The following is a 55,222-nucleotide window of genomic DNA, read 5'->3' as shown; positions in this document are numbered from 1 at the left end:
CGTCAGTCAAAGGCGAAGGAAGAGGCGGAGCGTGCCCGCATCGAAGCGGAGCGGATCCAATCGCAGCAGCAGAATGAGACGGAGCCCGCGCCGGCAGCTCAGCCCGCATCCCCCTTCGTGATGCCGCCGCTGACGCCTCCGCTGGAGATCAGGCCCCCGCCGCAGATTCAGGGGCGGCCGGGAGGCTAGCGCATCGTGCGGAAAAGTGGACCCGGTTTTCCGTAAAGAACAATGCGCAGCTTTAAGAATGAGCATCGGACCCAAAAATGGACACCGGTTCTGCGTGTGAAAATGCGTCTTTTCAAAAAGATAGAGCCTGTTTCATGAACCGGGATTCATGAAACAGGCTCTACAACCTTCACGCAGGCTGGTCAGCACGAAGACGCGGATGGCGGAGGAGAGGTTTTGTCCGCCACGCTCGGCGTCGATGCGGCCGACCAGGGCCTGAACAGACAGGGAGTGTCGCTCCGCGATCTCCCGCAATGCCTCCCAGAACGGCTCTTCGAGGGAAATGCTCGTCCGGTGTCCGGCGATGGCGACGGAGCGCTTGACGATGCCGGTTCCCATGTCAGGACTTCTCGTCGTCGCGCTTATGCGCGTCGAGGCGGCGCTCGCTCAAAACGCGCTCGGCCTTCGTCTGCTCCCGCTCGACTTTAGGGCGACCGAATAGGGTGCGGTTCTCGGCGGCGCGGACCTCTTTCTCGGTCCGCGCCTTCCGTTTGCGCGCTTGGCGCAGGTTGATGATCTCGGCCATGGGGCCTCGATACCTCGGTCCTTATTGCGGCGCCAGCATGGTTTCGGGCCGCACGACGGCTTCGAAATCCGCCGCCGACACGCCGGCCTTCAGGGCTTCTTCCTTCAGGGTCGTGCCGTTCTTGTGGGCCGATTTCGCGATGGCCGCCGCCTTGTCATAGCCGATCATGGGGGCGAGCGCGGTCACGAGCATGAGCGAGCGTCCCATCAGTTCATTGATGCGCTCGTGATTGGGCTCGATGCCGACGACGCAGTTATCCGTAAAGCTGATGGCGCCGTCCGCCAGAAGGCGGATCGATTGCAGCACCGCGTTCACGATCACCGGCTTGAAGACGTTGAGCTCGAAATGGCCCTGGCTGCCTGCGAAGGTGACGGTGGTCTGGTTGCCCGCCACCTGGGCGCAGAGCATCGTCATGGCTTCGGCCTGCGTCGGGTTCACCTTGCCCGGCATGATGGACGAGCCGGGCTCGTTCTCGGGGAGCGAGATCTCGCCGAGGCCGGAGCGGGGGCCCGAGCCCATCAGGCGGATGTCGTTGGCGATCTTGAACAGGCCAGCCGCGAGGCTGGATAGCGCGCCATGGGTGAAGATGAGCGCGTCGTTGGAGGCCAGGGCCTCGAACTTGTTCTCCGCCGAGACGAAGGGAAGGGCGGTGAGTTCCTTCGCTTTCTTCGCGAAACGTTCGGCAAATTCGGGATGGGCATTCAGGCCCGTGCCGACGGCCGTGCCGCCCTGGGCGAGGGCGTAGAGGCCCGGCAGGGTCGCCTCGATGCGTGCGATGCCGAGCTCGATCTGTGCCGCATAGCCGGAAAACTCCTGGCCCAGCGTGACCGGCGTCGCGTCCTGCAGGTGCGTGCGGCCGATCTTCACGATGTCCTTGAAGGCCCCGGCCTTCTCTTTCAGCGCCTTGTGCAGGTGCTTGAGGGCAGGCAGGAGCCGGTCGTGAATCTCGCGCGCCACGGCGATGTGCATGGCGGTGGGGAACGCGTCGTTCGAGGACTGGCCCATGTTCACATGGTCGTTCGGATGAACCGGCTTCTTGGAGCCGCGCTCGCCGCCGAGGCGCTCGATGGAGAGGTTGGAGAGAACCTCGTTCATGTTCATGTTGGACTGGGTGCCCGAGCCCGTCTGCCAGACGACGAGGGGAAATTCGTCGTCATATTTGCCCTGCACCACGTCGGCCGCCGCGCTCGAGATGGCATCGGCGAGGCGCGGATCGAGCTTGCCGAGATCCTTGTTCACCAGGGCCGCGGCCTGCTTCACGATAGCCAGCGCATGGACGAGGGGAAGCGGCATCCGCTCGCCGCCGATGCGGAAATTCTGGATCGAACGCTGCGTCTGGGCGCCCCAGAGCTTATCGGCGGGAACTTCGATGGGGCCGAAGGTATCTGTTTCTGTACGGGTTGAGGGCGACATCCTGACCTCTTTCGATGGGGGTTCGTGTTCTTATCTCAAGTTTCGCCGCTCGCAACACCCGAACGAGCATGAAGGCTTTGCAAAATCCCATGACCGGGTCTCTCGAAGCGCCATTTTTCCGCCCGCCCGCTCCCAAGCCCCGCACGGAACCGATGGGCCTCCTAGCCTTTCTTCTGGCCGTCCGCAAAAACCCTCTCACGACCTGGATGGAGCGGCATTTCGAGGAAGCCGTGATCTCGGGCGAAGGCGTTCTCGGACGCGTGACCGTGGTGAACGATCCCACCGTCATCCGCCACGTGCTTCTCGACAACGCCGCCAATTACCGCAAGGACGATCTGCAGCTTCGAATCCTGGCCCCCGGCCTTGGGCGTGGACTTCTGACGGCGGAAGGGGACGAATGGAAGCTCCAGCGCCGAACCATCGCGCCCCTGTTCACGCCTCGCCATGTCGCGGGTTTCTTCCCGGCCATGGTCGAAGCGGCGGAGCGCCTCGTGCGGCGATGGCGGAGGCGTCCCGACGGCAGGATCGTCGACGCCTCCCTCGAAATGACCCGCGTCACTCTCGATGTTCTGGAACGCACGATCTTCACCCATGGCGTCTCCCGCGACCCGGATGCGCTCGCCCGCGCCATCACGCGCTATTTCGAGGGGATCGGACGTGTCGATCCTGTCGATATCTTCGGGATGCCCGGCTGGGTGCCCCGGATCGGACGCCTGCGGGCGCGGCCCGCCATTCGCTTCTTCGAGGAAATGGTCGCCGAGCTCATCGAAGGCCGCAAGGCACTGATCGCCAGAGGGGAGCCCGCCCCGCGCGATCTCCTGTCGCTTCTCCTGGAAGCCGCCGATCCGGAAACGGGCAAGGGGCTGAGCGACCGCGATGTGCGCGCCAACATCGTCACCTTCATCGGCGCCGGGCACGAGACGACTGCCAACGCCCTGTCATGGTCGATCTATCTGCTCTCCCAGGATCCCAGATCCCGCGCGCGGATCGAGGAGGAGGTCGAGCGCGTGCTGGGCGGCGAGCCGTTCAAGCCGCATCACCTCGAAAAACTGGTCTTCACCCGTGCCGTCATCGACGAGGCGCTGCGCCTTTATCCGCCGGTGCCGTTCATGAGCCGCTCGGCTATCAAGGATGACGAAATCGGTCCCGTCTATATTCCCGCGGGCTCAATCGTGACGGTCGCGCCTTACGTTCTCCATCGTCACCGGAGGCTCTGGGAACATCCGGATTCCTTCGATCCCGAACGCTTCCTGCCGGAAAAACGAGACCGGATCGACCGCTTCGCCTATCTGCCTTTCGGCGCCGGACCTCGCGTCTGCATCGGCGCAAGTTTCGCGCTGCAGGAGGCGGTCATCGTTCTCGCCAGCGTCGTGCGAGCGGTCAGGCTGGATCTTCAGGAAGGTTATGAGGTCAACCCCTTGCACCGTATCACCCTGAGGCCGCATGGCGGCTTGCCGATGCGGCTGACGCATCGTGCGAAGAACCGGGGCCAACTTCTTCGCGCGATGCCCTAAATGAAGACGTCGAACATGTTGCGCCGACGATATCGGCGCGTTCGTGCATGGTGACGCGGAGATACGCGTCGTTCATGCCAACCCATCGTGAAATCGGGGAGAAGGAGAACGTAGGGAGCTAGGGCCAAGGCTGTAGGGAGTCCGGCAATTCCTAATTTTTCTTACGGAAGGCATCAAGGCTGACGACCTGAGCGCTGCCGTCGGAGTCGCCCTTCGTTTCTTCCGTCTTCGCGGGTCGATCGGCTTCGCCTTGAGGCTGCTCCGCCTTGGCCGGGGACTTTTGCGCGTCCGGTTTCTTTTCCGACGGGGCAGGGGAGGCCTTGGGCCGCTTCAGTTCGACAGGCTCCGAATCGCCGTTGCGGGCAGGCTGCGGAGCGGGGGGGGCCTCTTCAATCTCTTCCTCCTCCTCGCCCTGAGTATCGAACTTGAGCCCGAACTGGACGGAAGGATCGAAAAAGCCGGTCAGCGCATCGAAGGGGATGAGCAGACGTTCCGGCACGCCCGAGAAGGAGAGCCCGATCTCGAAGGTGTGCTCGGTGACGTTGAGGTCCCAGAACTGGTGCTGAAGGACGATGGTCATTTCCTGCGGATATTTCTCACGCAGGCGGTTCGACAAGCGAACGCCCGGATAATCGGTCCGGAAGGAAACGTAGAAATGGTGCTCGCCGGGCAAGCCGTCTTTCCCTGCATCGATCAGGACCTTGCGCACCACGCCTTTCAACGCGTCCTGCACAAGAAGATCGTAGCGGATCAGGTCTTTACCGGCCATGAGGGAGCCCTTGAGAGAAAAAGAGGGTGGAGGCTTCTGTTGCCAGGTGCCTCCGAACCTCGCCTGGCGGTGCTAACCGCTAGGGCTTGGGATCGGCTTTAGAAGCTGCTTACGCAGCCACCGCAACCGGAGCATAGTTGTCGTTGGCAACTATTCAATCGGCCCGATAACGGCGGAACCATGCCGAGCGAAAGTCTATCCTTTACGCCCTCGTCGATCCTATTTCGCCCCCACTGAAACTCAAGCTGAGCCTGGGCTTCGGTGGAGGCGCCGGGTACCGCCCCCGGGTCCGATGGGTTTATTCCGATAGCCGTTTATCACCATAGCTGGCCTCGCGGCCAGCAGGCCCAATATAGGAAAGACGAACGAGATTTGAAAGACCGGGGGACAAGTTGGACGGGGACGAAATGCGCTCTCGGAACGTACAGGTCCGCTGACGTATAAGAGGGTGAGGAGCCGTTCATGCAAGCCTATCACGACCTTCTTCACCGTATTCTTGATGAGGGCGTCCGCAAGGACGACCGCACCGGAACGGGGACGATTTCCGTCTTCGGTCATCAGATGCGCTTCGATCTGAGCCAGGGTTTCCCGCTCGTGACGACGAAGAAGCTGCATCTGCGCTCCATCATCCATGAGCTGCTCTGGTTCCTGAAGGGAGACACCAATATCCGCTATCTGCGGGACAACGGCGTCACCATCTGGGACGAATGGGCCGACGAAAACGGCGATCTTGGTCCCGTCTACGGCAAGCAGTGGCGCTCCTGGGCCAGGCCCGATGGCGGCACCGTCGACCAGATCCAGTGGGTGCTGGACGAGATCCGCCGCAACCCGGATTCGCGTCGCCTCATCGTCTCGGCTTGGAATCCGGCCGAACTCGACAAGATGGCGCTCGCGCCCTGCCATTGCCTGTTCCAGTTCTATGTCGCGGAGGGGCGGCTCTCCTGCCAGCTCTATCAGCGCTCGGCGGATGTCTTTCTGGGCGTTCCGTTCAACATCGCGTCCTACGCGCTGCTCACACATATGATGGCGCAGGCCACGGGACTGCAGCCCGGGGATTTCGTCCATTCCTTCGGCGATGCGCACCTCTATCTGAACCACCTCGAACAGGCGCGCCTGCAATTGTCGCGGGATCCGCGTCCATTGCCGAAGCTTCGCCTCAATCCGGCGGTGCGATCACTGTTCGATTTCACTTTCGACGACATCGTCATCGAGGATTATGATCCGCATCCGGCCATCAAGGCTCCTGTCGCGGTCTAGGCTCCATGAGCAGGCGTGAGATGAACAGGCGCGAGATCATCGAGAGCGCCGTCCGCATCCTCGCACCGCGTATTCCCCGGCATGAATTCGAGTCGGTGATGGACCACGCGCTCGGCAGCCGCGGTCTTCACACGGCCTCGCCCGAAACGGCGGCTTGGCTCTCGCTTGTCGCCTATATCCGCCACCGGTTCACCGATTACGATAGTCTTCTCGACGAAGGCTACGACGTGGAGAGCGCCCGCTTCTTCGTACTCGACGAGATGAACGCGATTCTGGAGGAATGGGGGTCTCCACGCCGGGTGCTGGCGGAGGACGAGGCTGATTAGAGCATTTTCAGGCGAAGTGGGTCCGGTTCGCTGTCGAAAATGCGTCCGGGCAAAAGAAAGAGCCGATTCCATGCAAGTGGAGGCAGCTCCAGGCTCGACAGCATGCCCAAGCTTGAGCACAAAGATCTGATGACCCTCTCGATCCGTAAAGCCGAACCCGGCGACGCCTCCCTCATCCTCACCTTCATCCGCGAACTGGCCGAATACGAGCGCCTGGCTCATGAGGTTGATGCCACCGAGGATGGTATCGCCGAGGCTCTCTTCGGGCCTCAGCCCCGCGTTTTCGCCGATATCGCCGAATGGGACGGCAAACCCGTGGGCTTCGCCCTGTGGTTCTACAACTTCTCCACTTTCCGCAGCCGTCACGGCATCTATCTGGAAGATCTCTTCGTCAGGCCGGACTTCCGTTCCAAGGGCGTCGGCAAGGCCCTGCTGCGGCACCTTGCCCGCCGCTGCGTGGCGGAAGGGTTGCCGCGTCTGGAATGGTGGGTGCTCGACTGGAACGAGCAGGCTCTGCGCTTCTACCGCTCCATCGGCGCGATGCCGATGGATGAATGGACGGTGCAGAGAGTAACAGGTGATAATCTTTCAAAACTTGCTCAGGAATCATGACCACACCTCTCATCCTCGTCGTTGCCGTTGCCGAAAACGGCGTCATCGGCCGCGACAATCAGCTGCTCTGGCGTCTGCGCACGGATCTCAAGCGGTTCCGGGAACTGACCTGGAGCAAGCCGATGATCATGGGCCGCAAGACCTTCCAGTCCATCGGCAAGCCTCTGCCGGGCCGCGAGACCATCGTGCTGACGCGGGATCCGGATTTCTCAGCCGAAGGAGCCCATGTGGCGCGAAGCTGGGATGAGGCCGTGGCGCTGGGCTCCGTCCTGGCGGAAAGGATGGGGGCGGATGCGGTGGCGGTCGTCGGCGGCGCCGAGATCTATGCGCTGGCTCTGCCGCAGGTGAAGACGATCTATCTGACGCAGGTTCACGCCGCACCCGAGGGGGATGCGATTTTTCCCGCTCTCGACCGTTCCGGGTTCAGGGAAATCCAGCGCAGCGATCACCCGAAAGGGGCGGATGACGAGCATCCGTTTACCTTTATCGACCTTGAGCGCCGTTCTTGAGCACTGCCAAGGTTGACGAAACCCGCCACAATCCCCACGTCGCAGCCTTGACAGGCGGCAGAAAGAACACCCACAACCGCCTAACATCCAATCGGCTCAATCGGCCGGTCTTTTCAGAGTGAGGAAAGGCGACCATGCCTTGGAGTAACCAAAGCGGCGGCGGCGGCCCCTGGGGGCAACGCGGTGGATCGGGAGGCGGCAAGAGCCCATGGGGCTCAGGCGGCCCGCAGGGCAATGGAACGCCCCCGGATCTTGAGGATATCCTGCGTCGCGGCCAGGACCGGCTCAAGGATTTCATTCCCGGCGGCTCCATGGGCGGCAAGGGCCTTCTGGCGCTGATCCTTGGCGCCATCGTCATCTGGCTGCTCACGGGCTTCTACACCGTGCGACCGAACGAGGTCGGCATCAACATGATCCTCGGCCGTTTTACCGGCACGTCCGGTGAGGGTCTTCGCTACAACCTGCCTTATCCGATCGGCCGGGTGATCAAGCCCAACGTGACCGAGCAGCAGCGGATCGAGGTCGGCTACCGCTCCACCCCCAATGGTCAGGGCCGGGCTCGCGACGTGCTCGAAGAGAGCCTGATGCTGACCGGCGACGAAAACATCGTCGACATCGATTTCGACGCGGTCTGGCAGGTGAACGCCGCCCGGGCTCAGGATTTCGTCTTCAATCTCCAGAATCCGGAAGGCACCATCAAATCCGTGGGCGAAAGCGCCATGCGCGAGGTCATCGGCCGCCGCAACATCCAGGCGATCCTGACCACCGAGCAGGCCAGCGTGGCACAGGAGGTACGCCAGATCATGCAGCAGACCCTCGACGCCTATGGCGCGGGCGTTCTGGTCAACGTGGTCCAGCTCCAGGCGGTGCAGCCGCCGTCGGAGGTCCGACAGGCCTTCTTCGACGTCAATGCGGCCCAGCAGGATGCGGTGCGCGTCCAGAACGAGGCTCAGACCTTCGCCAGCCGCGTGGTTCCCGAATCCCGAGGCGAGGCTGCCCGTACCGTTCAGCAGGCGGAGGCCTATCGTGAGCAGGCCGTCGCCGATGCGACAGGTCAGGCCGCGCGCTTCCGTCAGGTCTACGAGGCCTATCGTCAGTCGCCGGATGTCAGCCGTGAGCGGATGTTCATCGAAACGATGGAGCGCGTCCTGAGCGGGGTCGACAAGGTCATCATCGACCAGAACGGGCAGGGAGTCGTACCTTATCTGCCGCTCACTCAAATGCAGCAGCGCCAGCAGAACCAAGGCGCCGCGCCCAGCCAGCCGGGAGCCACGCGATGAACAATCCAGCCCTTCGCACCGGCCTCATAATCCTTGCCGCCGTGATCGCGATCGTTCTCTACAGCTCGATCTTCATCGTGCAGCAGACCCAGTACGCGCTCGTGCTGCGCTTCGGCGCGGTGCAGTCCGAACTTCGGAAACCGGGTCCGTACTTCAAGGTGCCGCTGATCGATACCGTCACCTATTTCGACAAGCGGGTGCTGGATCTCGACCTGCCGGTTCAGACACTCCTGTCGGCAGACCGGCAGAACCTGGAGGTCGATGCCTTTACCCGGTATCGCATCATCGATCCGCTCAAGTTCTATCAGGCGGTCGGCAGCATCCCGCTGGCCAACCAGCGGCTGTCGAGCTTCACCAATTCGGTGATGCGTAATGTCCTGGCGAGCGCATCCCGCGATGCCATCGTCCGCACGGATCGCGCCGCTCTGATGAATCGCATTCAAGAAGATGTGAACAGGCAGGCCCAGAGCCTCGGCATCGAGATGATCGATGTCCGCCTGACCCGCGTCGATCTGCCGGCGGCCAACAGCCAGGCGGTTTACCAGCGCATGCGCACGGAGCGTGAGCGTGAGGCGGCGGACCTGCGCGCGAATGGTCAGCAGCAGGCCCAGACGATCCGCGCCCGTGCCGAGCGCGAGGCCACCGTGATCCGCGCCGATGCGAACCGCCAAGCGGAGGAATTGCGCGGTAAGGGCGATGCGGATAGGAATCGTATTCTGGCCGAGGCCTTCGGTCAGGACCCGGACTTCTTCGCCTTCTACCGTTCCATGCAAGCGTATGAAGCTGGTCTCAAGTCAGGAGATACGCGCCTCGTGCTGAGCCCGAATTCCGATTTCTTCCGCTACTTCAACGATGCGAACGGCCGCCGGAACGAGGGGCAAGCCCCTGCTCAACCGGTCCGGCCGGCGCCGGCTCAATAAGAACTGATGCTGGATCTGATCGCAGCCCTCGGCCTCGCTCTCGTGGTCGAGGGCATTTTGTTTGCGGCTTTTCCCGACGGTATGCGCCGAGCGATGTATGAAGCCGCCCATAGCCCCAGCGACAGGATGCGTCTCGTCGGCATCCTGTCGGCCATTGCCGGTTTAGGGATCATCTGGATCATTCGGCTGTTCGGGTGAAGTGCGCAGCCCCGCTTCCGCCGCAATCCGCGCTTGAATGACGGGACGGATCGACAATCTATATTTACGTTCTCCAAGAGAGGATTCTCAATGACCCATGCCATGAACGCGCTGGCGCCTTCCGAGACGGCGCTGCCCAAGCGCTTGCCGCGCAGGCTGGCCGCGTCCTGCTTCGCGGTTGTGACCTTTGTCGCGACTGCGCTTCCCCTGGCGGCGCAGGCCCGTTCCGCACCTGAATCCTTTGCCGATCTGGCAGAGGAGGTCACGGCCGCCGTCGTCAATATTTCCGCCTCGACCACCGTCGAGGCCCGCAACCGGACCTTGCCTCAGCTCCCGCCGGGCACTCCTTTCGAGGATCTCTTCGAGGAGTTCTTCAATCGCCGAGGGCAGGGCAACGGCAACGGCAACGGGGACAGCCTCCCGTCGCGTCCGCGTCGCTCGAATTCCCTCGGCTCCGGTTTCGTGATCGATCCGTCGGGAATCGTGGTGACGAATAACCACGTCATCGGCGACGCCAACGACATCAGCGTCATCTTCTCGGACGGCACGCGCTTGAAGGCCGAGATCATCGGCAAGGATTCGAAGGTCGACCTCGCCGTGCTCAAGGTGAAGTCCGACAAGCCCCTGAAAGCGGTGAAGTTCGGCGATTCCGACAAGCTTCGCCCCGGCGACTGGGTGCTGGCGATCGGTAACCCGTTCGGCCTCGGCGGCTCGGTCACGGCCGGTATCATCTCGGCCCGCGGCCGCAACATCGATTCCGGTCCCTACGACAACTACATCCAGACCGATGCGGCCATCAACAAGGGCAATTCCGGCGGTCCGCTGTTCAACATGAATGGCGAGGTCATCGGCATCAACACGGCGATCCTCTCGCCCACGGGCGGCTCGGTCGGCATCGGCTTTGCGGTTCCTTCCGCTTCGGCCATGCCCGTCATCGATCAGCTACGCCAGTTCGGCGAGACACGGCGCGGCTGGCTCGGTGTGCGCATCCAGAACGTGGATGACGCCACTGCCGAGGCTCTCGGCCTCGGTTCGGCCCGCGGTGCATTGATCGCCGGCATCGACGATAAGGGACCCGCCAAGCCGGCCGGACTCGATGTCGGCGATGTGATCACCCGCTTCGACGGCAAGGAGGTCAAGGATTCCCGCGACCTGCCGCGCATCGTCGCCTCGACCCCGGTCGGCAAGGCGGTCGATGTGGTCGTTGTCCGCAAGGGCAAGGAGATGACGAAGCAGGTCACGCTCGGCCGTCTCGAGGATGGCGAGAAGCAGGCAAGCCTGCAGCAGCCCTCGACCGATACCCCGACCGCGACCCGCCAGGCCATGGGCCTCGAGCTCTCGGGCATGACGGACGAACTGCGCCGCCGCTATGGCCTCAAGGACGATCAGAAGGGCGTCGTCATCACCCGCGTCGATCCGAACTCGGCCGCCGCCGACAAGCGGATCCAGCCAGGCGAGGTCATCGTCGAAGTCGGCCAGGAACCGGTCTCGACCCCCGCCGACGTGACGAAGCGGGTCGAGGCCATCAAGAGCCAGGGCCGCAAATCCGCTCTGCTCCTCGTCGCCAACGCTCAGGGCGAGGTTCGTTTCGTCGCATTGTCGATCGAGTAAGCTGGCAGGGACATATCCGGGAAAAAGGCGGCTCGAAGCCGCCTTTTTCTTTGAGCTGAGCGGACGTTATCCGCCATCGATAACTGCCCCAGCGTCATTCCGGGGCGCAGCTTCACTTCCCTCGTCGGGAGAGATGAAGAATGCGTGTCACTCCCGGCGGGAGCGAAGCGCGAGCTTGGCACTCAGCCCCTCACGACCTCCTCGTCCCGATATCCCTGCACATAGAGCAGCGCAGACAGGTCCGCATGGTCGACCCTCGCATGGGCCGCTGCAGCCACCGCAGGCTTGGCGTGGAAGGCGACGCCCAGGCCTGCTTCGCCCAACATGGCGAGGTCGTTGGCGCCGTCGCCGACGGCCATGGTCTCGGTGGCCCGAAGGTCGAACCGCTCCCGCAGTTCCATCAGCGTCGCAAGCTTGGCCTCGCGCCCGAGGATCGGCTCGGTAACCTCTCCCGCCAGCTTCTCGTCTTTAAGGACGAGGAAGTTGGAACGGTGCTCGTGAAAGCCGATTTTGGCCGCGACCGGGCCGGTGAACAGCGTGAAGCCGCCGGAGACGAGGCAGGTATAGAAGCCGTTCGCACGCATCGTCTGAACGAGTTCCCGCCCGCCTGGCGTCAGGGTGATCCGGCTCGCGATGATCTCATCGACCACGCCGACCGGCAGGTTTTTCAAAAGAGCCACGCGCTCGCGCAGGGCCGGCTCGAAGGCGATTTCTCCGCGCATGGCGCGCTCGGTGATTTCCGACACCTCCGCCTTCAACCCAACATAGTCAGCCAGCTCGTCGATGCATTCCTGGCCGATCATGGTGGAATCCATATCCGCCAGGAACAGGCGTTTGCGCCTGCCTGCGAGAGGCTGCACCACGACGTCGATGGGCTCGATGCCGAGGATCGACCGCAGGGTTTTCTCGATGGAGCGTGCATCGGCCGGCGCGGGCAGGATCAGGTCCGCCGCGATTCCGCTTGCCAGAGTGACGTGTTCCGTCTCTTGTCCGAGCACCTTCGCGGCCATCCTGATCACCTCGTCGGTGATTGCAGGCCGGGCGGGGTTGGCGACAAGCGTCGCAACGACAAGATCGTGAGGAGAGGCCATCGTGGAGACCGGGGTGTGAGTGACGTTCGGATCGGCGCGGTTCTCATTGCAGGGCCGACCGCATCAGGCAAGTCCGCTTTGGGCATCAAACTGGCGCAGGCCCTCGACGGCGTGGTGATCAATGCCGATTCCATGCAGGTCTACCGGGACCTGCGGATCATCACGGCCCGCCCCATGCCAGAGGAGGAAGCGCAGGCTCCGCACCGGCTCTACGGCCATGTGGATGCTGCCATCAACTTCTCGGTCGGTCGCTACATTGCCGATGCCGTCGAGGTTCTCCACGATGTGAAGGCCCGAAAGCTGCCGATCTTCGTCGGCGGGACGGGGCTCTACTTCAAGGCGCTGACGGAGGGACTGTCCGATATTCCCACCGTACCGGACGAGGTCCGCGAGGAAATCCGTCGGGAAAGCGAGGGGCTGGAGACGCCCGAACTCCATCGTCTCCTGTCTGCACGCGATCCCAAGACCGCCCGGACCCTGCGTCCCTCCGACCGCTTGCGCGTCCAGCGCGCCCTGGAAATCTTCGCCGCAACCGGCCGGCCGCTCGTGTCTTTCCACGGTCTGCGCCGGCCCGGGCCTTTAGGCGGCGTGCCCGTCGTCAAGCTCTTCCTCGCGCCTGAGCGCGAGGAGTTGCGGCGGCGCATCGACAGCCGCTTCGGTACCATGATGGAACGCGGGGCTTTGGATGAGGTGAGGGCGCTCGGCGAGCGCCGTCTCGATCCGATGCTGCCCGCCATGCGGGCGCACGGCGTGCCGGGGCTTCTGGCCCACCTGCGGGGTGACATCTCGCTGGATGAAGCCATCGTAAAGGGGCAGGCGGATACGCGCCGCTATGCCAAGCGCCAGTTCACCTGGTTCCGCCACCAGTTGCCGGATTGGAGCTGGGTCGAGCCGGAGAAGGGGTTCGATGCCGTGATCGCCGCCCTCAATGCGACGGCGTACCGGTGAACATCTGGTAGAAGGTGATGACGATCTCGAACACGATCAGGATCACGATGATCAGTTCGAGGCGCAGCGAGCGCTCGGTGTCAATGAGATCGGTGAGCGCCTGGGTGGTGTCGCCGATCACGTCGAGCTTGCCGTGCAGGGAGGTTGCGCGCTCCTTCAGTTCGTATTCGTCCTCCAGGCGGGCATAAAGGCGCCCGAGATCCGGGCGGTCCCAGAGCACGTCAGGCTTCTCCTCCACCGCAACGCGGCCCGAGACCCGCTGGCGGACGAGGAGGGCGTTGCCGACAAGCTTCAGGATCTCGCGCCGCCCGCCGGGGCGCTTGCCCTTTTCGGCGAGAAAGCGGGCAAAAGGCTCCATGACATCGAAAACGGCGGCAGCTTCCCGCTCGTCGCGGGCCAGCGCCGCGCTCTTGGCGAGCGCGTCGGCGATTACAATCAGGCGCTCGGTGGATAATTCCTTGATGTAGATCGGCCCGCCGGGCGGGATCTGGTCGTCCTTGTCGGGTGAAATCTCGATGACGGCCGTTTCCTCCTCGTGACGGGCGAACTCGCCGATGATCCGCTGACGCAGGCCGCGGATGACGTCGTCCTCCTCGAGCGGCGTCAGGCCCACGAGAACGGCCACGCCGAAGCGGAACAGGGCCACGAAACCTTCCTGCCCGGCCTGGAAGGCGAGGGGCGAGGTGGACAGGACGTCGCTACGCTCCAATCCCGCAACATCCAGGCGATCGCCCAGCAGAAGGGCGCGGGCGGTGATGCGCGGACCCCGCGACGGAATTTCAGTTGAGGAAATGGTATCGGTCATGACAAGGTAGATTGAGACGGTCCTGGCATCCTACAAGCTAGGCCCTTGACCGCCAAATGCGAGCGCTTGACCGAATGAAATGTATCGGCTAGCGTCGGCGCAACTTTTGAACCGAGAGCTGCATCAATGCGCAAGCTTATTCTCGTAGTACGAGCGCCATCGACGGAGCGGGGCTGACACCCGCAGGTCCGGCGATGGCGCATAGGCCCCCCACAGGGGCCTTTTTTATTGCCTAAATTCCTCCAGCACAGCGAAACAGACGAGACGGAGCGAGTGACATGAGCGAGACGATGACGGGAGCCGAAATGGTGATCCGTGCCCTGCAAGACCAGGGGGTCGAACATATCTTCGGCTATCCGGGCGGCGCGGTTCTTCCCATTTACGATGCGCTTTTCCACCAGGATAAAGTGCAGCATGTCCTCGTCCGGCATGAACAGGGCGCCGTGCATGCTGCGGAAGGTTACGCACGCTCTTCCGGCAAGCCGGGCGTGGTGCTGGTGACTTCCGGGCCGGGCGCGACCAATGCGGTGACGGGTCTTGCCGATGCGATGATGGATTCCATTCCGCTGGTCTGCATCACGGGTCAGGTGCCCACCCATCTCATCGGCTCCGATGCCTTCCAGGAATGCGACACGGTCGGCATTACGCGCCACTGCACAAAGCATAATTATCTGGTGAAATCGATCGAGGATCTGCCGCGCATCCTGCACGAGGCGTTCTACGTGGCCTCGAATGGCCGTCCCGGCCCGGTGGTCGTCGACCTGCCGAAGGACATCCAGTTCAAGACCGGAACTTATGTGCGTCCGACCAGCAACCAACACAAGACGTACCGCCCGGCCGTCAAGGGCGACATGGAGAAAATCCGCGCCGCCATCGAACTTATGGCGAATGCGAAGCGTCCGGTCTTCTATACCGGCGGCGGCGTCATCAATTCCGGTCCGCACGCGTCGGCGCTCTTGCGCGAACTCGCGCACCTCACCGGCTTTCCCGTCACCTCCACCCTGATGGGGCTTGGCGCGTATGCGGCATCCGACCCACAGTTCCTCGGCATGGTCGGCATGCATGGTACTTACGAGTCGAATCTCGCGATGCATGAATGCGACGTGATGATCAATATCGGCGCGCGCTTCGACGACCGCATCACCGGGCGCCTCGATGCGTTCTCGCCCTATTCGAAGCGCATCCATGTGGACATCGACCCCTCGTCGATCAACAAGAACGTGAAGGTCGATATCCCGATCGTCGGCGATTGCGCGCATGTGCTGGAGGACATGGTGCGCCTGTGGCGGCAGAGTGCCCCGCAGATGGACAAGGTCGCTCTCAAGGATTGGTGGAACAAGATCGAAGGCTGGCGTTCCCGCAACTGCCTTGCCTATCGCAACTCCAAGGAGACGATCAAACCGCAGCACGCGATTCAGCGTCTCTACGAACTCACCAAGGACCGCGAGACCTACATCACTACGGAGGTCGGCCAGCACCAGATGTGGGCCGCGCAATACTTCAAGTTCGAAGAGCCGAACCACTGGATGACGTCGGGCGGTCACGGCACCATGGGATATGGCCTGCCCGCCGCCGTCGGGGCGCAACTCGCGCATCCGAATGCACTCGTCATCGATATCGCCGGCGAAGCCTCGATCCAGATGATGCTGCAGGAAATGTCGACCGCGCTCCAATACAACCTGCCGATCAAGGTCTTCATCCTGAACAACGAGTATATGGGCATGGTGCGTCAGTGGCAGGAGCTGCTGCATGGCGGTCGCTACTCGCAGAGCTATTCGGAATCGCTGCCGGATTTCGTGAAGCTCGCCGAGGCCTATGGCGGCGTCGGCATTCGCTGCGACAACCCGACCGACCTCGATGAGAAGATCCTCGAGATGATCAACGTCAACAAGCCCGTGATCTTCGACTGCATCGTCGACAAGACGGAGAACTGCTTCCCGATGATCCCCTCGGGCAAGGCACACAACGAGATGTTGCTCAACGATTACCTCGGCGAGGCGGGAACCGATATCGGTTCCGTGATCGACGAGAAGGGCAAGATGCTGGTGTAGGCACTCCCCTCTCCCGGATGGGAGAGGGGCAGGGGTGAGGGACGGCGCTGAATGACTAAAGAGCCACGCCAATTCGCACGCAACCTTCGCAAGGCGGCAACGACTGCGGAAGATGCGCTTTGGCAGGCTCTGCGGGGCCGCCGCTTCTAAGGCCTCAAGTTCAAACGGCAAGTTCCGCTGCTCGCCTACACGGTTGATTTTCTATGCTTCGAACGGAAGCTGATCGTAGAGATAGATGGCAAACAACATGAATGGTTCTCGGAATATGACGCACGCAGAACGGAAGAGATCGAGCGCCATGGATTCGTGGTTCTGCGTTTCACCAATGGTGAAGTGCTGAACGATCTGGAATTGGTTTTGAGGAAGATTGCGCAGGCCGCGACTCTTCCTGAGATGTCACACCCTCACCCCCGGCCCCTCTCCCATTCGGGAGAGGGGGGAAGTACGTAGCGAACATGACCCAGATGAGCACCCATTATCCCGACGCAACCCGCATCGAACCCATCAACCGGCACACGCTCGCCGTCGTTGTCGACAACGAGCCGGGCGTCCTCGCCCGGATCGCCGGCCTGTTCTCGGGGCGCGGCTACAATATCGAGAGTCTCACCGTCACTGAGACGGAGCATGAGGCGCATATCTCGCGCATCACCATCGTGACGGCGGGGACGGACAGCATCATCGAGCAGATCAAGAGCCATCTCGAACGCCTGGTGCCGGTGCATCGGGTGGTCGATCTGACCCTGACGGGCGACGCGGTCGAGCGGGAACTCTGCCTCGTGAAAGTGGTAGGGAAGGGCGATCACCGGGTGGAGGCCATGCGGCTCGCCTCGGCCTTCGGCGCCCGCACCATGGACGCCACGCTGACATCCTTCGTTTATGAGCTTACCGGGACGACCGAAGAGGTCGAACGCTTCATCAAGCTGATGACGGCTGTCGGGCTCGTGGAAGTCTCCCGTACCGGCGTCGCCGCCATGGCGCGCGGGGCGGACGGTATGTGAGGTCAGCCCTTGAAGCCGTCTACTTTCAGAAACTCTTCCTCCTCCGGCGTCGTGTCCCGTCCGAGAATGCCGTTGCGGTGGGGGAAGCGGCCGAAGCGGGCAATGATGTCGTGGTGATGATGGGCGTATTTGACGGATTCCGGTTCGCCGAGAGCTTCGTTCAAGGCGACCGAGCGCTGCTGATGCCTCAGGCTCTCCGAGTGCATGAAAGGCAGGTAGAAGAATTGCCGAAGTGCCGGCTTGAACGCCTTGTCGTAGCCCTTCTCGATGGCACGGTCGGCCGCGAGCAGGGCGGCGGGATCGGTTTTGTAGACACCGCGGGTCCCGCGAAACATGTTCCGGGGGAACTGGTCGAGGAGGAGAATGACGGCGAGAGCACCTTCGGGGGTCAGTTCCCACTCATTGAGGTCGCCCCTGGCGGCGGCCTCATAGGTGGGAAGGAAACGGTCCCGGCAGGCTTGGTCGAAGGCGTCATCCTTCGCGAACCATTTGTCGGCTCCAGCCGCCTGCCAGAAATCGAGGACGGTATTGGGAGAAACGAGCTTATCCATCGCTTATTTCTCCCAGAAAGCGTCCCTCGCTTCAATCAGGCCAGGGCTCTGTCCGTGGAGGCGGTGGTCGACTTGAAGAAGAAGACACGCAGCAGATTGCAGAAGAACACGAGGATGCCGCCCAAGGCGATGAACGAAGCGCCAATGGCGAAGGAGGGGTTTTCGTGAGCGACCGAAATGTAGATGCCGGCCGGAAACGCGAAAGCACTCACACCCGACAGTACCAGATGGGCCTTCGCCAGCCATGAAACGGAAAGTGCCGGATATGCTTTGTAAATCAATCCGAACAGGGCAAGCGAGGCCCAGCCGAGAAGGTTCAGGTGAGCATGCACCGGCGCGTACTGGAAGTCATGGGCGGCACCCATGCCAATCCCGAGCACCACGCCAACGATCAGGCACAGGACGCCAAGAAGAATGAACGAGACGTCGATTCTAGCCACTTCAGCCTCCCAACAAGGTGATATCGTTAGGTAAGGTCTACCTTATGAAAATTTTCAAGGCAATTGAAATAAAGGGACATGAAGTCCAGCAAAATAACGGTTGCAGCACTTTCCTTCCGGGTGCGGCGCCGGTAGAGCATCTTTCGCAAAACGGGGAGCCGATCTTGCGAAAGAAAAATGCGGCAACCTGAGTTTTTCTAGAGTGTTTTCCAATTCCATAAGCTCGGAAAACGCTCTAGAAAGCCGCATTCCATCTGGGCCCCGGACCATCCGGGGCGCGATGTTTCAATCCTAAACGCTAAAGGAAAAGTCAGTTATGCGCGTTTACTATGATCGCGATGCCGACATCAATCTGATCAAGAGCAAGAAGGTCGCCATCGTCGGCTACGGCAGCCAGGGGCATGCCCATACACTGAATCTGCGTGATTCCGGCGTGAAGGACATTGTGGTAGCGCTCCGCAAGGGCTCGCCCTCCGCCGCCAAGGCCGAGAAGGAAGGCATCAAGGTCATGGAAGTGGCCGAGGCCGCCAAGTGGGCCGACGTTGTCATGATGCTGACGCCCGACGAGCTGCAGGCCGACATCTATCGCGACGAGCTTCATGGCAACATGAAGCAGGGCGCTGCCCTTCTCTTCGCGCATGGCCTCAATGTGCATTTCAACCTCATCGAGCCCCGCAAGGATCTCGACGTGCTCATGGTCGCCCCGAAGGGCCCCGGCCACACGGTCCGTTCCGAGTATCAGCGCGGCGGCGGCGTGCCGACCCTGATCGCGATCCACCAGGACGCGACGGGCAATGCCCATGATCTCGGCCTCTCCTACGCTTCCGCCAATGGCGGCGGCCGGGCCGGCATCATCGAGACCACCTTCAAGGAAGAGTGCGAGACCGATCTCTTCGGCGAGCAGGTCGTGCTCTGCGGCGGTCTCGTCGAACTCATCAAGGCCGGTTTCGAGACCCTCGTCGAGGCGGGCTACGCCCCCGAGATGGCCTATTTCGAGTGCCTGCACGAAGTGAAGCTGATCGTCGACCTCATCTATGAGGGCGGTATCGCCAACATGAACTACTCGATCTCCAACACCGCCGAGTACGGCGAGTACGTCACCGGCCCGCGCATCATCACGCCTGAGACCAAGGCCGAGATGAAGCGCGTTCTCACTGACATCCAGACCGGCAAGTTCACCCGCGACTGGATGCTCGAGAACAAGGTCAACCAGACCTCGTTCAAGGCCGTCCGCGCCCGCAATGCCGCGCACCAGATCGAGGAAGTCGGCGGCCGTCTGCGCGAGATGATGCCCTGGATCAAGTCCAAGGCGCTCGTCGACAAGACCCGCAACTGATCGCTGCGGTAAGACCAAAAAGAAAAGGGGCGGTTGATCCGCCCCTTTTTGTTTTGTAGCCCCCGAGGGAAGAGAAGGGTCAGGCCATGTGCTGCAGAAGCAATACGACGGCGCTGATAATGCATAGAACACGCCCCAGCTTTTGATACCGGGGCTTGCAGAATTTGAAGATCCCATAGCAAACCGCCAGGGCGAGCAGGAGTCTCCAGAAGCTTTCAGCCATATAGCCGATGCCCTCTTTTCCGAATGAGGGATTGGTTAAGCTCCAGCTCTCGAAAATCCAGAGCGCCGCGAACGCGATGCCGCTGACCCACCATCCGATATTCTGCAAGGACTGTGGCAGTCCGGGCAGAACGCCCGAGGGCGTTCCATTCACGGAATGGAAAGCGTCATCTTCGTCGTACCAATCGTACGTATCTGGCGGGCTCTGTGTCATCACATTGCTTGGAAAGAGGCAATGGAGCTTGCATAACATTACGTGGAGCGCCTGCCACCTGCCGAAACAGAGGGTAAAAGCTATTAAAACTGCGATAAGCTGGCGCAAAGAGAGAAGAGTTGTTGCTTATCGTCTTCTCAGCGTTGTTGAAGTTATGCTTCCCGGGACGATGCGACCCCTATGAATGCCGCTAGGTCGCGTGCAGATAAAATTCTGAGCTTGTTTATAGGAATAAATAGCCTTTTGTCGGCGAGGACATTACCAGTGAAGATACTTGGCCAGACCGGCGCCGGGGGCCAAGAGCACGAAAGCCCAGACGAAGGCGGAGGCCAGATTGGCGGCCTGGAATAGCATGGAAGGCATCAGAAAAATGCCTGAAATCAAAGAGATGACCGCGCGGGTAGGGCCGAAGAACCGTCCGAGGAACACGGCCCAGGGCCCGAATTTCTGAAAGAAGCGTTCCCCGCGTGCGATGAGGTGAGCGTTTCGCGACAGGGGCCAGACATCGTAGGCCAGGGTCTTGTAGCGCCGGCCTATGGCATAGGAGATCCAATTGGCCAGAAAGGCGCCGGTCACCGCTCCGATCCATGCCTGCCAGAATGGAATTTCCGCTGCTGCGACCACGAATCCCACGGCGATGAGCATGGCGATCGCAGGCACCACGAGGGACACGAAGGCAAGCGATTCGGCGAAGGTCAGGAGGCCAAGGATGAGCGGAGTGAATTCCTTGTTGGCGCGCACGAAGTCGACGACCGTATGCGTGAGACTTTCGACATTCATGAAGCTCCTCCAAGGCTTGCCGGATCGGAAGAAGCGCAGAAACCGGGTTCGTGCCACGGGCATCCTTATGCCTTTGTGATCGAACCGATCAAATCGCGCAATTTGATGCGGGGCTGCTGATGCGCTAGAGCATCGGATGAGCGCATCGTTCTGAGCGGAAAACCGGGGCCACTTTTCCGCACGATGCGCTAACCGAAGGGCCTCAGTGGGGCACGAGCCATGAACGTTCTCTCGATCCAATCCCATGTCGCCTACGGCCATGTCGGCAATGCGTCTGCGGTCTTTCCGATGCAGCGCCTCGGTGTCGAGGTCTGGCCGATCCATACGGTGCAATTCTCCAACCATACCGGCTACGGCTCCTGGAAAGGGCGCGTCTTCGACGGCCCAGCCATCGAGGAACTCCTGGACGGGATCGCAGACCGGGGCGTGCTCGAGCGCTGCAACGGTGTGCTTTCCGGCTACATGGGCTCCGCCGATATCGGCAATGCGATCCTGTCCGCCGTGGCGCGGGTGCGCTCGCTCAATCCGGATGCGCTCTATTGCTGCGATCCGGTAATTGGCGATGTGGGGCGCGGCGTCTTCGTCCGCCCCGGTATTCCTGAATTCATGAAGGATCAGGCGATCCCGGCCGCCGACATCATCACGCCGAACCAGTTCGAACTGGATTATCTCTCCGGCATTACGACGGAAACGGAGGCTTCGGTAAAGGAAGCCATTGCCGCCGTGCATCTTCTTGGGCCGAAGGTGGTGCTCGTCACATCGGTCTTTACACGCGAGACGCCTGAGGATTCAGTCGACCTGATCGCAGGCGAGGGCGGGCGTTTCTGGCGCGTGCGGACGCCGAAGCTGTCGCTCAGCGTCAACGGCGCGGGCGATGCTATCGCCGCCCTGTTCTTCGTTCATTACGCCCGTTCGCGATCCGCCGACAAAGCGCTTGCCGAGGCTGCCGCATCCGTATTCGGACTTCTCAAGCGCACCGAAGAGGCGGGTTCGCGCGAGATCCTGACCATCGCGGCGCAGGACGAGTTCGTCTCTCCCACCTATCGCTTCCCGGCCGAGGAGGTCTGACCGATGCCCCGTCGCTTCGTTACGCTCGATGTCTTCACGAGCGAGCCCTTTACCGGCAATCCGCTCGCCGTGGTGCTCGATGCCCAGGGCCTGGAGACGGGCGGCATGCAGGCCATCGCGCGGGAGTTCAACCTCTCCGAGACCGTCTTCGTGTTTCCGCCCGAGGATTCGCGGCAACGCGCCGATATCCGCATCTTCACCCCAGCGCGGGAATTGCCGTTCGCGGGACACCCGACAGTCGGCACGGCGGTGCTTCTGGCGCTGCTCGATCGGGAGGGTCGACCCGGCGCCGTCGCGTTCGGGTTGAAGGAGAAGGTCGGCATCGTGCCCTGCGCCGTCGAGGTCCAGGACGAGACGAGGGGGCTGGCCCGCTTCAAGCTGCCCCGGATGCCTTTCGCATGGAGCGAGGGCAAGGAGTCGAGCGAATGCGCCTGGGCGCTCGGCCTCGATCCGACCGAGATCTGCTTCGAGCGCCATGTACCGAGCCGCCATTCGGCTGGCGTCGCTTACGATCTGGTTCCTGTCGCGTCTCTGGACGCTTTGGCCCGGTCGAAGCCGCAGGGCGAGTCCTTCGACAAAACCTTCAGCGACAGCGACCATCCCGCTGCCTATGTCTATACCCGCATGCCCGGTGAAGGCCTGCGTTTCCGCGCCCGCATGTTCGGTCCCGGCATGGGCGTGGCAGAAGATCCCGCAACGGGATCGGCGGCGGCGGCTTTCGCCGGAGCCCTGATGCAATGCGAGCCCCTCGGCGATGGCGAGCATGACATTGTCATCGAACAGGGTGTCGAGATGGGGCGCCCGAGCGTGATTTCCCTGCAGATGGTCATCAAGGGCGGCGCTCTCGTCTCCGCCGAGATCGGGGGCCATGCGGTCATGGTCAGCCGCGGCGAGATTCTGGCATGAACCGGGATGTCGTCATCACGCGGGTCGCGCATGTGGAGGCCGATTACAAGCCGCTCGAATGGCGCTGGGCCAACGACAATCGCGATGCCATCGAAGCCAATTGGCAGCGGCGCATCGCGGCAAAGCCCAAGATGTTCAACGGCCGCGTGCTCCTGCTCGGCAACATGTCGGTGACGCCGGATCTGTGCCGCAACACCTATTTCGAAACTGACTACGCCAATCTCGTCGCCTGGATCGACATGGGGCATCCCGACACGGCTATCGCCAACGGCTTCGCGATGGCGGCCCTGCGCGGTTCGGACGGCGCCTTCATCTGCGGCGTGATGAGCCACGATACGGTGAATGGCGGACGCGTCTATTTCCCGGCCGGCACTCCCGACCGATCCGACATGCGACCGGATGGCACCGTCGATCTGGCGACGAGCCTGACCCGCGAGCTGGAGGAGGAAACGGGGTTGTCGGAGAGCGACTACCATGTGTCCGACGAATGGATCGTCGTGCAACACTGGCCCTCCGTCGCTCTCATGCGCTTCGTCACCCTCCATGTCCCGGCGGAGGAGGGGGCAAGGAAGATCCGCGCCGCCATCGCCGCGCAGGACGAGCCGGAGCTCAGCGATGTGCGGATCGTTCGCGGGCCGGAGGATATCGACCCGAAAACGATGCCGCTCTTTCTGCAATCGTTCTTTCGTTGGGCTTTCGCCTAGCACACCGGACGATGCGCTGTGGTAGGGCGAGCATCGCATGATCCCAAAGGTGGAGGCCACTTTCGGGTCCGATGCTTTAGCGATAGCCGGAGCGGAGCTTTGTCGCGTTGACCATGCGCATGGCCTCCGTCTCGCGTCCGGCGGCGCAGGTGGCGGAGGCTCGGGTGATCTCCTTTTCCGCGCGGTCGTAGACCGATCGATGAACATGGCCCATGGCGAGATCGTTGCCCAGGATGGCCCGGTAGCGGTCGATCTCGCCCTTGCAGCCGGTCCCCTCGGGCATGCGGAAGCTGGAGGGTGTCACCATCGCATATGCGGTGGGTGGGATGATGGTCGCCGTCTGGTTGCAGGCGGTAAGCGGAAACGCCAAGAGGCTACCAAGGCACAAGGAACGGATCGTGGTCTTCATCGGAAGCACTCCCCTATTGTTGCCCTTCGGGCTTTGCTCCCAATTAGGAATCGAGGCGCGGCGACAATTCAAGTTAGACTGAATCGACAGTTTCCGGGCGAGCGGTAAGGCCAAGCTTGCGCCGCGTGACGGTTTCGTGCGCGAAGACCCGGTCCCGGCTTTTCATTTGTTTCATTCTCTTGCCATTGCCGGGAAGCGCCGTTACAAACAGGGCATTGATCGCGATGCAACCGCGATTTCAGGAGGAATGGGACGCGATGTTCATCGGCTCCCAAAGCGCTATGACGATCCGCCCCGCTTCCGCGGCTGATCGCGCGCGCCTCCTTGGCCTCCTTCTCCTTAGTCGCCCCTGAGGGTCGGCTGGGCGTTGTCGCCTGGGCTCTCAGGGGTTCGAGAAAAGGAACCAACCTTGAGCGCTAGGATCGCTCGCCCTGAGAAGGACTAGATTGATGACCGTTTCCCCCGCCGGCTCCTCCAAGGACCGCGTTCTGATCTTCGACACCACCCTGCGCGATGGCGAGCAGTGCCCCGGCGCGACCATGACGCTCGAAGAAAAGCTCGAGGTCGCCGAACTGCTCGACATCATGGGCGTCGATATCATCGAGGCGGGGTTCCCTATCGCCTCGAACGGTGACTTCGAGGCCGTCTCTCTCATCGCCAAGCAGGTGAAGAACGCGACCGTGGCCGGCCTCGCCCGCGCCATCGCCGCCGATATCGCTCGCGCCGGTGAGGCTGTCCGCCATGCGGTGCGGCCCCGGATCCATACTTTCGTCTCCACCTCGCCGATCCATCTGGCGCACCAGATGCGCAAGACCGAGGAAGAGGTGCTGGAGATCATCACGACCACGGTTGGTCAGGCCCGCAACCTCGTCGAGGATGTGGAATGGTCCGCCATGGACGCCACCCGGACCTCCATCGAGTATCTGTGCCGCTGCGTCGAAGTCGCGATCAGGGCCGGCGCCACCACCATCAACCTGCCCGACACGGTGGGCTATGCCACCCCGGACGAATATCGCGCCATGTTCCGCGCCGTCCGGGAGCGTGTGCCGAACGCCGACAAGGCGATTTTCTCCGCCCATTGCCATAACGATCTGGGCCTCGCCGTCGCGAACTCCCTGGCGGCTTTGGAGGGCGGCGTGCGGCAGGTGGAATGCACCCTCAACGGCATCGGCGAGCGGGCCGGCAATGCGGCTCTGGAAGAGATCGTGATGGCGATCCGCACCCGCGGCGACATCCTGCCTTACGAGACCGGCATCGATACGACCATGCTGACCCGCGCCTCTAAGCTGGCGTCGGCTGCCACCTCGTTCCCGGTGCAGTACAACAAGGCCATCGTGGGCCGGAACGCCTTCGCGCATGAAAGCGGCATCCACCAGGACGGCATGCTGAAGAATGCGCAGACCTACGAGATCATGACGCCGGAAAGCGTCGGCGTGTCCAAGACGAACCTCGTCATGGGCAAGCATTCGGGTCGCGCCGCCTTCCGCAACAAGCTGGACGAGCTGGGCTACAAGCTCTCGGACAACCAGTTCCAGGATGCCTTCGAGCGGTTCAAGGATTTGGCGGACCGCAAGAAGCACGTCTACGACGAGGATATCGAGGCGCTGGTCGATCAGAACATCGCCATGGCCCATGACCGCATCAAGCTGGTCTCCCTTTCCATCGTCGCCGGTACGCGCGGGCCCCAGCGCGCCACCATGAAGCTCCAGGTCGACGACAGGATCGTCACCGAAGAGCAGGAGGGCAACGGGCCGGTGGACGCCACCTTCAACGCCATCAAGGCGCTTGTGCCTCACGAGGCGGTGCTGGAGCTCTATCAGGTCCATGCGGTGACCGAGGGCACGGATGCCCAGGCCGAGGTCTCGGTCCGGCTTTCCGCCGACGATCGCAGCGTAACCTCCCGCGCTGCCGATCCGGACACGCTGGTGGCCTCGGCGCAGGCCTATCTCGGCGCGCTCAACAAGCTCATGAGCCGCGGCGCACGCCTCCACGCCCAGCACGCTGCGGAGTGAATTATCTCCCTGTCATTCCGGGGCCGCGTTAGCAGAGCCCGGAACCCATAACCGCAATCGCAATAGAAAAGGCGCTACGGTGATTGTAGCGCCTTTCTTGCTTTCGCCGTGTTCATGGGTTCCGGGCTCGCCTGCGGCGCCCCGGAATGACGGTGGAATAGTCTAATCCGGTACGGGGATCGGCCCGAGCGGCTTGATGCTCGACAGGACGAAGCTCGAGCGCACATCCGCCACGCCAGGCAGGGTGAGCAGCCGGTTCATGGTGAATTCCCCAAAACTCTCGATATCCCTGGCGACAGCATGGACGATCAGGTCCACCTCGCCGGCAAGGGCGTGGCAGGCGATCACCTCCTCGTAGCCTTTCAGTCGCTCCACAAGGCGAGTCCGCCAGCCGGGCTCGGATTGCTCGAGCTTGATGAACACGAAGGCCTCCACCTCGAAGCCGAGCGCCTTGCGGTTCACCATCGCCCGGTAGCCTTCGATCACTCCATCGTCTTCCAGTGCCTTGAGACGCCTGAGGCAGGGAGAAGCAGCGAGCCCCACCTTTTCGGCCAGGGCCGCATTGGTGATGCGGCCCTCGCTTTGCAGCACTCGTAGGATGCGGCGGTCGGACGGGGAGAGATGACGGGACATGATCGCCTCGCAAATGCCAGTTCAGGTCATTTTATGACCTTGATGGCGCAAAGCTAGGCCATGTTCGGCGAGTAATGACCATCATCGGGTGATATTCTTCCATAAGAGATGGAGGAGACGCCCATGAACAGCGCCATCGGAAGCGACGATCCTCGCGACTACCTCGTCGACCAGAATTTCGAGAATTATACCGGAACCGATCATGGCACTTGGCGCACGCTGGCAAGCCGCCAGCGGGAAATCCTGAAGGGCCGCATCGCCGACCAGTTCCTGGAAGGGCTCGACCGCCTGGGGATCGGAGAGGAGGGCATTCCCGATTTTCGCGTCATGAACCAGCGCCTCAAGGCGGCGACGGGCTGGGAGGTTGTGGCGGTGCCGGGCCTGATTCCGGACCTCGCCTTTTTCCGCCTTCTCGCAGACCGCAAATTCCCAGCAGGCTTCTGGATCCGCAAGCCGGAGCAGATCGATTACATCGAGGAGCCGGACATCTTCCACGACGTGTTCGGCCATGTGCCGCTGATCATGCAGCCGATTTATGCGGATTATCTCGAAGCCTACGGCAAGGCAGGGCTTGTCGCCGCCGAGCACGGGGCCTTGAAGCGCCTGGCGCGGCTTTACTGGTATACGGTGGAGTTCGGCCTCGCCCAGACTCCGCAGGGGCTTCGCATCGTTGGCGCCGGCATTGCCTCGTCCCCCTCGGAGACGATCTTTTCTCTGGAGAGTACGTCGCCCAACCGGATCGGTTTCGACCTCGGCCGCGTCATGCGCACCCTCTACCGGATCGACGACTTCCAGGAAACCTATTTCGTCCTCGACGGAATCGAATCCTGGCCTAGCCTCGACCTCGACCGCCTGATCCCGCTCTGGCGGGAACTGGAGGCGCAGGAGGACATCAAGCCCGGCGATCTGCAGCCCGAAGACCGCATCATTTCGCGCGGGGACGGCCTCTATCACAGCGGTAAATCAAAATCCGCCGCATGAGGGCGAAATCCTGGCCGAATGGGGTAGACAGGGGCCGTGCCGTTTGTTACACGCACGGCCTCTTCAGCGGATTGACGCCGCTGAATTCGCTTCGGCGACGGGTGTATAGCTCAGTTGGTAGAGCAGCTGACTCTTAATCAGCGGGTCCAAGGTTCGAATCCTTGTACACCCACCAATATCTTCAATACTTAGATAGTTTGAAGGCGCTGCCGGTGTCCTTTGCGTGGCTCAAGGTTACGCCTGAGGTAACACTTCTGCTTGTTATGGAATGATACGGATTGCTGGGTATCGCCCTGGCAAAACCGCAGCACGCATCTTTCTGTCCTGGCTTAACAGCTCTGCCGAACCTTTCCAGGTCCGTGTGCAGCGTGTTCGCACACCGCGCCAGTTGCACACGATTGAAGGTGGCTTTGCAGCAGCACGTCAGGGGGACATTGCGCTGCCTGTCGATCAGGACTCAGGACGCGCTCTTGCCGAGACGGACGCCGATCTGACGGCCATCGTCGATCTAGGCTCTACGTAAGAAGGGCTGGGCGCGCTCATCGAGCGCCACCCAACACCAACCTCATCGCTCCGAAGGCCATCGCGCCGCAATTGTTGGGCCAAATACCGGCAGGCGAAAGTCTGTTCGTCTGCGCCGTCATCGCACAAGGCAATCCGAAAACGGTGTGACATGTGCTCCAGAGCTTGCAGCCGAAGCCGAACGTAGTCGCGCTTGAGCGTCTGATCGCCAGGAGCGGTGTTCTCGTGACCGCTATGACCGGCGCCGCCGACCGCTGACACACCAATAGTCTGCTATTTCACACTTGTAGCGTATTGGTCGGCTCATGGGACTAGAAGCGGATGTTCAGACCAAGCTTCAAACGTCGAACTTCGACCCGTACCGGACAATCGCGGCGGAATGATCATGCGCTGAACAGCTCCGGATTTTCTGCTTCAACGCGGGGCAGAGCTCGCAGGATTTCCGTCAGGTGCCGGCGCATGGCGGCGTCGGCGGCGTCCTCATCGCCGGCATCGATCGCAGCCACGATAGCGCGGTGCTGGTCGATCAGGGGCAGCATCGCCTCAGCGGCGGGAAGGGTCAGCTGACAGACCCGGTCCATGTGAGCCTTGATGTCCTGGATTGCCTCCCAGGCGAGCGGGCAGCCGGCGCCTTCCGCCAGCGCGATGTGGAACAGTTCGTCGTAGCGCTGGAAGGCATCGTGGTCGCCTCTTCGCGCCGCGTGTTCCTGCATCTCAAGCAGGTCTTCGATCCTCTCGCGGCTCTGCCGGTCGAACGACGAGCAGGCCCGGCGCACGATCGCGGTCTCGATAGCCTCACGGACGAAGCGCGCCTCCATCATTTTCCTGATGGAGATTTTCACTACCACCGTTCCCCGCTGCGGCTGGACCTCCACAAGGCGTGTGCGGGCGAGGCCAATCAGGGCCTCCCGGACGGGCTGCCGCGAGACGCCGTACCGCTCGGCAAGCTCCTGCTCCGACAGGCGACTTCCCGGCGGTAGCTCCAGCGCGATGATCGACCGGCGCAACTCGCTCTCGATGCGCTGCGCTGCCGAGCCTTGGCTGACAGGAAAGGGGAAGGGGGCCACGGCGGTTCTCATTCTTTCGGCGGGTTGCGTCGCATACTAGACCATACTACCATACAAAGGTCGACGATAAGTTACAAGAAGTACACCTGTCACCGGTCGGGTCGCCGCAAGGGCCCGGCTAGCCCGCAGTGCGGCCTCCGAGTCAGAGCCGGCGACAACAAATATTCGAGGAAGCCTCAAGGAGGATACGATGTTTACGAGGCGATCCCTCACCGCGGCCACATTTGGGCTTTGCGCAGCCCTTACCGGCACTACCGCCGGTGCGCAGACCACGCTCCGCGCCTCGGACATCCACCCGGACGGCTCTTTGTCGTCACCAACGAGCAGGCAGTTTTATCTCCCGGGTGGTCGATCCATTCGGGCGTCGGGACCAGCAACTGCGCCTTCGTTTGGGCCATGGGGGGCGACAACCAGGACTTTACAGACATGGACATGGTGTCCATGGACGCTCTGCGGTGAGGCGAAGCCATGAAAAACCTCTTTGATCTGACAGGAAAGACCGCCATCGTGACCGGCGCCAATACGGGCCTCGGGCAGGCTATCGCCGTGGCGCTAGCGGGTGCGGGTGCGGGCATCGTGGCGGTCGGGCGTTCCGCCATGGACGAGACGGAGCGCCTGTGCCGAGACACGGGTGTCGCGTTCCGCGCCGTGCAGGCGGATCTGTCGAGTCTCGAACCGATTGACCGCATCGTGGCCGCGAGCGCCGAAGCCGGTAATCGCATCGACATCCTGGTCAACAATGCCGGCATCATCCGGCGCGCGGACGCAATCGACTTCACGGAAAAGGACTGGGATGACGTGATGAACGTCAACCTCAAGTCCACTTTCTTTCTGTCCCAGGCGGTAGCCCGGCGGATGCTTGTGGACGGGCATGGCGGCAAGATCATCAACATCGCCTCGCTCCTGTCCTTCCAGGGTGGCATCCGCATCCCGTCCTACACCGCGAGCAAGAGCGGGTTGGCGGGACTGACACGGCTTCTCGCCTGCGAATGGGCTGCCAAGGGCATCAATGTGAACGGCATCGCGCCGGGTTATTTCGTCACCAACAACACCGAGGCGCTGCGCAACGATCCCAAGCGGAGCAGTGAGATCCTAAGCCGGATCCCGGCCGGACGCTGGGGCGATCCGGGCGACCTTGGAGGCGCGGCCGTGTTTCTGGCCTCGTCAGCGGCGGACTACGTTCACGGCATCGTGCTGCCAGTGGATGGCGGCTGGCTCGCGCGCTAGCGCATCATGCGAAAAACCAGGTCTACTTTTCCGCACGATGCGCTGAAGGTCCGCTCGTCTAGCGAGAGCAGACCTTCTGAGACAGGGCTAAACTTCCGCATTGACCCGCTGCAGCCCCATGGTCGACCATCTTGGTGGTGCTGCGGGTCCCCGCCCTGTTCAAGGCGAGGAGGCGCTTACGCGCGCTCCTCCCAGAGCTTGGCGAGTTCGACGATGGTCTTCACCGCCTTTTCCATGTCCTGGCTGCTGACGAATTCGAGCGGGGAATGGAAGGCATGGCCGCCGGCGAAGATATTGGCGCAGGGCAGGCCCATGAAGGAGAGGCGTGAACCGTCCGTGCCGCCGCGAATGCTGCCGCGCACCGGCGCCATGCCAGCCCGGCGGATCGCTTCCACCGCGTAGTCGACGATCTCCGGATGCCGGTCGAGCACGATCTTCATGTTGCGGTACTGTTCCTTGACCGTGAAGGTGTAGCTGGAGCCCGGATAACCCTCCATCACCTCCTTTGTGATCTTTTGCAGCAGTGCCTCCTTGCTCTTGAGGCCATCCTCCGTGAAGTCGCGGATGATGAAGCTGATATTCGCTTTTTCCATCACTCCGGAAACCCCGGTCGGATGGATGAAACCGTGACGGCCCTTCGTCGTCTCGGGCGCCATGTCCTTGGGAAGACGCTCAATGATGGCACCGGCGATCCTGATGGCGTTTTCCATCTTGCCGTAGGCGAAGCCCGGATGGATCGCCACGCCCTTGATGACGATCTCCACCGCATCGGCGGAGAAGGTCTCGTCCTCGATCGTGCCGGCCGTTTCGCCGTCCATCGTGTAGCCGAAGTCGGCGCCAAGTTTTTTGAAGTCGACTCGGTCGACCCCGCGGCCGATCTCCTCGTCAGTGGTAAAGAGGATGCGGATCGTGCCATGCTTGATGTCCGGGTTCCTGATCAGGAACTCGGCCGCCGCCATGATTTCGGCGATTCCGGCCTTGTCATCGGCACCTAGGAGCGTCGTGCCGTCGGACGTGATGATGTCGTTGCCGATCTGGTCCTTTAGCACCGGATGGTCGGCAGCCCGGATGATTTCGCGAGGGTCGCCCGGGAGTTGGATGTCGCCGCCCTGATAGTTCCTGATGACCTGCGGCTTGACGTTGGTGCCACTGAAGTCCGGCGCCGTATCCATGTGGGCACAGAAACATATGACTGGAACGTTGTTCTTGTGGGTATTCGACGGAATGGTCGCATAGACATAGCCGTGCTCGTCGAGATGCGCATCGGAGACGCCAATCTCGAGGAGTTCCTCGACCAGCAGGCGGCCGAGGTTCTTCTGTTTCTCGGTCGAAGGCTGGGACGGGGATTGGGCGTCGGATTGGGTGTCAATGACGACGTAGCGGAGGAAACGATCAGTAACGCTGGCAGCCATGGGTCGCGATCCAATTGCGAAGGACAACAACGGACTTGTAACGGGGCAAAGCTGTCTCGTGAATAGGCTGCCGGAGATCCTTCTTTTCGACCGGCTTTGTCAGTCACGCGGTGCCTTCCAAAACTGTCCTGCCGCATGCTTGGGGCAGCGAGCCCAATCGACCGCCGCGGGGAACAGCGGGGGAGCCAAAGGTACCTAGTGGTCAAATTCTAACACTTGGTACCCGATCAATAAGGATGTTCATCGACCCTTAACGGGCATTCGGCTTACGCTCTCCAGTTCAAGCTGGGATGATTTTGCGCGTTTAGGCGACGTCCCCAGACGAAATTTGACGAGTGGACATGACTGAGCACAAGGGATTGCCTGTCCTCGCCTTTGCATCACGCGACATCTGGGAAAGCTGGCTGGCTGAACACGGGGCTGCCTCACGTGGCGTTTGGGTAAAGTTTGCCAAGAAATCGTCGGGCCTTGCCAGCGTCGACAAAGCTGAGGCAATTGAGGTGGCGCTCGCCTTCGGGTGGATCGACGGACAGCTTGATCGGTTCGATGACCAATTCTGGCTCGTCCGCTTCACCCCTCGTGGACCTAAGAGCAAATGGTCACAGAACAATGTGGACACGGCGACGAGGCTTTTGGCATCTGGACGGATGACTCCAGCGGGTCTTGCCGAGGTCGAGAAGGCGGAGGCCGATGGACGCTGGAACGCGGCCTATGCCTCGCAGAGCAAAGCCGAGGTCCCTGATGACCTGCAGGCCGCCCTCGATATGGAGCCAGCGGCGAAAGCGTTCTTTGCGACGCTGAAGGGCGCTAATCGATACGCTATCCTCTACCGGATTCATGACGCGAAGACGGAGAAGACCCGCGCAGCGCGAATTGGAAAATTCGTATCGATGTTGGCGCTTGGACAAACGATCTATCCAACGAAGCCCTAATGGCTCATGTCCGCTTAATGCTGAACGGCTGCCAATCGCCTTGAGCAGACCTATGGCTTGGGTACCAAGCGTCTGATTTTATCCACTAGTCGGCGCCGATCGGCGGCGTGACGTCATGGCGATGAGGATGCTAGAGTCCACGCATTCAGGAGCCGCCGCCATGCCCGCGCGCCAGACCTCGTTCCTGTTCGACCTTGATGGCACCCTCGTCGACAGTGTCTACCAGCATGTGCTGGCTTGGCACGAAGCTCTGGAGGCGGAGGGGATCGAGCTCTCGGTCTGGCGCATACACCGCAAGATCGGCATGTCGGGCGGCCTGTTCACCAACATGCTCTTGCGCGAGACCGGCCTCGCGATCGAGCCGCAGCGGATCGAGCGGCTGCGCCGGCTCCATGCCGAGGCCTACAACAAGCGCGCCAGCCGGATCCGTCCACTGCCGGGTGCCCGCGCTCTTCTCGCCTACCTCACGGAAGTCGGTCTGCCATGGGCGATTGCGACCAGCGGGCGCATGGAAACCGCGGGGCCCGTGCTGCGGAACCTTGGCGTTGATCCTGAGACGGTGCCGGTCATTACCCGCGATAAGGTCAAATACGCCAAGCCCGACCCGGACCTTTTCCTCGCGGCGGCCGATGCTCTAGGCCATCCCATCGAAAGCGCCTGCGTGGTGGGTGACAGCATCTGGGACATGCTGGCTGCGCGTCGCGCCGGGGCGCTCGGTGTCGGCCTGCTCTCGGGAGGGTACGGCGAGGATGAACTCGTTCGTGCGAGCGCCTACCGGGTGTATCAAGACCCCGCCGACTTGCTGGAGCACATTGATGAGGTGGGCGGGAGACGATGATAAGCATTGCCGACAAGATAGTGGTGAGGAGCGAGGCCGGTACCGTCACATCAATGGGTCCACCTGCTGCATCCCACTTATAGACGCGAGGCGCAGGCTCCACATTTTCGTGCCGAGGCCTGTCAGACGGTAACCTTGAACCGCCTCGCTTACTCAGTGTCACGATGCCCTTGATGCTTCCACGACAACATGAACAGCTCCATCCCAGAATGACATCGCAGGAGCCTGACCTTCCTTAGCGTGCTGCCATCAAGAATAAAAATCGCATATGGGAAATGAATGTTTGGCGCAAAATCGCTGTCGATCACATTGACCAAACGCAATTTGCCGATGGGCATTTCTTGCCATTTTGAAATTCCGATGCAGTTGCCATTGGTCGTTTCGAGGCTGGCAGGTTCGCTCGCGTCTTCCACTCGGGACGGTGCTGGCGTCACATAATGTCAAGGGATTGTCCCCGTTGATCAAGCAGGATGTCTGGCGCCCTGTAGACTGAAACGTTGACGACTTCTGCCAGCCAAGGCCGGTCGCCTGATTCCATGCCTGACGCTCCGGACAATGGAGGCTCTCATGCATACTGCCATCTGGGCGTTGGTATGGTTCGGGCTCGTCTTTCCCGCCTTTGCACAAGAGGGGGCTCCCTCTGCCGTTCCTGTCGGCACGGTCAATGCCGAACGGAAGCCTGTCTCAAGAAACATGGAGTTCGTTGGCCGCATCGAGGCGCCTGACCGCGTTGAAATCAGGGCACGTGTCAAAGGCTATCTTGAGGACGTCCTCTTCAAGGAAGGCGACGTTGTCAAGGAAGGCGCTCCGCTTTATCGGATCGAACAGGGGCTTTTCGAGGCCGATGTCCAGCAGGCGCAGGGCGCGCTCGAACGCAGCAAGGCGGCCTATACCCTCGCTGTCATACAGTTGCAGCGGGCCGAGGACCTGTTGTCAAAGAACGCCGGCACGGCTGTGGCCCGCGACCAGGCACGGGCCATGGAACAGCAGGCCAAGGGGGCAGTTCTCGCCGACGAGGCCAATCTGCGGACCGCCCAGATCAATCTCGGTTATACAAATATCGTGGCGCCGATCACCGGGCGGATCGGTCGTTCCAGTGTGACGAAGGGCAATGTCGTCGGACCTGACAGCGGCGTGTTGGCCACGATCGTCAGCCAGGATCCGATGTATGTCACCTTCCCTGTGAGCCAGCGCGAATTTTTGAGGCAGGCGGAAACCGGAAGCCGGACCGACCCGAAGAGCATCAACGTTCAGATACGTTTCTCCGACGGAGCGACATATGATCAGGTGGGACGCATCAACTTCCTTGATGTGACGGTCGATCGCACAACCGACACAGTAATGGCTCGCGCCACCATGCCAAACCCGAGAAGTGCTCTTATCGACGGCCAGCTCGTGCGTGTTATTTTGGAAGCCGGCACTCCGCAAGAGAAGATCGTGATCCCGCAAGCGGCGTTGATCGCCGATCAGGCGGGCGTCTACGTCTTCGTCGTCGAGGACGGCAAGGCCGCGATCCGGCGCGTCAAGCTCGGCGGCGAGATCGGCCCCGGGGCGATCATCGAGGAGGGCTTGTCGGCAGGTGATCAGGTCATCGTCGACGGCCTTCAGAGTGTGCGCTCCGGGATACCCGTGCGGGCAAATCCGGTGTCCCGGACCCTGAACGGAATGTAAGCCGATGCTGTCCTCAATCTTTGTCGACCGACCCCGACTGGCGATCGTCATCGCCATCGTCACGACGATCGCCGGTGCCCTGGCGCTCTGGACCATCCCGATCGCACAATATCCCGATATCGTCCCGCCCCAGGTCTCCGTCTCCACGAACTATCCCGGTGCCTCTGCCGATGTCGTGGACGCGACCATCGCCCAGCCGATCGAGTCGCAGGTCGTCGGTGTCGACAAGATGATCTACATGAAAAGCGTGAGCGGCAACGATGGCAGCTATACGCTGACTGCCTCGTTCGAACTGGGCACGGATCCGGACATCAATGCCGTCAATGTCAACAACCGGGTTCAGGTCGCACTCTCCAAGCTGCCCCAGGATGTTCAGCGCCAGGGCGTCACGGTAAAAAAGAAGTCATCGGCGCTATTGGGCGTCGTCGCCCTCTACTCGCCCAAACATACCCATGACCCGCTGTTCATTTCGAACTACGCCACGATCAACATTCTCGACCAGATCAAGAGCACACATGGTGTCGGCGATGCTCTGCTATGGGGCCCTCAGGACTACGCCATGCGTGCGTGGGTCCGGCTTGACCGATTGACCGGCCTTGGCCTGACGACGGGCGATATCATCAACGCGATCCGGGCACAGAACGTGCAGGCCGCCGTCGGGCGCATAGGTGCGCGCCCTATCTCGGACGACCAGCAGCTTCAGCTGAACATTCAAACGAAAGGGCGGCTCAGCTCCGTCGAGGATTTTGAGAAAATCGTTTTGCGTACCAATCCCGACGGATCCGTCCTTCAGCTCCGCGATGTCGCGCGCCTGGAGCTGGGCGCAGCCAATCTCGACCGAGAAACCCGGTTCAATGGTGGTCCGGCGGCCGTGATGGCGATCTTCCAGTCCCCTGGCGCCAATGCGATTACAACGCTGAACGCGGTGAAAGCCCAAATTTCGGAGCTGGCGAAGAGTTTCCCGGAAGATCTGACATGGAAAGTCACCTACGATCCGACGGTCTTTGTCACCGACACGATCCACGAAGTCAGAAAGACCTTGATCGAGGCTTTCATCCTCGTCGTGCTCGTAGTCTTTCTGTTCCTCGGCAGCGTTAGGGCGACCTTGATCCCGACTTTTGCCGTCCCCGTGAGCCTGATCGGCACATTCATCGTGCTGAAGGCCGTCGGCTATTCCGCCAATTCGGTTTCGCTCCTTGCGATCGTGCTTTCCATCGGCATCGTGGTGGACGACGCCATCGTGGTGGTCGAAAATGTCGAGCGGGTGATGGAGGAGCATCCCGAACTCTCGCCCGCGGACGCGACCAAACGGGCCATGCGGGAGATTACCGCGCCGATCATCGCCATTACGCTGGTGCTGCTCTCGGTTTTTGTCCCCGTGGCTTTCATTCCCGGCATCTCCGGCGAGTTGTTCCGCCAGTTCGCGGTGACCGTCGCGGTCAGTATGTTTCTCTCGGCGATCAACGCGTTGACGCTGTCGCCAGCCCTCTGTGGCGTGTTGCTGCGGCCCCACCATGGACCGCGTCGAGGCGTGATCGGATTGGTGATGCGCTTTATCGACCGGGCGCGTGACGCCTACGGAACCGCCGTCAGCCGACTTGTCCGCATCTCGGTCATTGGGTTGGTGCTGGTCGCAGCCGCGGGATTCGGTGTCTTCGTCCTCTCGCGGATCACGCCTACCGGGTTCCTGCCGGAAGACGATCAGGGTGCCTTTTTCGTGATAGTGCAATTGCCGGATGGCGCGTCCGTCGCGCGGACATCGGAAGTGATCCAGCGCGCCGAAAGCGTCCTACGCGACGAGGGGGCCGTGGCCGACTTCACTTCGGCGATCGGACTGAACTTCATCGACAACTACTCGCAGCCGAACGCGGCCTTCATTGTCGTCACATTGAAACCGTTCGAGGAGCGCCAGGATCGCTCGCTCGGCGCATCCGAGGTGATCGCACGCCTCGGCCCGAAACTTCGTCAGGTTCCGGGCGGAACTGTCGTGCCTTTGGCGCCACCGCCGATCATCGGCCTCGGCACGGGCGGCGGCTTTACCTATGTTTTGCAGGATCTGCGCGGGGGCGACCCAAAGGTCCTGGCGCAGGTTCTGCGCGGCTTGACCGTGGCCGCGAACCAGGAGCCACAATTGGCCCGCGTGTTCAGTACATTCTCGGCCACGAGCCCCTCCATTTTCCTCGATATCGACCGGAACAAAGTCCAGATCCTCGGCGTCCCGCTGAACAGTGTCTTCCAAGCCCTGGAGGCAGCGCTCGGGGGATATTACGTCAACGACATGAACCTGTTCGGCCGCACGTGGCAGGTTCAGGTCCAGGCCGAAGCCGTCGATCGGGCGAGCGTCGAGGACATCTATCGCATCAACGTGCGCAATGCCGAAGGGAAGATGGTTCCCTTGAGAAGCCTCCTGGAGGTCCGGGTCATCGTCGGACCGCCTTCCCTGATCCGCTACAACAACCGCCGAGCCGTCACGGTCCAGGGAAGTCCTGCGGAGGGAGTCTCGTCCGGGCAGGCACTGGCGGCGATGGAGCGGGTGGCAGCGCGCACACTTCCGCCGGGCTTCGCCGGCGAGTGGACAGATACCGCTTTCCAGGAAAAGCGCGCCGAGGGCAAGACCGCGATGATCCTCGGCTTCGCCGTGCTCTTCGCATTCCTGTTCCTTGTGGCGCTGTATGAGAGCTGGACCATACCAATCCCGGTCTTGCTGTCTGTGACAATCGGCGTTTTTGGGGCATTCGCAGGCATCGTGATCGCACACCTCACCCTCGATCTCTACGGACAGATCGGGATGATCGTGCTGATCGGACTAGCGGCGAAGAACGGTATTCTGATCGTCGAATTCGCGAAGGAGCAGCGGGAGAGGGGCGTTCCCTTGCTGAAGGCAGCCACGGAAGGGGCGCGACTGCGCTTCCGCCCCGTCATGATGACATCGCTGGCCTTCATCCTCGGCCTGTTTCCGCTTGTTGTCGCGACAGGTGCCTCCGAACTCGCCCGGCGCAATGTCGGAACACCTGTCTTCGGCGGCATGATCCTCGCCTCATTCGTCGGGATCTTCGTCATTCCGCCGCTCTATGTGACGTTCCAGGCGCTGCGTGAAAAGGTAAAGCGGACCGGCCGTTCGGAGAAGCCGATGCCGCAGGCCGATGCGGCGGCTCCGCCGTCTGTTCCTGGCACGTCCGAGCATCCTGCCGAGTGATGAGCAGGAAGGCCCTGGCGGGAGCGGGATCAAGCCTGTGCTAGCTGAAGCCAGTTGCGCCCGAAACTGCTGATGCCGTAGCTGGATCAATGACCGGGATGCAGCGCATCGTTCAGGTAGATGCAGGTCAGGACCGTGAAGACGTAAGCTTGCAAAGTTGCGACGAAAAGCTCGAACGCGGTGAGCGCGACCGCCATCACCAATGGTAGCGGCGCCAGCAAGGCATAGCCAAAGCCTGCTGCGCCAAGAGAAACCACGAAACCGCCGAAGATCTTCAAGGCAATGTGGCCTCCGAGCATGTTGGCAAAGAGACGCAGGCTTAACGAGATAGGTCGCGCAAGAAACGAGATGATCTCAATAACGACGATGATCGGAAGAAGCCAAATAGGTACTCCGGAGGGGGCGAAGAGTCTCAGGAAATGCATCCCGTGAGTGACAGTCCCATACGCAATCACGGTTACGATCACCAGTGCGGCCAGGGCGAAGGTGACAACGATCTGGCTGGTGACGGTAAAGAAGCCTGGGATCATTCCGAACAGGTTGAGCGTTAGCACGAACAAAAAGAGCGAGAATACGAAGGGAAAGAACTTCAGTCCCTCCTGTCCCGTTGTATTCTTCAGAGTGTCGGCCACAAATTCGTGCAGCACCTCGGCAATCGATTGAGCGCGGCTAGGAACGATGGCGCGCTTGCGAGTGGCGAGAAGCAGGCCGCCCACGATAAACACCACGGCGCCGACCATGAACAGAGCAGAGTTGGTAACTGCAAGCTCAACATTTCCAACCCTTCCCAACGGAATGATCGGAGTAATGACAAACTGCTCCATGGGGCTAGCCATGACCGCCTCCCAACCGACGCGTCGCGCTTGCTCATCCAAGGTGCAGATTAGCAGGAAATTGCCGAGCCGTGAAGGAGCGGTCCCGACCCGGTATTACGCGTCAAAGGGTCCTCGTCTGTCGCTCTCGCCATTGTCTCGATGGTGACAATACGGAGCGTCGATAATGGCCGGAACGCGCCGTCGTCGGATAGGATGTCACAAACTGTTCCGAGGTGCTGAACAGTCTGGGCTGGAGCGGGCGCCTATCGGCAAACTGGTCGATATCGACGACGTTGGACGCACGACGGCCTTTTACCAGGGTTTTGACTTAACCTGAGCGATTGCCGCCGCCATCAGTTCAGACATCTTCTCCCGGATCTGGTCCTCGGACTGGCCAATGCCGCGTGCCTCGAAGTCGGCGTGAATCTGTTTGACGAGCCTCTCATCGACAACAGCTGCCACTACGCTCCTGCTGGTTTCCTCCACATAAGCATCGGCTTGCGCGCCCGTGAGCCTGAGTTGCTTGGCCGCCCATTCTCCAAGCAGCTTGTTGCGCCTTGCGAGAGCTCTGAAGCGCGCCTCTTCATCATGCACGAACATCTGCTCAAACGCTTGCTCACGGTTACCAAAAAGGGTCATTGAACACTCCTGCTGAGTCTGTTTTGTGAACAGATTCGTGCTCACGCCGTCATAAACAGGAGCGTCGTCAGCTCGACCGGGGTCCGCAGCGTCTGAAAGGCATGGAGCGGGCAAGCGGCACGAGGAAGCTCCTGACCATATCAAAACCGATAATCACGGCCTGAAGGAGGCAGTCCCGGCTTCGCCGTTCAGCGCGTGGACAGAAAAGCCAGCTCCGCCCTCGGCCCATCCTTCCGGCAGCCAAGTCGAGATTGCTTGCCACGTCGCAAGCCCGGATCGGAGCCAAAAGGGTTGTTGGAGGCTCGGCAAGCGTTGGGCCGCAAGGATATAAAACCGTTTGCCGAGGGATGCTGGCAATGCATATTATCGCTCGCTGATCGGTTCGCCGCACAGGTGCTCGGAACCCTATCCCGCATTGTTCTGTCAGCATTGATTAGACTATCAGGTTTTCGAGCCGGACCGGCAGGTCGCGAATCCGCTTGCCGGTCGCGTGATAGATAGCGTTCACGATTGCGGCCGCGGTGCCCACGTTGCCAAGTTCACCCAGGCCTTTGACGCCAGCCGGGTTGACCTCGTGGTCTACCTCGGGGACAAGGATGACCTCGACCTCCTGAATGTCGGCGTTCACGGGCACGTAATATTCCGCCAAGTCGCGGTTCACATAGCGCGCGGTGCGCTCGTCGACCCCCGTCTCCTCCAGAAGCGCCGAGCTCATGCCCCAGATCAGGCCGCCCAAGAGCTGGCTGCGAGCCGTGCGCGTATTCATGATGCGTCCGGCAGCAAAGGCGCCGACAAGGCGGGGCACCCGGATCTCGCGTGTGCGAACGTTGATGCGCACCTCGACGAATTCGGCTCCAAGGGCGTATTGCACCTTGCTGCGCCTGGAGCCATTGATCAGCGTGCTCGCGCCGGCGTAAAGTTTTTGCACGGCATCCTGCGGCGCGCCCTCGGGAATGAACTCTGCGTATTCTTCCACGACGCCAGCGCCGAGCGCCCTGAAAATTTCCTGCAGCTTCTGCGAAGCTCCGTCGTTCGCGACGATCATGCCGTCCCTGATGTCGAGATCGCCCGGGTCCTTGCCGGCGAGCGGGCCGCCGTGGGAACCGACACTTGCCTGGGACAGTCGCGCACGGATTTGCCGGCAAGCCGTCAGGACAGCGGAGCAGACGCTCGCCGTGCTGTTCGAGCCGCCCGAAACCGGCGCCGGAGGCAGATCGGTATCGCCCATCATCACCTCGACCGCGTCGACGGGGACCCCAAGCTGCTCTGCTGCCATCTGGGCCGCCACCGTGCGGATGCCCGTGCCGATCTCGTGCGACGCGCTTTGCACCAGCACCTTGCCATTCGCGGTCAGGCGCACACGCGCGGTCGCTGCCCCGACATTGGTCGGGTAGGCGGCGGTGGCACAGCCAAGGCCGATGAGCCATTCGCCGTCCCGCATCGAACCGGGCTTGGGATTTCGTGCCGCCCAGTTGAAGGCCTCGGCCGCCTGATCGAAGCACTGCATCAGCGAACGGCTGGTATAGGGCTTGCCCCCTATGGGCTCAGTCATCGTGTCGTTCACGCGGCGAAGCTCCACCGGATCCATGCCGAGTCTTTCCGCAAGTTCGTCCATCGCGGTCTCAAGAGCGAACACATACGGAAATTCAGGCGGCGACCGCATATAGCCCGGCGTCTGCCGGTCGGCCTTGACGAGGTTCACCCGGCTGTAGACGGAACCGTAGCCATAGAGGCGTGTGGTCGTCGATGTTCCGCCGACCACGTAATTGTCGACCCGCGAGGTCAGCTCCCAGCCCTCGTGGCTGAAAGCCGTAATTCTCCCGTCCGGAGTTGTGCCCATGCGAATCCGGTGTCGGGTCGGCGCCCGGTAGGTTGCGGTCGTGAAGCCCTGCATGCGGGTGACGACACAGCGCACGGGCCTGTTCAGACGGCGGGCGGCAAGCGCTACGATGGCCGTGCGCGGCGTCATCGGTCCCTTCGAGCCAAAGGCGCCACCGATATAGGGACTGACCACGCGCACCTTGGCAGGGTCCATTTGAAGCTGACGAGCGATCTCAGCCCTGAAGCCGTAGACATTCTGCGACGGCTCGTACACGGTGAGCTGATCGCCGGTCCAGAGCGCGGTCGTCGAGAACAACTCGATTGGATTGTGATGCTGCGTTGGCGTCGTATATGCAGCATCCAGTTTCACGGGCGCGGCTTCGAACGCTGCAGCGAAGTCCCTGACCGCCGGGTCGTCCTGCACCCTCTCGGTGTTGCCTTTGGCCGGGATGGTCTCGGTGCCGGCGGATCCGAGCGAGGCGCTCGGCTGTTCCGGCTGGTAGTCGGCTGTGACCTTCGAGGCTGCCTCCTGTGCCGCTTCGAAAGTATTGGCGATCACGAGGGCCATGATCTGGCCATCGTGCCGGATCGTCGTTTCATGCAGGGGCCCAAGCGAGGTGCAGCTCGCATTCGCGAATTGCGGCCTCTGGATGCCGTCGATATCCCCGTAGCTGATAATCTCGAGCACGTCCGGCACGGCCCGGGCTTCGTCCAGCCGGATTTCGTTCACCCGACCGCGGGCGATGTCGCTTGTCACCAACACGCCGTAGGCCAAGTTGTTCAGCGGGATATCGGCAGCATAGCGCGCTTCGCCGGTGACCTTGAGCCGGGCGTCGATCCGCGGGACAGGCTGGCCTTGGTTCCGTTTGGGCTCTGGGGCCGAGGCGCTCATCTCATGCCTCCATCAGCTTGGCTTCGAGCAATGCGCGGACCAGTGTCTGCTTGCCGATCGGCACTTTGAAGGCGTTGTGCTCGCGGGTTTGCGCGGTCGAAAAGGCGACATTCGCCGCCTCCATCGCCGTGCTCTCGTCGAGCGCCTTGCCTTTGAGGACGGCTTCGGCATCGCGGGCTCGCCAAGGAACGGTCGCCACACCGCCAAGGGCGATCCGCACGTCGCGCACCGCTTTCCCGTCGAGGTCGATCGCCACGGCTGCCGACGTGAGCGCGAACTGGTACGACTGGCGGTCGCGAACCTTGATGTAACGCGACCGGCGGGTCCATGGCCCGGCCGGAACATCGATGAAGGTGATCAATTCGCCGGGTTCGAGCACCGTTTCGATGTTCGGCGTATCGGCCGGAAGCCGATGAAGTTCGGAAAAGGCAATGGTGCGTGCACCGTTCGGCCCCATGATCTCGACCGTTGCGTCGAGCGCTATCAGAGCCTGCGCGAAATCGCCGGGATAGGCCGCAATGCACTGCTCGCTCGTGCCCAGCACGGCGTGCTGACGGTTGAGGCCGTTCATGGCCGAGCAACCGGAACCAGGATTGCGCTTGTTGCAGGGCCAGGACGTCTCGCGAAAATACTCGCAGCGGGTGCGCTGGAGCGGATTGCCGCCGAGGCTCGCCATGTTGCGGATCTGGCGGGTGGCCGCAAGATGAAGCGTGTCGTAGATCACCGGATACTGGCTTTTGACGACAGGGTGGTCCTCGGCTTGGCTCATCCGCACCAGGGCGCCGAAACGCAGGCCGCGCTCGTCCGCTCGGATCTCCCTGTACCGCGGGTCTGCAAGCCGGTTGATGTCGACCAGGACCTCCGGCTGCATCACGTTGAGCTTCATATAGTCCGACATGTTCGTGCCGCCGGAGATGAACTGGCCGGGAGCCTGGGCCGGAGGACCGTTCTGCGCGGACTTCGACCGGGCGGCGTCGATGGCGCTGCCGGCGTCGTCGGGACGGTGATAAGCAAAGGGCTGCATCTGTCAGATCCCTTTCATGCGGTCGCGCGCCTGCTTGATGGCTGCCACGATATTTGGGTAGGCGGCGCAACGGCAGATATTGCCGCTCATGTACTCGCGGATGGCCGCGTCCGTTTCCGCATTGCCTTCCATTACGCAGGCGACCGCCGACATGATTTGCCCCGGCGTGCAATAGCCACATTGGAAAGCGTCGTGGTCGATGAAGGCCTGCTGCATCGGATGCAATTCGCCGCCCGGGCCCACGAGTCCCTCGATCGTCGTAATATCGTATCCGTCCTGCATCACTGCGAAAGTCATGCAGGAGAGCTCCCGCCGACCGTTCACGAGCACGGTGCAGGCGCCGCATTGCCCATGGTCGCAGCCCTTCTTGGTGCCCGTCAGGCCGATGTGATCGCGGAGTGCGTCCAACAGACTGGTCCGGGCATCGAGCGCCAGGACATGGTTCTGGTTGTTGATCCGAAGGGTCACGTCGACCGGCTGGCGAGGATTCTTCGGCGGAGCCGGCGTCACGGTCTGGGCAGAGGCGTCCCCGATGCCGCCGAGCGGCATCGCGGCTGCCGTCGATGCTGTGGTCAGCAGAAAATTCCGGCGGCTGAATCCTCGACCGGGGACGCCATTCCGGAATCCGGAGCTTTCGGCCATGGCTTCACCTCTTGCAGGAAGCACGCGGGCGCCGCCATTCTCGGGCGCGAGTGACGATGGCATGCGGCTGGGCATGAGTGGTGCCGATCAGGCCTTAACGATCCCCAACTGGCGATTGTTCCCGGGAAAGCACGAGTTGCCGCAGTGACTTGAGCCGGCAGGCTCAGGTGGCCCGAGAAGTAACCGGATCGAGGCATAGGAGGAGGATTGAGATCGACCCGCTTCTCCTCAGCCCCACGCATGCCGAGGAGATGTTCGCTGTACGGGCGCATCCAGCTGCTCAGCTATCCCACCGACCATCGCAAGCCGGAGCCGCGACCTTTAAGGCTGGGCCGTGGCGGCTGACGTCGCGGTTGGCTTCCGACTCGTCCACCCAAGACGGGGAGGGCTACCTCGGACCGTCCGACTGACCTCTAAACTTTCGGAGGATTTTGTGTCTCGGGACTTGAGGAATTAACGGATGCATGGTCTTGGTAACGATGCGTTAACCATTTTTTGGTGTTGAGATGTCGCCGGTCGAACCCAGGCTTCCATGCAGCGTGAGAGACAACACGCGAAGCGCGAGACGTCTTCGCGTGTTGCAGCAGGCCAAAATCGTGTTCGATACCGAGACCATGATCCACTGCGTAGTGCGGGATCTCTCGACCGGAGGTGCGAAGATCGAGATCAGGCAGCACGTGCCATTGCCCGAGACATTCGATCTCTTCATCTGCGCGCACGATCTTCGGGTTCACCGTGCGCAGCTGCGTTGGCGAAAGGGAGAGTTCGCAGGCGTCTCGTTCGATTCCGACGACGTCGAGAAGCCAGTCGACATGGGAGCTTTGCCGAATCATGCTCCCGCGAGGCCATATCCGGTTCTCATCCGATCCAATCCGATGATCGCGAGGCCGCCGGAGCCGTATCATCCCAGCTATCAATCGCCCGTAGAATACCCAGCGTTCATAGCCGTCGGCGAGCAAACGCGGCCAGCGGATGGAAAGTCCACAGGTAGATCGATACAATCAGGGCGATACGGTTGCGACCGGAGGCGGCGGAAAATCCGTTGAGGCGCTCTTGGACGTAGTAGGCGATTACGGTTCTGTCGCGAATTTTGTCTGACGACGAAAGGCACGTCCGCGGCTTGTCAAGCAGTTCATGCGGCGCGCGGAAATCGATGGCCCGGTTACGGGTCGGCAGGCGCCTGAGCCGCATCTTCCGAGTGCTGATCTCTCCTGTCGCGGCCTGGATCTGGAACTGCGGATTGTTCGCGTTCTGGCATTTGCCCCGGCCTTATCCCGGCCTTATGCCTGGGCGTTGAAGCACGAATCCGTTCACGTCCTTGAGCATCTCTGCTTCTTCATCGGTTCATTCGCATTCTGGTCTATCGTGATCGAGCCATCCGGGCGGCGTATGGCGCAACACTGCTGTTCGTCGCGACCGCAGCCGTTCTCAGCGGATTGCCCGGTGCGCTAACGGTCCTGACCTCGCGGCCATTCTACGCCATCCACGCTGAGTGCGTTGCGCATTGGAAGGCTGACGCTCCTGGAGGATCAGCATCTTGCAAGCCTGTTCATGTGGATTTCCGCCGGTTTCGTCTATATGGCCGCGATTGAAATTCTGTTCGTTATCTGGCTCCGCGCTGCCGAGCGGCGCTCCGCGACAGATCTGCGCCGGCTCACGGTCCTGAGTTCTGCTCCTGTCCAGCTGCGAGGATCGGGCCGCCGAACAATCCACCTCCAGCATCACGCCGGCAAGCTTCGGCGGAGATCTTAAACGGGCGAAGGAGATCACCGAAATCGGATGCGGGTCCTGTCACACCATCCCCGGTACCACAGGCGCGAACGGGCTCGTGGGACCGCCGCTCGATCAAATGGGCAGTCGTGTCTTCGTCGCCGGCATTCTTCGCAATACGCTGGACAACATGACCCTGTGGCTGCGCAATCCGCAGGCGGTCGTCCCCGGCAATGTGATGCCGAACATGGGTCTGCAGGAACAGGAGGCGCGCGACATTACCGCCTATCTTTATCCTCTCCGATAGCGGGCTCAGGAGTAGAGCATTGAATTGTGAATTGGAATCGATGGATTCTGCGGGTACCGTCACGTTAAAGCCTTGACGCTACAGAGCCTTTCTGGGCGGAGCGCCATAAGCCAGCAGCAACGCTCTTCGCCTTGACCCAAAGTTCTAAATTCGGGATCGGGACTTGCGGGATCGGTGATGCTGATGGCCCGATCGGCGCCGCGCCGGCAGGGCGAGCATGACGGTGTTCGGCCGGGGAGAGCGATCTGGATTACGACGGGCCTCATGCGCAAGGTGTGTCTTGCCGTTTCTTCACCGACGAGGCGTCGGCGATGTGTTCGCAGGACCGGACCGGAATCCTCATTTCGTCCATTCACCACCGGGCGCTCGGCTTCGCCGTGGCATGATTGCTGTGGTCTTTAAGCCTCGAGGGCGCTCCAGAAGCGTTTCACGATCGGCCGTTCGTTTGCGAGAAAGCGGTAGAGACGAATGTCGACGCTCAGATCCCAGGATGGGGCTCCCGCTCGCACGACGCGGCCGGCGGCAAGGTCGTCCACCAGGATGCTCTCGGGGATCCAGGCAAGGCCCCAGCCGGCGACAGCCATCGCCTTCAGGCCTTCGGACATGGTGTTCTCATAGACTGGAATGCGCTCTAGCGGACGCTGCTGGAAGAGGCTCGTCAGGGCGTGTCCGAAAAAGGCGCCGGGGCCATAGGCAAGATAGCGGACCGGCTGACCGGTTTCATCGATCCGATGTAAAGGGCGGCCCTCGGGGTCTGGCGCCGAAACGGGAATGATGCTTTCCCGGCCTAGCGTCTTATAGGCGAAACGGGCCTCGTCGATCATGACCGGTACGGCTGGATGGGCGTAGATGAGGAGGAAGTCGCTTTCCCCTTCGGTAAGCGAATTCACAAAGCTTTCCATGCTGCTGTTGTCCGCGCTCAGGCGCGTCGAAAGGGCTCCGAAACGCGGCTCGATGCTTTGAAGCCAGCGCGGGAAGAACGTGATCGACAAGGTGTGAAGCGCCGCAAAACTGAGGGTATTGGCCTTGATACCCTGGTTCCCGCGGACATCGTTGCGCGCCCGATAGAGGTTGCTCACGACCTCCTGCGCGACAGGAAGGAAGTCTTGGCCAGCCTGGGTGAGATGGGCGGGAAACGTGGCCCGGTCGACCAGGGGAACCCCTACCCAGGTCTCCAGTTGCTTGATCCGGCGGCTGAAGGCGGATTGCGTGACATGACGTTCCTCGGCCGACCGCGAGAAACTCAAGGTGTTTGCAAGGCTGATGAAGTCCTCAAGCCACTTGATTTCCATACCGCGCTCCGGGTGCTGGCGATCTGGACATTGTTTTGAACGGATTTGCCCACGACTCAAGTCAAAACCTTTTGCTGTCCATGGTCTCGCATGCAGGCTCCGCATGGGTTGGTGCGCAATACGAATTGGGCAGATGGAGCGCCAATCCTTAGTATTCCCGGCAGTTTAGCCCGCGAGCCTTGAGTGCATCGCAAGAACCGAGGAGATGAGATTTTGACCCGCACTGCCTATGTCAATGGAGATTTCCTACCCCTCGATGAGGCCCGCATCTCCATTCTCGACCGCGGCTTTCTCTTCGCGGACGGTATCTATGAGGTGTCGGCGGTGCTTGACGGCAAGCTCATCGACAACGAGTCGCACCTGATGCGGCTCGAACGCTCGGTCGGGGAGATCGCATTGGCGATGCCTGAGACCCGTGAGCGCATCGAGGAGATCCAGAAGGAGCTCATCGTGCGAAACGGCCTCGTCGAGGGCGTGGTCTATATTCAGGTGACGCGCGGAGCGGCGGACCGGGATTTCGTCTTCCCCAAAGGCGTGAAGCCGAGCCTCGTGATGTTTACGCAGGAAAAGAACATTGTTGCGTCTCCGGCCGCGCAACGGGGCATCGCCGTAAAGACGTTAGCCGATATCCGCTGGGCACGGCGCGACATCAAGAGCGTCGCGCTTCTGGCACAGGTGCTGGCCAAGCAGGCGGCCGCCGAGGCCGGTTGCCAGGAGGCCTGGATGATCGAGGACGGCAAGATCACCGAGGGTGGTTCCTCGACCGTGTTTATCGTGACGAAGGATGACGTAGTCGTCACGCGGCCCAACTCCAACGCCATTCTTCCGGGGTGCACGCGCAAAGCACTCATGGCTTTGGCGGAAGAGCGCCAGATCCGCGTTGAAGAACGGGCATTTTCCCTTGACGAGGCTCTTGCCGCGAAGGAAGCCTTCATCACCAGCGCTTCGGCATTCCTTCAGCCCGTCGTGACCATCGATGGCGTCGCGGTGGCGGACGGAAAGCCAGGACCGCTCGCGACGCGGCTGCGCGAAATCTACATCGACTTCGCGCGCGCTACGGCGCGGTAGCGCGCCACTCGAGTTCCCTCCCCCTTGTGGGGAGGGCTAGGGTGGGGGTGCTGGCGCCTTGCTGGTTCCAGGCTGGCACCAATACCCCCACCTCCAACTCCTCCCCACAAGGGGGAGGAGGGCCGCGTGACGCTTCTTGCACGAGCTTTAGAAGCGAGGTGCTGGCGAGCGCTACGCCCGCGTGAATTCCAGTACGCGGCTGCGGTTCAGGAAAAGCCCGACCTTGTCGCCGTCGAAGACGAGGCTGGTACGCTTGGTCCATGGACCATCCTTGCCGTCCATCAGCAGGCGGTTGTTGCCGAGCGAGGTCAAAGGCGCACTCGTCCGCGCCGGACCGACACCGATCTCAAACCGGTCGCCTTTGATCTCGAAGGCTGAATGATAGGCCGGACATGTCCAATGTCCCTGGACGCGTGACAGGGAATCATCGGTCTTCACGGGAAGGAAGCACCGCGCAGCATGGCCGATCTCGCCCTCGATGGCCGAGCCGGTCCAGCGCAGGCGCATGGGCATATGGGCGGAAAGCGACACGGACCAGCCGCCTTCCGCCTCATAGAGCGTTTCGCCCGCGCCAAGGAAGGTGGCAATGCCGTCCTTCATTTCGAGCCAGAACGGCCCGGTCTCCGTCGCATAGAGACCATCCGGAATGCGGTTGCTGCGTCTGGGGAGGTCTTCGCCGAGCAGGGCGGCCATGACCTGAAGCGCGAGCCCTGATGGAGCGGTATCCTCCCGATTGGAGACGATGACGACGCCCGCGCGGCGTTCCGGATCAAGCAGGAAGTAAGCCTTGTAGCCCGCATGCGAGCCGCCATGGCCGACAAGTCGGTTATCGCCAAGCTGCGACCAGGCGAGGCCGAGGCCGTATTGCGTAGCGCGGCCGTCAGCGAGCGTGCGCGGGGCGGATTGGCGCTTCAATACGCCTGCTCCGGGGCCGCGATCCCCGAGGACGGTTTGCAGCCAGATTGCCAGATGACGCGCACTGCCGGTGAGGGAGCCGGAAGCGGAGAGATGAAGGCCCGCCGTGCCGAGTTGCCAGCCCTGCTCCGATTTCCAGTATCCGGGCACGAGACCGCGGATAGGATCGAACCACAATTCCGGTGCGCGAATGTCGATGCCGAGAGGGCGCGAAATATGCTCCTGCACCAACTCGTCAAAGAGGAGACCCTTGTTCTTCAAGGCCGCTTCCACGAGACGATAACCGGTGTTGGAGTAGGAAATCTCATGTCCGGCAGAAAAATTTACCGCCGCGAGGCCATCAAGGAAGTCGAGGATCGGTTGGGCCTCGGTCGCCGTGTGAACGGAAATTCCGAGAAGTGACAGGGTATCGCGCACATCGGGCAAGCCGCCGGTCATGTCGAGCGCGCGTCCGACGGTGACATCCGCCATCGGCGCATGCAGGCCCGGCAAGTGTGCGGCGAGAGGATCCTCTAACCCGATCTTGTCCTCATGGCGTAGGGTCATGGCGGCGAGGATGTGCTTGGTAATCGAGGCATATCGCACGACACTGTCGGCAGAGAACGGAACACCGGTCGCAAGACTTTCAAGTCCGCCGGCGGCCTCGATGCGAATATCGTTCTCGTCGAACACGACGACAGCACCGCCAGGATCGCCATCGCGCTTCCAGGCATCGGTGATCCGTGTGGCCGTCTCGGCCGCCGAGGACCAATGCAGGGGGGAGGGGACAGCGTCCATCGTCATCTCCTTGATCTTCGCCGCCATGGGCGGGAAAGGCCGGGTCTTATTTCAGCAGCTCATATCGCGAGCCGTCATGCAGGCTCTTCCAGATCTACGCTCAGTGCGCGCAGTTCCGATGTGTGCGGATGCTTGGTCTTGCCGGCGCGCAAATCTTCCGCACTGATCACTTCGACCATCTGTCCGCCGAGCATGACGCCGACCGTCGGGCAGAGATGCGAGACGACCGCGAGATTGTGGCTGACGAGGATATAGGTGAGCTGGCGCCGCTCGCGCAGGTCGGCGAGAAGGTTTAGGATTTCTGCCTGAACCGAAACGTCAAGCGCACTGGTCGGTTCGTCGAGCAGCAGGATTTCCGGTTCCGCGATGAGCGCACGAGCGATGGCGACCCGTTGGCGCTGGCCGCCTGAGAGCTGGTGCGGATAGCGGAAGCGTACGGTTGAAGGCAGGGCGACTTCGGCGAGCGTAGTCTTAATGCGGCGCTCGATGTCACCGATGCCATGCACGAGAAGCGGTTCGCTCAAGATGCGGTCTATGGTCTGACGGGGATGTAGGGACCCATAGGGGTCCTGAAACACCATCTGGACCTTCTGAAAGAAGGCGCGGTCGCGGCGCGGGCCGACATTTTGGCCATCAATGGCGATGCTTCCGGTCCACGCATTGTTGAGCCCAGAGAGCGCGCGAAGCACGGTGGATTTGCCCGAGCCGCTTTCGCCCACGATGCCGAAGCTGCCGCCGGCCGGAACATGAAGCGACACGCCTTTGACCACCTCGTTGTCACCGAAGCGGACGCGAAGCTGCTCAACCTTGATCATGATTGAACCCATGCTGCGTCGCGGGTCAGGACCGGCAGACGCGGTTTCGGATGGGTGAGAGACGGAAGGCAGTTGAGAAGCCCCTTCGTGTATGGATGTTTCGCCTGGGCAAGAGTGCCGGCGGAAAGCTCTTCCATCACGCGACCCGAATACATGACCGCGATGCGGTCGCAGAAATGCGAGACGAGCGGTAGATCGTGGCTGATCAGAATGAGGCCCATGCCGCGCTTCGACACCAGATCTTCCATCAGCCGCAGAATTTCTGCCTGAACGGTGGCGTCGAGCGCGCTCGTCGGCTCATCAGCAATAAGAAGCGCCGGATCGGGCGCGAGCATCATGGCGATCATGACGCGCTGCCCCATGCCACCGGAGACTTCATGCGGGTAGAGATCGCAGACACGGCGGGGGTCGCGGATGCGCACCTGATCGAGCAGGTCGACGGCTGCTTCCAATGCTTCCTTGCGGCTGCCACCCTTATGCTGGCGCCAGGATTCCGCCACTTGGCGCCCAATGGACATGACCGGATTGAGCGAATATTTCGGATCCTGGAGAATGAATCCGGCCCGCTTGCCCCGGATGCCACGCATGGCACGCTCATCGGCTTTCAGAATGTCGATGCCGTCGAAGGTGAGCCGGTCGGCGGCGATGCGCGCATTCTGCGGCAGAAGCCGCATCAGCGCGCGGGCGGTGAGCGACTTGCCCGAGCCGCTTTCACCGACGATGCCGAGCTTTTCGGTTCCGATCTGGAATGAGACGCCGCGCACGGCCTCGAAGGTTCCGGTCCGGGTCGCGAAAGACACGCGAAGATTATTGATATCGACCAGCATCAGCTTTGCTTCGGATCGAGGACGTCACGCAGGCCGTCGCCCAGGAAGTTGAAGGCAAGGGAAGCCATGAAAATGGCGAGACCGGGAATGGTCGGCACCCACCATTGCTCGAAGATGAACCGCTTTGCGGTCGCGATCATCGCGCCCCATTCGGGCGACGGCGGCTGCGCACCCATGCCCAGGAAGCCGAGGCTCGCCGCCGTGATGATGATCGAGCTCATGTCGAGCGTGATGCGAACGATCAGGCTCGGCACGCAGAGCGGCGCGATGTGGCGCAGCACGATGCGCCCGGCAGGTGCTCCCGTGAGACGGCAGGCGGCGATGAAGTCGCTGTTGCGTACCGTCATGGTCTCAGCGCGGGCAAGGCGCGCATAAGGCGGCCAAGCGGTTAATGCGATGGCGAGAACCGCGCTCTCGACGCCGGGCTTCAGCGCCGCGACGAAGGCCAGCGCCAGGATCAGGCGCGGGAAAGCGAGAAACACGTCCGTCACGCGCATCAGGATGCGATCGACGGCACCACCGGCATATCCGGCGATACAGCCCACTGCGAGCCCGAGGGGTGCTACGAGAAGCACCACCGCAATCACCATGCCGAGTGTCACCCGCCCGCCATAGAGAATGCGCGAATAGATGTCGCGACCGAGTTCATCGGTGCCGAGCCAGTGCGCAGCCGAGGGTTTCGCCAGACGGTTTGTCAGATCCTGCACACCGGGATCGTGCGTTGCGAGAAGCGGGGCCGCGAGCGACAGGATGACGAATGATACGACGATCACAAGGCCGATCATCGCGAGCGGATTGGAGCGAAGATCGAGCCAGGCGCGGTAACGCCGCCCCCAGGCCGCCTGAGATCGTGACGCTGGTGTTTCGTCCAGCAACCACGCTTGGGAAAAAGCTGCATTCATCGTACGCGCGGATCCAGTTGCCGATAGACGGCATCGGCGAGAAGGTTGAGGCCGACATAGACAAGGCCGACCAGAAGGGTCGCACCCATGACGGGGTTCATGTCGGCATTCATGAGGGAGACGGTGAGATACTGGCCAAGACCCGGCCAGCTGAAGACGGTCTCGGTGACGACCGCGCCTTCGAGCAGGCCCGCATAGGTCAGCGCCAGCACCGTGACGAGTTGCACGCCCACATTCGGGAAAGCGTGCACCCAGATCACGCTCATGGACGACAGGCCCTTGGCGCGAGCGGTGATGACGTATTCACCGCGCAGCGCATCGAGCATGAACGCACGGGTCATGCGCGTAATGTAAGCCATGCTGAAATAGGCCAGGATGCAGACCGGCTGTACCATATGCGCCAGTGCATCCCAGAACGCGTCCCAATCGCCGGCGATGAGAGAATCGACGGTCAGGAGACCAGTCACGTGGGGCACCATGTCCTGGAATACGATATCCTGCCGCCCTGGCCCCGGCGCAATTCCGAGAGCCGCGTAGAAGACGAGCAGGCTGATAAGCGCCAGGACGAAGACCGGCACGGAGTGCCCTGCGAGACAGACCACGCGGATCGTCTGATCGATCCAAGTGCCCTGCCGCACGGCGGCCCATACGCCGAGAGGAATGCCGATGATGGCGGCAACAATGACCGCCGCAGTGGCAAGCTCCAGCGTCGCTGGAAAATACCGGGCGATATCGCTGATGACCGGATTTTTCGTCAGGATGGAGCGACCCAGATCGCCGTGCAGCAATTGCACCACGTAGTGGAAGAATTGCAGCAGGATCGGCTGATCCAGGCCCATCTCCAGACGGGCCCGTTCGACCACTTCCTGAGGCGCATTGTCACCGACCGCGGCGATAATCGGGTCAATGGGCATGACGCGCCCGATCAGGAAGGTGATGATCACAAGCCCCAGCAGCGTAAGGCCGACGCTGGCGAGAAGTCCCGCCAGCGCGTTGAGTCGTTTCGTCACGCCTTGCTTGCTCCCAAGTAGGAATGCGTGTCGGACAGCGTGCCCAGGCGAACGCCCGAGACGTTCTTGCGGCAGGCCGCCGTCGTGACCGCCTGGAACATCAGGGCGAACGGGCTGTTGGCCATGTGGTCGCGCTGAATCTGCTCATAGAGAGCGATGCGCTTGGCCGGGTCGCGTTCCTTAAGAGCCGCTTCGGACCGCTCCCCGAACTCCTTGTTCTGCCACGACGAGCGCCAGGCGAGCGTACGATTACGCGCTTCTTCGCCGTTGTCGGTGTTGACGCAGAACTGTTCGGAGTTGGTGTTCGGGTCGAAATAGTCCGAGCCCCAGGCGGTGAGGATGAGCTCATGCTGGCGGGCGCGCATCTTCGTGAGAACCTGGCGGTTTTCGGACGAGAGCAGCTTCACCTTGATGCCGATTTCCGCGAGGCTCGCCTGAATGGTCTGGGCGATATCCGGATAGGGCTGAGCGGAATAGTGATCCATCGAGATCTCGAAGCCGTCCGCATGACCCGCTTCGGCCATGAGTGCCTTGGCCTTCGCCGTATCCTTTTTGTACGGCGTGTCGGTGATCGCGCCGGGAAAGCCTTCAGGCAGGAAGCTCTGATGCACCACGTGGGTCAGGGGAATGATGTTCTTCTGGATGCCCTGATAGTCGAGCGCCCACTTGATCGCCTGCTGGACCTGCGGCTTCGCCAAGATAGGGTTCTTCTGGTTCATCGAGATGACCATCAGAGACGCCACGCCCTTGCGGACGAGGTTGTAGTTGGCGTCGCCCTGAAGCGTACGGAGCTGTTCGGTCGTCAGGTTCCGGGCCACGTCCGCGTCGCCCTTCTGCAACATGAGGAGCTGCGCCGACGGATCGACGATATGGCGCAGGATGATGCGCTTGATGTTGCCCTTCGTCTGGCGGTTGGGATTGGCGTCGAGCATCACGCTCTCGCTCGGTTTCCATGCGCGCAGCGTCCACTCGCCTGATCCGGCGCTGTTCTGGCGCAGCCAGCCATTGCCGAGATCGTCGCCCTGAACCTTCTCCATCACAGCCTTCTTCTCGATCACGCTCGCGACGTTGGCCGAGAGGCAATAGAGCAGGAAGGAAGACGCGGTGGGTTCGGCGGTGGTCAGAACCAGGGTATGTGCGTCGGCGGCCTTGATCCGCTCCGCCACGTTGTCCTTGGTGAAGCCGAACTGGTTGATGATGAAGGCCGGGCTCTTGTTCATGATGACAGGGCGCTGCAGCGAGAACGCGACGTCCTCGGCGGTCACGGGCGAGCCGCTGGCGAATTTCGCGTCCTTGCGCAGCCGGAACGTGAAGGTCTTCCCATCGGGGCCGGCTTCCCAGGACTCGGCCAGATCGCCGACGATCTCGGAGGGCTTGTCCAGGTTGGGCTTCACCAGCTTTTGATAGATATTGCTGCTGATTTCGCTGCCGACAGCTTCGAAACCTTCATGCGGATCGAGGCTCGTCATGTTGTCGAGCTGCTGCGCGACGACCAGGATGTCTTTGGGTGTGTCCGCAAAGGCTGCCGACAAGCCCGTATAGCTGAAAAATGACGCAGCCGCGGAGCTTGCGAGAAATGTGCGCCGATT

At 61.8% G+C, this 55,222-nt stretch carries 55 protein-coding genes, 1 tRNA gene, 1 other RNA gene and 1 pseudogene (2 of these 58 only partly in view); 30 read left to right on the top strand and 28 right to left on the bottom strand.

Annotated elements, in window-relative coordinates:
* Nucleotides 1-189 carry the final stretch of an AsmA family protein gene (locus AB4Y97_RS10765; protein ID WP_441999031.1) on the top strand. It extends 3,384 nt beyond the left edge of the window, so only the last 189 of its 3,573 coding nucleotides appear in the window; the start codon falls outside the window, past its left edge; its stop codon occupies nt 187-189.
* 132 nt (nt 190-321) lie between these two features.
* Here AB4Y97_RS10765 and AB4Y97_RS10760 read toward each other — a convergent pair whose 3' ends face one another.
* From AB4Y97_RS10760 to fumC, 3 genes are read right to left on the bottom strand one after another with little or no spacing between them, the layout of a single operon-like run.
* Nucleotides 322-567: a ribbon-helix-helix domain-containing protein gene (locus AB4Y97_RS10760; RefSeq protein ID WP_441999030.1), complete on the bottom strand. Its 246-nt coding sequence runs from the start codon at nt 565-567 to the stop codon at nt 322-324.
* A gap of 1 nt (nt 568) precedes the next feature.
* A complete protein-coding gene (locus AB4Y97_RS10755; protein WP_441999029.1) occupies nt 569-754 on the bottom strand; it encodes a DUF4169 family protein in 186 nt (61 codons plus the stop codon).
* A gap of 21 nt (nt 755-775) precedes the next feature.
* Nucleotides 776-2,167 carry a class II fumarate hydratase gene (fumC, locus tag AB4Y97_RS10750; RefSeq protein ID WP_441999028.1) on the bottom strand — a complete coding sequence of 464 codons (1,392 nt, stop codon included), beginning with the start codon at nt 2,165-2,167 and terminating at the stop codon, nt 776-778.
* An 89-nt stretch (nt 2,168-2,256) separates the two neighbouring features.
* On the opposite strand from fumC, the gene AB4Y97_RS10745 reads away from it, so the two are divergent.
* Nucleotides 2,257-3,681: a cytochrome P450 gene (locus AB4Y97_RS10745; protein ID WP_441999027.1), complete on the top strand. Its 1,425-nt coding sequence runs from the start codon at nt 2,257-2,259 to the stop codon at nt 3,679-3,681.
* A 151-nt stretch (nt 3,682-3,832) separates the two neighbouring features.
* Here the strand turns inward: AB4Y97_RS10745 and AB4Y97_RS10740 are convergent, their stop codons facing one another.
* Together AB4Y97_RS10740 and ssrA are read right to left on the bottom strand one after the other, a co-directional pair.
* Nucleotides 3,833-4,450, bottom strand: coding sequence for an SspB family protein (locus tag AB4Y97_RS10740; RefSeq protein ID WP_441999026.1), 618 nt, complete (start codon nt 4,448-4,450; stop codon nt 3,833-3,835).
* Between the two features lie 25 nt (nt 4,451-4,475).
* Nucleotides 4,476-4,832: a transfer-messenger RNA gene (gene ssrA / locus AB4Y97_RS10735) on the bottom strand.
* An 80-nt stretch (nt 4,833-4,912) separates the two neighbouring features.
* On the opposite strand from ssrA, the gene AB4Y97_RS10730 reads away from it, so the two are divergent.
* The 8 genes from AB4Y97_RS10730 (at nt 4,913) to AB4Y97_RS10695 (ending at nt 11,163) form a co-directional block, all read left to right on the top strand.
* Nucleotides 4,913-5,707: a thymidylate synthase gene (locus AB4Y97_RS10730; RefSeq protein WP_441999025.1), complete on the top strand. Its 795-nt coding sequence runs from the start codon at nt 4,913-4,915 to the stop codon at nt 5,705-5,707.
* 20 nt (nt 5,708-5,727) lie between these two features.
* Nucleotides 5,728-6,033 (top strand): DUF2293 domain-containing protein, encoded by a 306-nt coding sequence (locus AB4Y97_RS10725; protein WP_441999024.1) that lies wholly within the window; start codon nt 5,728-5,730, stop codon nt 6,031-6,033.
* A 129-nt stretch (nt 6,034-6,162) separates the two neighbouring features.
* On the top strand, nt 6,163-6,645 hold the full coding sequence (locus tag AB4Y97_RS10720) for a GNAT family N-acetyltransferase (protein ID WP_441999057.1): 483 nt from the start codon (nt 6,163-6,165) through the stop codon (nt 6,643-6,645).
* A complete protein-coding gene (locus tag AB4Y97_RS10715) occupies nt 6,642-7,154 on the top strand; it encodes a dihydrofolate reductase (protein ID WP_441999023.1) in 513 nt (170 codons plus the stop codon). The genes AB4Y97_RS10720 and AB4Y97_RS10715 overlap by 4 nt, the downstream gene beginning before the upstream one ends.
* A gap of 134 nt (nt 7,155-7,288) precedes the next feature.
* Nucleotides 7,289-8,434: an FtsH protease activity modulator HflK gene (gene hflK, locus AB4Y97_RS10710; protein WP_441999022.1), complete on the top strand. Its 1,146-nt coding sequence runs from the start codon at nt 7,289-7,291 to the stop codon at nt 8,432-8,434.
* Nucleotides 8,431-9,354 (top strand): protease modulator HflC, encoded by a 924-nt coding sequence (gene hflC / locus AB4Y97_RS10705; protein ID WP_441999021.1) that lies wholly within the window; start codon nt 8,431-8,433, stop codon nt 9,352-9,354. Before hflK ends, hflC begins: the two co-directional genes overlap by 4 nt.
* Nucleotides 9,355-9,360: 6 nt before the next feature.
* Nucleotides 9,361-9,552, top strand: coding sequence for a DUF2065 domain-containing protein (locus AB4Y97_RS10700; RefSeq protein ID WP_441999020.1), 192 nt, complete (start codon nt 9,361-9,363; stop codon nt 9,550-9,552).
* 90 nt (nt 9,553-9,642) lie between these two features.
* Nucleotides 9,643-11,163: a DegQ family serine endoprotease gene (locus AB4Y97_RS10695; protein ID WP_441999019.1), complete on the top strand. Its 1,521-nt coding sequence runs from the start codon at nt 9,643-9,645 to the stop codon at nt 11,161-11,163.
* A 182-nt stretch (nt 11,164-11,345) separates the two neighbouring features.
* Here the strand turns inward: AB4Y97_RS10695 and serB are convergent, their stop codons facing one another.
* Nucleotides 11,346-12,254, bottom strand: coding sequence for a phosphoserine phosphatase SerB (gene serB, locus AB4Y97_RS10690; protein ID WP_441999018.1), 909 nt, complete (start codon nt 12,252-12,254; stop codon nt 11,346-11,348).
* Between the two features lie 15 nt (nt 12,255-12,269).
* On the opposite strand from serB, the gene miaA reads away from it, so the two are divergent.
* Entirely contained in the window at nt 12,270-13,202 is a 933-nt protein-coding gene (miaA, locus tag AB4Y97_RS10685; RefSeq protein ID WP_441999017.1) for a tRNA (adenosine(37)-N6)-dimethylallyltransferase MiaA, read from the top strand.
* On the opposite strand, the gene AB4Y97_RS10680 is transcribed toward miaA, so the two are convergent.
* Nucleotides 13,180-14,007 (bottom strand): RMD1 family protein, encoded by an 828-nt coding sequence (locus AB4Y97_RS10680; protein ID WP_441999016.1) that lies wholly within the window; start codon nt 14,005-14,007, stop codon nt 13,180-13,182. The genes miaA and AB4Y97_RS10680 overlap by 23 nt on opposite strands.
* A gap of 278 nt (nt 14,008-14,285) precedes the next feature.
* Between AB4Y97_RS10680 and AB4Y97_RS10675 the strand changes: the two genes are divergently transcribed.
* From AB4Y97_RS10675 to ilvN, 3 genes and pseudogenes are all read left to right on the top strand, one after another.
* Nucleotides 14,286-16,058 carry an acetolactate synthase 3 large subunit gene (locus AB4Y97_RS10675; protein ID WP_441999015.1) on the top strand — a complete coding sequence of 591 codons (1,773 nt, stop codon included), beginning with the start codon at nt 14,286-14,288 and terminating at the stop codon, nt 16,056-16,058.
* A 51-nt stretch (nt 16,059-16,109) separates the two neighbouring features.
* A pseudogene (locus tag AB4Y97_RS10670) lies at nt 16,110-16,508 on the top strand (endonuclease domain-containing protein).
* A 5-nt stretch (nt 16,509-16,513) separates the two neighbouring features.
* Entirely contained in the window at nt 16,514-17,056 is a 543-nt protein-coding gene (gene ilvN, locus AB4Y97_RS10665) for an acetolactate synthase small subunit (protein WP_441999014.1), read from the top strand.
* Between the two features lie 2 nt (nt 17,057-17,058).
* On the opposite strand, the gene AB4Y97_RS10660 is transcribed toward ilvN, so the two are convergent.
* Together AB4Y97_RS10660 and AB4Y97_RS10655 are read right to left on the bottom strand one after the other, a co-directional pair.
* The gene (locus tag AB4Y97_RS10660) at nt 17,059-17,607 is read right to left on the bottom strand and encodes a DUF924 family protein (RefSeq protein WP_441999013.1); all 549 of its coding nucleotides are present in this window, start codon (nt 17,605-17,607) and stop codon (nt 17,059-17,061) included.
* Between the two features lie 35 nt (nt 17,608-17,642).
* A complete protein-coding gene (locus AB4Y97_RS10655; RefSeq protein WP_441999012.1) occupies nt 17,643-18,047 on the bottom strand; it encodes a hypothetical protein in 405 nt (134 codons plus the stop codon).
* 44 nt (nt 18,048-18,091) lie between these two features.
* Between AB4Y97_RS10655 and AB4Y97_RS10650 the strand changes: the two genes are divergently transcribed.
* Complete coding sequence (locus tag AB4Y97_RS10650) at nt 18,092-18,238, top strand: hypothetical protein (RefSeq protein WP_441999011.1); 147 nt, start codon at nt 18,092-18,094, stop codon at nt 18,236-18,238.
* A gap of 125 nt (nt 18,239-18,363) precedes the next feature.
* The gene (ilvC, locus tag AB4Y97_RS10645; protein WP_441999010.1) at nt 18,364-19,383 is read left to right on the top strand and encodes a ketol-acid reductoisomerase; all 1,020 of its coding nucleotides are present in this window, start codon (nt 18,364-18,366) and stop codon (nt 19,381-19,383) included.
* Between the two features lie 79 nt (nt 19,384-19,462).
* Here the strand turns inward: ilvC and AB4Y97_RS10640 are convergent, their stop codons facing one another.
* Nucleotides 19,463-19,819 carry a hypothetical protein gene (locus AB4Y97_RS10640; RefSeq protein WP_441999009.1) on the bottom strand — a complete coding sequence of 119 codons (357 nt, stop codon included), beginning with the start codon at nt 19,817-19,819 and terminating at the stop codon, nt 19,463-19,465.
* A gap of 258 nt (nt 19,820-20,077) precedes the next feature.
* Nucleotides 20,078-20,599, bottom strand: coding sequence for a DedA family protein (locus tag AB4Y97_RS10635; protein ID WP_441999008.1), 522 nt, complete (start codon nt 20,597-20,599; stop codon nt 20,078-20,080).
* A gap of 219 nt (nt 20,600-20,818) precedes the next feature.
* Between AB4Y97_RS10635 and pdxY the strand changes: the two genes are divergently transcribed.
* From pdxY to AB4Y97_RS10620, 3 genes are read left to right on the top strand one after another with little or no spacing between them, the layout of a single operon-like run.
* On the top strand, nt 20,819-21,667 hold the full coding sequence (pdxY, locus tag AB4Y97_RS10630) for a pyridoxal kinase PdxY (RefSeq protein ID WP_441999007.1): 849 nt from the start codon (nt 20,819-20,821) through the stop codon (nt 21,665-21,667).
* 3 nt (nt 21,668-21,670) lie between these two features.
* Complete coding sequence (locus tag AB4Y97_RS10625; RefSeq protein WP_441999006.1) at nt 21,671-22,573, top strand: PhzF family phenazine biosynthesis protein; 903 nt, start codon at nt 21,671-21,673, stop codon at nt 22,571-22,573.
* Nucleotides 22,570-23,277, top strand: coding sequence for an NUDIX hydrolase (locus tag AB4Y97_RS10620; RefSeq protein ID WP_441999005.1), 708 nt, complete (start codon nt 22,570-22,572; stop codon nt 23,275-23,277). The genes AB4Y97_RS10625 and AB4Y97_RS10620 overlap by 4 nt, the downstream gene beginning before the upstream one ends.
* A gap of 76 nt (nt 23,278-23,353) precedes the next feature.
* Here AB4Y97_RS10620 and AB4Y97_RS10615 read toward each other — a convergent pair whose 3' ends face one another.
* Nucleotides 23,354-23,686, bottom strand: coding sequence for a hypothetical protein (locus AB4Y97_RS10615; RefSeq protein WP_441999004.1), 333 nt, complete (start codon nt 23,684-23,686; stop codon nt 23,354-23,356).
* 449 nt (nt 23,687-24,135) lie between these two features.
* Here AB4Y97_RS10615 and AB4Y97_RS10610 point away from each other — a divergent pair, with 449 nt between their 5' ends.
* The gene (locus tag AB4Y97_RS10610) at nt 24,136-25,698 is read left to right on the top strand and encodes a 2-isopropylmalate synthase (RefSeq protein ID WP_441999003.1); all 1,563 of its coding nucleotides are present in this window, start codon (nt 24,136-24,138) and stop codon (nt 25,696-25,698) included.
* Nucleotides 25,699-25,860: 162 nt separating this feature from the next.
* On the opposite strand, the gene AB4Y97_RS10605 is transcribed toward AB4Y97_RS10610, so the two are convergent.
* Complete coding sequence (locus AB4Y97_RS10605; protein ID WP_441999002.1) at nt 25,861-26,331, bottom strand: Lrp/AsnC family transcriptional regulator; 471 nt, start codon at nt 26,329-26,331, stop codon at nt 25,861-25,863.
* Between the two features lie 123 nt (nt 26,332-26,454).
* Here AB4Y97_RS10605 and phhA point away from each other — a divergent pair, with 123 nt between their 5' ends.
* A complete protein-coding gene (gene phhA / locus AB4Y97_RS10600) occupies nt 26,455-27,312 on the top strand; it encodes a phenylalanine 4-monooxygenase (protein WP_441999001.1) in 858 nt (285 codons plus the stop codon).
* A 99-nt stretch (nt 27,313-27,411) separates the two neighbouring features.
* Nucleotides 27,412-27,487 (top strand) — tRNA-Lys (locus AB4Y97_RS10595).
* A gap of 730 nt (nt 27,488-28,217) precedes the next feature.
* On the opposite strand, the gene AB4Y97_RS10590 is transcribed toward AB4Y97_RS10595, so the two are convergent.
* Nucleotides 28,218-28,901, bottom strand: a complete 684-nt coding sequence (locus tag AB4Y97_RS10590) for a GntR family transcriptional regulator (protein ID WP_441999000.1) — start codon at nt 28,899-28,901, stop codon at nt 28,218-28,220.
* Nucleotides 28,902-29,369: 468 nt separating this feature from the next.
* On the opposite strand from AB4Y97_RS10590, the gene kduD reads away from it, so the two are divergent.
* On the top strand, nt 29,370-30,128 hold the full coding sequence (gene kduD / locus AB4Y97_RS10585; protein WP_441998999.1) for a 2-dehydro-3-deoxy-D-gluconate 5-dehydrogenase KduD: 759 nt from the start codon (nt 29,370-29,372) through the stop codon (nt 30,126-30,128).
* Nucleotides 30,129-30,304: 176 nt separating this feature from the next.
* Here kduD and pepT read toward each other — a convergent pair whose 3' ends face one another.
* Nucleotides 30,305-31,540 (bottom strand): peptidase T, encoded by a 1,236-nt coding sequence (gene pepT, locus AB4Y97_RS10580; RefSeq protein ID WP_441998998.1) that lies wholly within the window; start codon nt 31,538-31,540, stop codon nt 30,305-30,307.
* A 341-nt stretch (nt 31,541-31,881) separates the two neighbouring features.
* Here pepT and AB4Y97_RS10575 point away from each other — a divergent pair, with 341 nt between their 5' ends.
* The gene (locus AB4Y97_RS10575; protein ID WP_441999056.1) at nt 31,882-32,472 is read left to right on the top strand and encodes a YdeI/OmpD-associated family protein; all 591 of its coding nucleotides are present in this window, start codon (nt 31,882-31,884) and stop codon (nt 32,470-32,472) included.
* A gap of 127 nt (nt 32,473-32,599) precedes the next feature.
* Complete coding sequence (locus AB4Y97_RS10570) at nt 32,600-33,310, top strand: HAD family hydrolase (RefSeq protein ID WP_441998997.1); 711 nt, start codon at nt 32,600-32,602, stop codon at nt 33,308-33,310.
* 149 nt (nt 33,311-33,459) lie between these two features.
* Here the strand turns inward: AB4Y97_RS10570 and AB4Y97_RS10565 are convergent, their stop codons facing one another.
* Entirely contained in the window at nt 33,460-33,723 is a 264-nt protein-coding gene (locus AB4Y97_RS10565; RefSeq protein WP_441998996.1) for a hypothetical protein, read from the bottom strand.
* Nucleotides 33,724-33,877: 154 nt separating this feature from the next.
* On the opposite strand from AB4Y97_RS10565, the gene AB4Y97_RS10560 reads away from it, so the two are divergent.
* Nucleotides 33,878-34,981 (top strand): efflux RND transporter periplasmic adaptor subunit, encoded by a 1,104-nt coding sequence (locus AB4Y97_RS10560; protein ID WP_441998995.1) that lies wholly within the window; start codon nt 33,878-33,880, stop codon nt 34,979-34,981.
* Between the two features lie 4 nt (nt 34,982-34,985).
* Nucleotides 34,986-38,177: an efflux RND transporter permease subunit gene (locus tag AB4Y97_RS10555; protein WP_441998994.1), complete on the top strand. Its 3,192-nt coding sequence runs from the start codon at nt 34,986-34,988 to the stop codon at nt 38,175-38,177.
* 86 nt (nt 38,178-38,263) lie between these two features.
* Here AB4Y97_RS10555 and AB4Y97_RS10550 read toward each other — a convergent pair whose 3' ends face one another.
* From AB4Y97_RS10550 to AB4Y97_RS10530, 5 genes are all read right to left on the bottom strand, one after another.
* A complete protein-coding gene (locus AB4Y97_RS10550) occupies nt 38,264-39,013 on the bottom strand; it encodes a F0F1 ATP synthase subunit A (protein WP_441998993.1) in 750 nt (249 codons plus the stop codon).
* 291 nt (nt 39,014-39,304) lie between these two features.
* Nucleotides 39,305-39,631 (bottom strand): DUF1476 domain-containing protein, encoded by a 327-nt coding sequence (locus AB4Y97_RS10545; protein WP_441998992.1) that lies wholly within the window; start codon nt 39,629-39,631, stop codon nt 39,305-39,307.
* Between the two features lie 433 nt (nt 39,632-40,064).
* On the bottom strand, nt 40,065-42,344 hold the full coding sequence (locus AB4Y97_RS10540) for a xanthine dehydrogenase family protein molybdopterin-binding subunit (RefSeq protein WP_441998991.1): 2,280 nt from the start codon (nt 42,342-42,344) through the stop codon (nt 40,065-40,067).
* Nucleotide 42,345: 1 nt separating this feature from the next.
* A complete protein-coding gene (locus tag AB4Y97_RS10535; RefSeq protein WP_441998990.1) occupies nt 42,346-43,368 on the bottom strand; it encodes an FAD binding domain-containing protein in 1,023 nt (340 codons plus the stop codon).
* Nucleotides 43,369-43,371: 3 nt separating this feature from the next.
* Nucleotides 43,372-44,010, bottom strand: coding sequence for a (2Fe-2S)-binding protein (locus AB4Y97_RS10530; protein ID WP_441998989.1), 639 nt, complete (start codon nt 44,008-44,010; stop codon nt 43,372-43,374).
* A 506-nt stretch (nt 44,011-44,516) separates the two neighbouring features.
* On the opposite strand from AB4Y97_RS10530, the gene AB4Y97_RS10525 reads away from it, so the two are divergent.
* Both AB4Y97_RS10525 and AB4Y97_RS10520 read left to right on the top strand, forming a co-directional pair.
* The gene (locus tag AB4Y97_RS10525) at nt 44,517-45,056 is read left to right on the top strand and encodes a PilZ domain-containing protein (RefSeq protein WP_441998988.1); all 540 of its coding nucleotides are present in this window, start codon (nt 44,517-44,519) and stop codon (nt 45,054-45,056) included.
* Between the two features lie 623 nt (nt 45,057-45,679).
* Complete coding sequence (locus AB4Y97_RS10520) at nt 45,680-46,027, top strand: c-type cytochrome (RefSeq protein ID WP_441999055.1); 348 nt, start codon at nt 45,680-45,682, stop codon at nt 46,025-46,027.
* Between the two features lie 398 nt (nt 46,028-46,425).
* Here AB4Y97_RS10520 and AB4Y97_RS10515 read toward each other — a convergent pair whose 3' ends face one another.
* A complete protein-coding gene (locus AB4Y97_RS10515) occupies nt 46,426-47,319 on the bottom strand; it encodes a LysR family transcriptional regulator (RefSeq protein WP_441998987.1) in 894 nt (297 codons plus the stop codon).
* 213 nt (nt 47,320-47,532) lie between these two features.
* Here AB4Y97_RS10515 and AB4Y97_RS10510 point away from each other — a divergent pair, with 213 nt between their 5' ends.
* The gene (locus AB4Y97_RS10510) at nt 47,533-48,387 is read left to right on the top strand and encodes a D-amino-acid transaminase (RefSeq protein WP_441998986.1); all 855 of its coding nucleotides are present in this window, start codon (nt 47,533-47,535) and stop codon (nt 48,385-48,387) included.
* Nucleotides 48,388-48,558: 171 nt separating this feature from the next.
* On the opposite strand, the gene AB4Y97_RS10505 is transcribed toward AB4Y97_RS10510, so the two are convergent.
* From AB4Y97_RS10505 to AB4Y97_RS10480, 6 genes are all read right to left on the bottom strand, one after another.
* Nucleotides 48,559-50,079, bottom strand: a complete 1,521-nt coding sequence (locus tag AB4Y97_RS10505; RefSeq protein ID WP_441998985.1) for a serine hydrolase domain-containing protein — start codon at nt 50,077-50,079, stop codon at nt 48,559-48,561.
* Between the two features lie 74 nt (nt 50,080-50,153).
* Entirely contained in the window at nt 50,154-50,894 is a 741-nt protein-coding gene (locus tag AB4Y97_RS10500; RefSeq protein WP_441998984.1) for an ABC transporter ATP-binding protein, read from the bottom strand.
* A complete protein-coding gene (locus AB4Y97_RS10495) occupies nt 50,891-51,721 on the bottom strand; it encodes an ABC transporter ATP-binding protein (protein ID WP_441998983.1) in 831 nt (276 codons plus the stop codon). Before AB4Y97_RS10495 ends, AB4Y97_RS10500 begins: the two co-directional genes overlap by 4 nt.
* Nucleotides 51,721-52,623, bottom strand: a complete 903-nt coding sequence (locus tag AB4Y97_RS10490) for an ABC transporter permease (protein WP_441998982.1) — start codon at nt 52,621-52,623, stop codon at nt 51,721-51,723. Before AB4Y97_RS10490 ends, AB4Y97_RS10495 begins: the two co-directional genes overlap by 1 nt.
* Entirely contained in the window at nt 52,620-53,633 is a 1,014-nt protein-coding gene (locus AB4Y97_RS10485) for an ABC transporter permease (RefSeq protein ID WP_441998981.1), read from the bottom strand. Before AB4Y97_RS10485 ends, AB4Y97_RS10490 begins: the two co-directional genes overlap by 4 nt.
* Nucleotides 53,630-55,222 carry the 3' portion of an ABC transporter substrate-binding protein gene (locus AB4Y97_RS10480; protein WP_441998980.1) on the bottom strand. 6 nt of this gene lie beyond the right edge of the window, so the window shows 1,593 of its 1,599 coding nt (coding positions 7-1,599); the start codon falls outside the window, past its right edge; the stop codon is at nt 53,630-53,632. Before AB4Y97_RS10480 ends, AB4Y97_RS10485 begins: the two co-directional genes overlap by 4 nt.

This window comes from Microvirga sp. 2TAF3 (assembly GCF_052114965.1).
GTDB lineage: Bacteria > Pseudomonadota > Alphaproteobacteria > Rhizobiales > Beijerinckiaceae > Microvirga.
Note: the sequence above shows the minus strand (reverse complement) of the source record. Positions and strands in the feature narration are given on the sequence as shown.

What these genes read in the sequence shown, in the direction of transcription:
- AB4Y97_RS10760 (WP_441999030.1), bottom strand. Translation starts at nt 567, where the DNA reads ATGGGAACCGGCATCGTCAAGCGCTCCGTCGCCATCGCCGGACACCGG.
- AB4Y97_RS10755 (WP_441999029.1), bottom strand. Translation starts at nt 754, where the DNA reads ATGGCCGAGATCATCAACCTGCGCCAAGCGCGCAAACGGAAGGCGCGG.
- fumC (WP_441999028.1), bottom strand. Translation starts at nt 2,167, where the DNA reads ATGTCGCCCTCAACCCGTACAGAAACAGATACCTTCGGCCCCATCGAA.
- AB4Y97_RS10745 (WP_441999027.1), top strand. Translation starts at nt 2,257, where the DNA reads ATGACCGGGTCTCTCGAAGCGCCATTTTTCCGCCCGCCCGCTCCCAAG.
- AB4Y97_RS10740 (WP_441999026.1), bottom strand. Translation starts at nt 4,450, where the DNA reads ATGGCCGGTAAAGACCTGATCCGCTACGATCTTCTTGTGCAGGACGCG.
- AB4Y97_RS10730 (WP_441999025.1), top strand. Translation starts at nt 4,913, where the DNA reads ATGCAAGCCTATCACGACCTTCTTCACCGTATTCTTGATGAGGGCGTC.
- AB4Y97_RS10725 (WP_441999024.1), top strand. Translation starts at nt 5,728, where the DNA reads ATGAACAGGCGCGAGATCATCGAGAGCGCCGTCCGCATCCTCGCACCG.
- AB4Y97_RS10720 (WP_441999057.1), top strand. Translation starts at nt 6,163, where the DNA reads ATGACCCTCTCGATCCGTAAAGCCGAACCCGGCGACGCCTCCCTCATC.
- AB4Y97_RS10715 (WP_441999023.1), top strand. Translation starts at nt 6,642, where the DNA reads ATGACCACACCTCTCATCCTCGTCGTTGCCGTTGCCGAAAACGGCGTC.
- hflK (WP_441999022.1), top strand. Translation starts at nt 7,289, where the DNA reads ATGCCTTGGAGTAACCAAAGCGGCGGCGGCGGCCCCTGGGGGCAACGC.
- hflC (WP_441999021.1), top strand. Translation starts at nt 8,431, where the DNA reads ATGAACAATCCAGCCCTTCGCACCGGCCTCATAATCCTTGCCGCCGTG.
- AB4Y97_RS10700 (WP_441999020.1), top strand. Translation starts at nt 9,361, where the DNA reads ATGCTGGATCTGATCGCAGCCCTCGGCCTCGCTCTCGTGGTCGAGGGC.
- AB4Y97_RS10695 (WP_441999019.1), top strand. Translation starts at nt 9,643, where the DNA reads ATGACCCATGCCATGAACGCGCTGGCGCCTTCCGAGACGGCGCTGCCC.
- serB (WP_441999018.1), bottom strand. Translation starts at nt 12,254, where the DNA reads ATGGCCTCTCCTCACGATCTTGTCGTTGCGACGCTTGTCGCCAACCCC.
- AB4Y97_RS10680 (WP_441999016.1), bottom strand. Translation starts at nt 14,007, where the DNA reads ATGACCGATACCATTTCCTCAACTGAAATTCCGTCGCGGGGTCCGCGC.
- AB4Y97_RS10675 (WP_441999015.1), top strand. Translation starts at nt 14,286, where the DNA reads ATGAGCGAGACGATGACGGGAGCCGAAATGGTGATCCGTGCCCTGCAA.
- ilvN (WP_441999014.1), top strand. Translation starts at nt 16,514, where the DNA reads ATGACCCAGATGAGCACCCATTATCCCGACGCAACCCGCATCGAACCC.
- AB4Y97_RS10660 (WP_441999013.1), bottom strand. Translation starts at nt 17,607, where the DNA reads ATGGATAAGCTCGTTTCTCCCAATACCGTCCTCGATTTCTGGCAGGCG.
- AB4Y97_RS10650 (WP_441999011.1), top strand. Translation starts at nt 18,092, where the DNA reads ATGAAAATTTTCAAGGCAATTGAAATAAAGGGACATGAAGTCCAGCAA.
- ilvC (WP_441999010.1), top strand. Translation starts at nt 18,364, where the DNA reads ATGCGCGTTTACTATGATCGCGATGCCGACATCAATCTGATCAAGAGC.
- AB4Y97_RS10640 (WP_441999009.1), bottom strand. Translation starts at nt 19,819, where the DNA reads ATGACACAGAGCCCGCCAGATACGTACGATTGGTACGACGAAGATGAC.
- AB4Y97_RS10635 (WP_441999008.1), bottom strand. Translation starts at nt 20,599, where the DNA reads ATGAATGTCGAAAGTCTCACGCATACGGTCGTCGACTTCGTGCGCGCC.
- pdxY (WP_441999007.1), top strand. Translation starts at nt 20,819, where the DNA reads ATGAACGTTCTCTCGATCCAATCCCATGTCGCCTACGGCCATGTCGGC.
- AB4Y97_RS10625 (WP_441999006.1), top strand. Translation starts at nt 21,671, where the DNA reads ATGCCCCGTCGCTTCGTTACGCTCGATGTCTTCACGAGCGAGCCCTTT.
- AB4Y97_RS10620 (WP_441999005.1), top strand. Translation starts at nt 22,570, where the DNA reads ATGAACCGGGATGTCGTCATCACGCGGGTCGCGCATGTGGAGGCCGAT.
- AB4Y97_RS10615 (WP_441999004.1), bottom strand. Translation starts at nt 23,686, where the DNA reads ATGAAGACCACGATCCGTTCCTTGTGCCTTGGTAGCCTCTTGGCGTTT.
- AB4Y97_RS10610 (WP_441999003.1), top strand. Translation starts at nt 24,136, where the DNA reads ATGACCGTTTCCCCCGCCGGCTCCTCCAAGGACCGCGTTCTGATCTTC.
- AB4Y97_RS10605 (WP_441999002.1), bottom strand. Translation starts at nt 26,331, where the DNA reads ATGTCCCGTCATCTCTCCCCGTCCGACCGCCGCATCCTACGAGTGCTG.
- phhA (WP_441999001.1), top strand. Translation starts at nt 26,455, where the DNA reads ATGAACAGCGCCATCGGAAGCGACGATCCTCGCGACTACCTCGTCGAC.
- kduD (WP_441998999.1), top strand. Translation starts at nt 29,370, where the DNA reads ATGAAAAACCTCTTTGATCTGACAGGAAAGACCGCCATCGTGACCGGC.
- pepT (WP_441998998.1), bottom strand. Translation starts at nt 31,540, where the DNA reads ATGGCTGCCAGCGTTACTGATCGTTTCCTCCGCTACGTCGTCATTGAC.
- AB4Y97_RS10575 (WP_441999056.1), top strand. Translation starts at nt 31,882, where the DNA reads ATGACTGAGCACAAGGGATTGCCTGTCCTCGCCTTTGCATCACGCGAC.
- AB4Y97_RS10570 (WP_441998997.1), top strand. Translation starts at nt 32,600, where the DNA reads ATGCTAGAGTCCACGCATTCAGGAGCCGCCGCCATGCCCGCGCGCCAG.
- AB4Y97_RS10560 (WP_441998995.1), top strand. Translation starts at nt 33,878, where the DNA reads ATGCATACTGCCATCTGGGCGTTGGTATGGTTCGGGCTCGTCTTTCCC.
- AB4Y97_RS10555 (WP_441998994.1), top strand. Translation starts at nt 34,986, where the DNA reads ATGCTGTCCTCAATCTTTGTCGACCGACCCCGACTGGCGATCGTCATC.
- AB4Y97_RS10550 (WP_441998993.1), bottom strand. Translation starts at nt 39,013, where the DNA reads ATGGCTAGCCCCATGGAGCAGTTTGTCATTACTCCGATCATTCCGTTG.
- AB4Y97_RS10545 (WP_441998992.1), bottom strand. Translation starts at nt 39,631, where the DNA reads ATGACCCTTTTTGGTAACCGTGAGCAAGCGTTTGAGCAGATGTTCGTG.
- AB4Y97_RS10540 (WP_441998991.1), bottom strand. Translation starts at nt 42,344, where the DNA reads ATGAGCGCCTCGGCCCCAGAGCCCAAACGGAACCAAGGCCAGCCTGTC.
- AB4Y97_RS10535 (WP_441998990.1), bottom strand. Translation starts at nt 43,368, where the DNA reads ATGCAGCCCTTTGCTTATCACCGTCCCGACGACGCCGGCAGCGCCATC.
- AB4Y97_RS10530 (WP_441998989.1), bottom strand. Translation starts at nt 44,010, where the DNA reads ATGGCCGAAAGCTCCGGATTCCGGAATGGCGTCCCCGGTCGAGGATTC.
- AB4Y97_RS10525 (WP_441998988.1), top strand. Translation starts at nt 44,517, where the DNA reads ATGTCGCCGGTCGAACCCAGGCTTCCATGCAGCGTGAGAGACAACACG.
- AB4Y97_RS10515 (WP_441998987.1), bottom strand. Translation starts at nt 47,319, where the DNA reads ATGGAAATCAAGTGGCTTGAGGACTTCATCAGCCTTGCAAACACCTTG.
- AB4Y97_RS10505 (WP_441998985.1), bottom strand. Translation starts at nt 50,079, where the DNA reads ATGGACGCTGTCCCCTCCCCCCTGCATTGGTCCTCGGCGGCCGAGACG.
- AB4Y97_RS10500 (WP_441998984.1), bottom strand. Translation starts at nt 50,894, where the DNA reads ATGATCAAGGTTGAGCAGCTTCGCGTCCGCTTCGGTGACAACGAGGTG.
- AB4Y97_RS10495 (WP_441998983.1), bottom strand. Translation starts at nt 51,721, where the DNA reads ATGCTGGTCGATATCAATAATCTTCGCGTGTCTTTCGCGACCCGGACC.
- AB4Y97_RS10490 (WP_441998982.1), bottom strand. Translation starts at nt 52,623, where the DNA reads ATGAATGCAGCTTTTTCCCAAGCGTGGTTGCTGGACGAAACACCAGCG.